This is a genomic window from Streptomyces sp. DvalAA-43, from assembly GCF_900091725.1.
Classification (GTDB): Bacteria; Actinomycetota; Actinomycetes; order Streptomycetales; family Streptomycetaceae; genus Streptomyces; species Streptomyces pulveraceus.
This window is the reverse complement of the sequence record NZ_FMBW01000087.1, coordinates 1-57,248: the sequence shown is the minus strand read 5'-3', so window position 1 is coordinate 57,248 and position 57,248 is coordinate 1. Positions and strand designations below refer to the sequence as shown.

Below are 57,248 nucleotides of genomic sequence, written 5' to 3'. Positions count from 1 at the left end.
CCGGGCCGCGCGACGACATGGCGATCCGCCCACTGCGCGACGACCCCCTCGCCGTACGGCTGTTGCTGGTGTCCCGGCCGGGCGCCGACATGACGACGGTCTACGGGGAGCTGGAGGCGGCCTACCGGGAGGCGGCCCGGCGCGCGGCCGGGTACCACCAGTGGCTGCTGCGCAACCGCAGCCCGCTCGCCCGCATGCCGTGAGGCACGGTTCCCGATTCCGCCGAGAGCGAGGACCGGTTCCCCGCGGGGCGTCCGCCGGGCAGGGTCGGTCCCATGAGGCTTCTGATGCTGGGCGGTACGGAATTCGTGGGGCGCGCGATCACCGAGGCGGCGCTGGCGCGCGGCTGGGACGTCACGGTGTTCCACCGGGGCCGGCACGCACCCCCGGCGGGCGTGTCGGAGCTCCTCGGCGACCGCACCACCGAGGACGGCCTCGCCGCCCTGGCCGGTGCCGGTACGGGCGAAGGCCCCGACGGCGGGTACGCCTGGGACCTGGTGGTCGACACCTGGAGCGGCGCCCCCTCCGCCGTACGGGACGCGGCCCGTCTGCTGGCGGACCGGGCCGCCCGGTACGCGTATGTCTCCAGCCGTTCCGTGTACGAACAGCCGGTGCCGGACGGGCTGCCGGAGGAGGGTCCGGTGGTGGCCGGTGCCTCGCCCGACGCGGGCGGGGACGTCTCGTACGCCCTGGCCAAGCGCGGCGGTGAACTGGCCGCGCTCGACGCCTTCGGCGACCGGGCCCTGCTGGCCCGCGCGGGACTGATCCTGGGCCCCTGGGAGAACATCGGCAGACTGCCCTGGTGGCTGCTGCGGATCGCCCGGGGAGGGCCCGTACTCGCCCCCGGCACACCGGACCTGATGCTTCAGTACATCGACGTCCGCGACCTCGCCCAGTGGCTGCTGGACGCCGCCCGCAGCGGGCTGCACGGGCCGTACAACCTGGTCAGCCGCTCGGGCCACGCCACCATGGGGCAGCTGCTGGAGGCCTGCGTCCGGGCCACCGGTTCCGACGCGGAACTGCGCTGGACGCCCGCGGAGCGGATCCTCGCGGCGGGCGTGGAGCCCTGGAGCGATCTGCCGGTCTGGCTGCCGCCGGGCGAGGTGTACGAAGCGATCCACCGCGGTGACGTCGGCAGGGCGTACGCGACCGGTCTGCGCTGCCGCCCCGTCGAGGAGACGGTCGCCGACACCTGGAAGTGGCTGGAGGCGCTGGGCGGTGAGCCCCCGCGGCGGCCGGACCGGCCCGCGGTCGGCCTGGACCCGAGGGTGGAGGCCGAGCTCCTGGCGGATCCGGCCGCCTGACGGCCCGTCGCGTCACCGGATACGCCGCACGCCCGCACGTCCGCATGCTCACCCCGGCGCACCCGGTACCGGGACGCGGCCGGTGTATACGGGTGCATCGGGCATGAACCGGCGTGGCATTCCTGTCATTTGGTAGGCAAAGCTGCATATTGCCCCTTATGGCTACACAAGCGCGTAGACGCGGTACAGGTATCCGGGCGGCGGTGGCCACGGCGGCGGCCGCGGCCATGGTGGGCACGATGGCGTCCCTCGCCCTCGCCGACCCGCTGCCCGGCGGGCTCGGCCCGTGCCTGGGCAGCGACTGCCCGACGACCTGGCTCGATCCGAACAACGGACCCGTCACCCATCACGACAGCACCATCAATATCTTCGTCGGCGGCGACTTCCTGGTCCGGGAGGCCGCCGCCGAGGCCGAGGGGAAGATCGTCACCCTCGGCCGGTTCGACATGGACAAGCGCGAGGGCGCCTCGCAGATCTACAACGTCGGCGTGGCCGGGGTGGGCTCCCGGGTGCCGCCCCCCGACGGCTCCGACTACCTGACCGTGGGCGGGGACCTGACCGTCGCGACCGGGCAGCGGCTGCTGGCCGAGGAGGGGACGAACCACGGTGTCGTCACGTACGCCGACACCGTCGCCGGAACGGTGATCCCGGACCCGGTCCACGACCCGGCCGCCGCCGACCCGTACACCGCGCTGCGCGACCAGCTCACCGCCGCCAGCCACTGCTACGCGTACGACGACGACCGGGACCACCGCCGCCCCGCCACGGGCACCGTGGTCAATGCCGGTTCCGAGACCGTCTTCACCGGCGACGGCACCTCGCCCCTCCAGGTGTTCGCGGTGGACGCCGATCTGGTCTCGGCCCAGGACGGCCAGCAGGGCCTGGTGTTCCACGGGATCCCGGACGGCGCGACGGTGCTCGTCAACGTGTACGGGGGCAGCCGCAGCATCAGCACGCTGATGGGCTCGCTGCCGCAGGCCGGACTCCGCGAGCACCTGCTCTGGAACTTCCCGGACGCCACCGAGGTCGGCCTGCACGGCACCGGCCAGTTCCAGGGCAGCGTCCTGATCGGGCAGCGGTCGAGCACGGCGACCCTGGACATGAGCGGCACCAACGGCCGTTTCTACACCGCCGGTTCGCTGACCCACACCTCGGCGGGCGAGTCGGGCGGCCAGGAGTTGCACGCCTATCCCTTCGACGGCGACCTGCCGAGCTGCGGCGAGGAACCGACCCCGACGCCCACGCCCACCCCGACGCCCACACCGACCCCGACCCCGACGCACACCCCTACCCCCACGCCCACGCCGACCCCCACCCACACCCCCGGGCCGAAGCCCACCCCGACCCACACCTGGCCGCAGGAGCCCGACGGTCCGGACGGTCCGGACGGTCCGGACGAGCCCCACCCCGGAGGGGAGCTCCCGCACACGGGTGCGCGCGGCGAATGGATCCTCGGCGGGATCGCCGCCGCTCTGCTCGCGGCCGGATCGACGGCCACGCTGATGGCCCGGAGGGCGCGTCGACGCGGCTAGTTTTGCCCCATGGCCGAACTGCTGCTGCACCTCACCGAAGGCCCCCTGTGGGAGGCGGCCCGCGGGATCGGGACGTACGAGATGTCCACCCGCGGCCGCACCCTGCACGAAGAGGGCTTCATCCACTGCTCGCTGCCGCACCAGCTCCCCGGCGTGGCCGAGATGCTGTACGGCGCCGGGAGCGGGGCCGGGACCGGCGACCAGGAACTCGTCGTCCTCGTCATCGATCCCGACCGGCTCCCGGCGCCCGTACGGTACGAGTCCGTCGTGCCCGGCGGCGAGGAGTTCCCGCACGTCTACGGCCCCGTCCCGGTGGACGCGGTCGTGGAGGTGCGCCCCTGGCCCCGCAAGGAAGGCGACCCCGCATGAACAACCCACCCCCCACCGGCCCGGAGAACCCGGATGCCCCCATCGTCGCCGTCACCGGCGCGGGCGGAGCCGTCGGCGGCCGGGTCGCCCGGCGCCTGGCACGCGCCGGCGTCCCCGTGCGGCTGCTCGGGCGGGACCCCTCCCGGCTGCCCGAACTGCCCGGCGCCGTCGCGGCGCCACCCGCCCCGTACGGCGACGGGGAGGCCATGCGCCGTGCCCTGGCCGGGGCGCACACGCTGTTCCTCGTCTCGGCGCACGAGAGCCCGGACCGGGTGCGCGAGCACACGACGGCCGTGGACGCGGCGGTCGCCGTGGGCGTCGAACGCATCGTGTACATCTCCTTCCTGGGCGCGGCGCCGGACGCCACGTTCACCTTCGCCCGGGACCACTGGCACACCGAGGCGCGCATCCGGGCCGCCGATGTCCGGTACACCTTCCTCCGCGACAGCCTGTACCTCGCGGGGATCCCGGCCATGACCGGCGCCGACGGGGTGCTGCGCGGCCCGGCGGGCGACGGCCGGGTGGCGGCGGTGGCGCACGACGACATCGCGGACGCCGCGGTGGCCGTCCTGCTGGCCGACACCGAGAGCGCCGACACCCGCCACGACGGGCTCACCTACGACCTCACGGGACCCGAGGCGTTCACCCTCGCCGAGGCGGCCGAGGAGCTCGGCAGGGTCACCGGCCGGACCATCACCTATGTGCCGGAGACCCGGGAGGAGGCCTATGCCTCCCGGGCGCAGTACGGTGCCGAGGACTGGGAGGTGGCCGGCTGGGTGACGTCGTACGAGGCCATCGCCACCGGCGAGATGGCCACGGTCTCGGACGCCGTGCCGGACCTCACCGGGCATCCGGCGACGGGCCTGGCCGCCTTCCTGAGGGAGCATCCGGACAGTTACCGGCATCTGCTGAAGACGGGCTGACCCCACGGCGGGCGGTGCCGGAGAGGAACGGGAGAGGGGCCTCGGCCATGCGTACGGAAACCCCGTGGGGCCCCTGGGACCCGCCCCCGCCGGACGAGGCCGCCCGCCTCTTCGCGCCGCTGCGCGTCCCCTGGTGGATCGCCGGGGGATACGCGGTCGAACTCGCCGTGGGCCATGCCTTCCGGGACCACGCCGACATCGACGTACTGCTGCTCCGCCGCGACCAGCTCGCCGCCCAAGGGGCCCTGGCGGGCTGGGAGTGGTGGGCGGCGGACCCGCCCGGCACCCTGCGCCGCTGGCTCCCCGGCGAGATCCTGCCGCCGGGCGTGCACGACATCTGGTGCCGCCCCGGGCCGGACGAGCCCTGGCGCGTCCAGCTCATGCTCGACGACGCGGAGGACGGCGACTGGCTCTTCCGCCGCGATCCCCGTATCCGCCTGCCGCTCGACCGGCTCGGCCGTGTCTCCGCGAGCGGCATCCCCTACCTCTGCCCCGAGGTGCAGCTGCTGTACAAGGCCGGGTCCCCGCGCCCCAAGGACGAGCGGGACTTCGCCGAGGCGCTGCCGGTCCTCACCGCCGACCAGCGCGCCTGGCTGGCCGAGACCATCACCCTGTCCCGGGGTGCCGGACATCCGTGGGCGGCCCGCCTGCGCGCCCACCCGGCGGGCTGACCGGGCCGGCCGACGTACGCACCGGGCCGAGCGGGCGGACGGTCGTCAGACGACGTACGCGCCCGCTCGGGCCGCCGCCCCGGCGGCCTCGGCGGCCCGGTCCGCCGCCGCTTCGTCGAGCGGGTCGCCGCTGGCCAGCAGCCGGTAGTAGAGCGGCGCCGACACGGCGCGGATGACCTCGTCCGGGTCCGTGCCCGCGGGCAGCTCCCCGCGCTCGACGGCCTCGGTGACGCAGCCGGCCCACTCCTTGATGCGGATCGCGTAGAACCGGTGCAAGGCCTCGGCGGTGCGCGGGTCACAGGTGGCCGCGGCGATCACGGACCTGAAGAGTGCGCCCTGCCTCGGGTCGGAGAGGGTCGTGGCCACCAGCCGGGCGTTGGCCCTGAGGTCCTCGGCGAGCGAACCCGTGGCCGTACGTGGCGAGGACTGCTCGGCCATGTCGTCGAGCAGGTCCGCGATCAGGCCGGTGGGGGTGGACCAGCGCCGGTAGACGGTCGTCTTGCCGACCTCCGCCCGGCGCGCGACGTCGGCGAGGTCCAGCCGGTCGAAGCCGTGCTCGGCCAGGGCGTCGCCCGCCGCCCGCAGTACCGACTCACGGACCCGGGCGGTACGCCCGCCGGGCCGGACGGAGCCGGGCTCCGCACCCTCAGAAGCCATAACGGGTCTCCAGTTCCATTAGTAGTCCTTCCTCTGCTACGGTCACTCCACCTTAACGGAACTCAAGTCCCGTTAGAACCTCTGTCCGGGGGAGTCCCTCATGTCCGCACCCAGCCAGGCCCCGTCACCCACGACCGGCCCTGCCGCCGCTCCCGCTCCTGCCGCCGCTTCCGCGCCTTCCGCGCCTTCCGTGTCCAGGATCCGCATGACCGGACGGCAGAAGCTCGTCCTCGCACTCCTCCTCGGCGCCCAGTTCATGATCGCGGTGGACTTCTCGATCCTGAACGTCGCACTGCCGGTTGTCGGCGAGGGGCTCGGCTTCTCCCTCTCCCACCTCCAGTGGATCGCCACCGCGTTCGCGCTCGCCGCCGCCGGCTTCACGCTGCTCTTCGGCCGGATCGCCGATCTCGTCGGACGCAAGCGGCTGTTCCTCGTCGGAATGACCGTCCTCGGCCTCTCCTCCGCCCTCGGCGGGCTCGCCACCTCGCCCGAGGCGCTGCTCGTGGCACGGGTGCTGCAGGGACTCGCCACGGCGGCCGTCACCCCGGCCGGACTCGCGTTGCTGACCACCGCCTTCAAGGAGGGTCCGCTGCGGGAACGCGCCCTGGGTCTCAACGGGGCACTGATGTCCGCCGGGTTCACCGCCGGTGCCATCCTCGGCGGCCTGCTCACCGATCTGCTCTCCTGGCGCTGGGCGTTCTTCGTCAATGTGCCGGTCGCCGCCCTGGTGGTCGCCCTCGCCCCGTCCGCCCTCACCGACTCGCGGCCCGCCGGGCGCCCCCGGCTCGACGTCCCCGGAGCCGTGACCGTCACCGGCGGACTGCTGCTGCTCGTCTACGGTCTGACGCAGGCCGGTGAGTCCGGCTGGACCAGGCCCGCCACCCTGGCCGCACTCCTCGCCGGGCTGGTGCTCCTCGTCGCCTTCCGGGCCGTCGAGAAGCGGGCCGCGGCGCCACTGGTCCCCGTACACATCCTGAAGCGGCGCAGCGTCGTCTGGGGCAACACCGCGGGCCTGATCGCCTTCGTCACGGAGACCTCGCTGGTCTTCCTGCTCACCCTCTACCTCCAGGAAGTCCTCGGCCACTCACCGCTCGCCACCGGTCTCGCCTTCGGCGTCCTGGGCATCGGCACCGTGATCGGCGGCACGCTCGGCGGCCGTGCGGTCGGCCGGTTCGGGAGCCGTACGACCATCGTCACCGGCGGGGCCGTCCAGGCCGCCGCCACGCTCTCCCTGGTGGCGCTCGGTGCGTCCGGAGGCTGGATCGCGCTGCTGCTGGCGGCCACCTTCGTCGGCGGTATCGGCAACATGCTGACGATCGTCGGTTTCATGGTCACCGCGACCTCCGGGCTCCCCGACGAGGAACAGGGCCTGGCCACCGGCCTCGCCACCATGACCCAGCAGGTCGGCATCGCCCTGGGCATTCCGGTCATGAGCGCCGTCGCCACGGCCCGGATGTCCGCCCTCGGCGACACCGGCCCCGAGGGCGTCCTCTCGGGCGTCTCGGTCGCGATCCTGGTCAACTCGGCACTGGTCCTGGCCGGTGCGCTGCTCGCGGGCGCCTTCCTCGCCCCGCGCCGTGCGGGGAGCGGCGCGCGAGGGTGACGACGGGCAGCGGCCGGGCGGCGCCGGGGCGCGGATGACGGAGGGCGGATCCAGCGACTCCCGTCGGATCCGCCCTCCGGCACCCCTTGTCCGCCCGGATCAGCCCGCGTCGTGCGCTGCCCTCAGCACGGCGATGTCCAGCTTCTTCATGGCCATCATCGCGGCGGTCGCCCTGGCGGCCTTCGTCCCGTCCGGGTCAAGGAGCAGCTCGGTCAGGCCGTCGGGCACGACCTGCCAGGAGAGGCCGTACCGGTCCTTCAGCCAGCCGCAGGGCCCCTCCTCGCCGCCGTCGGTGAGGCTGCCCCAGTAGTAGTCCACCTCGGCCTGGTCCGCGCAGTCGATCTGGAACGAGACGGCCTCGTTGAAGGTGAACTCAGGCCCGCCGTTCACCCCGACGAACCGCTGTCCGTTGAGCTCGAACTCGACCGTCATCACCGACCCGGCGGGCCCCGGCCCCGCCTCGCTGTACCGGCCGATCCTGCCGAGGCGGGAGTTCTTGAAGACCGAGACGTAGTACTCCGCCGCCTCCTCTGCCTGCCCGTCGAACCACAGACATGTGGTGAAGCCCTCGGTGGTCATCGCTGTCTCCCCTTGTGTACGCAGCCCCGTCGCCTGTGCATGTCCACCCATAACGACTCATCCTGTCCCGAAAACTCATCGGGGAACCAGGAGCGGATCGACGGGGGACCGGCACAGGCCGACTCCATATGGTCCCCTCGGCGGAGGCGAAACTCCGTACGACACGGCCGCGTTCCGGGTAAACGGCTCTGCAAACCGCGTCCCCGCCGCCTGCGCACATGATGAAGGGCCCGACCGCTTCGGGGGAATTCCGGCGGTCGGGCCCTTCGGGATGCCTGTCCGGCCAGCGGCGGAAGCCGTGGCCGCGGGAGCCTAGACGATGGTGCGGATGAGCTTCTTGTTGACGAACTCCTCGATGCCCGGACGGCCCAGTTCCCGGCCGAAACCGGACCGCTTGATGCCGCCGAAGGGCAGCTCGGCCCCCTCGGCGCCGACGCCGTTGACGAAGACCATGCCGGCCTCGATGCGGTCGGCGACGCGCGCGGCCTGCGCGGGGTCCGTGGTGAAGAGGTAGGAGCCGAGGCCGTAGGGGGTGTCGTTGGCGATGCGCAGCGCGTCGTCCTCGTCCGTCGCCGGGAAGATCATGGCGACCGGTCCGAAGAGCTCCTGGCGTGCCATGGCGTGGTCGGTGGTGAGTCCGGTGAGGACCCCGGCCGGGAAGTAGGCACCCTTGCGCTCGCCCTCGGTGTGCAGCGTCGCGCCCTCGGCGACGGCGGCGTCCACCTGACGGCCGAGGGTCTCGGCGGCGGCGACCGACGACAGCGGTGCGCCGGACTGGCGGGCGAGGAGCTGTGCGGTGAACTTCTCGACGAACGCGTCGTGGAGCTCGGACACGACGACGAACCGCTTGGCGGCGTTGCAGGCCTGGCCGGTGTTGTCGAGCCGGGCGGAGACCGCGGCCTCGACCACGGAATCGAGGTCGTCGGCGGAGAGCACGATGAACGGGTCGGAGCCACCGAGTTCGAGGACGACCTTCTTCAGGTGCCGTCCGGCGACCTCGGCCACGGCGGCGCCGGCCCGCTCGGAGCCGGTGAGGGAGACGCCCTGGACGCGCGGGTCGGCGATCACCTCGGCGATCTGCTCATTGGTGGCGTAGATGTTGACGTACGCCCCGGCCGGGAAGCCCGCCTCAACGCACAGACGTTCGAGCAGCGCGGCGGTGGCCGGACACTGCGGGGCGTGCTTGAGGACGATGGTGTTGCCGAGGGCGAGGTTCGGGGCGGCGAACCGCGCGACCTGGTAGGCGGGGAAGTTCCACGGCATGATGCCGAGCAGGACACCCACCGGGCTGCGCCGGATGACGGCGTGGCCGGGACCCGAGGTCACCCGCAGTTCCTCGTCGGCCAGGAACGCCTCGGCGTGGTCCGCGTAGTAGTGGTAGATGTCGACGCAGAAGTCGATCTCGCCCTCGGCCTCTTCGAGCGGCTTGCCCATCTCCCGCACGATGCTGGCGGCCAGTTCGGCACGGTGCTGGGCGTGGAGGTCGCCGAGCCGGCGCAGCAGCGCGGCACGCTCGGCCACCGAGCTGGTCCGCCCCCAGGCGGTGGCCGCGTGGGCGGCGTCGACGGCCGCCGTGACCTCGGCGTCGGTGGCGGTCGGGTAGGTCTCTGCGGTGGTACCGGTGGACGGGTCGGTGACGGCGTACATCAATTCTCCCGGAAGAGTTGGGGGTGCGGCGGCCGGAGGCCGTTCCTGCGCAGGTATGTCTGCCACGGGTCGGCGGCGAGAACTCCTACGGTTCCAGAATGGTGCGGACCCCGACGTTCGACCGGAGGTCCTCGAAGGCGGCGGCCGCCTCCCGGAGCGGGCGGACGGTGCCGATCAGCTCGTCGAGCGGCAGCCTCCCGGCCAGGTGGAGGCGGGCCAGCTTGGGGATGTCGAGCGCACCGACGCTGGAACCGTAGTTGCATCCTAGGATGCGTTTGCCCTGGTCGGCGAGGTCGAAGAGGTCGAACGCGCCCGTCGCGCCGGCGGCGGCCATGCCGACCAGGACGGCCGCGCCGCCGGAGGTGAGCATGGCGGGAAGCGTCTCGATGACCTTGGGGCTGCCGATGGCCTCGAAGGCGTAGTCGACCCCGCCGAGCTCCTCCTGGCACCAGGCGGCCACATCGGTCGTGGCGCCGTTGAGGGTATGGGTGGCTCCGAAGCGCCTCGCCGCGGCGAGGCGTTCGGGTGAGAGGTCGACGGCGATGACGGGGTCGGCTCCCACCAGACGCAGACCCATCACCACGGACAGCCCGACCCCGCCGGTGCCGATGACGACCGCGGATTCGCCGGGCCGGACACCGGCGGTGTTCACGACCGCGCCGATACCCGTGGAGATGGAGCAGCCCAGGAGGGCTCCGATACCGAACGGCAGCTCGTCGGGCACCTTGACCGCGGCCGATTCCGGCACGACCAGCCGTTCGGTGAACGCGCCCAGCCCCAGGTAGGGCCAGATCTCCTCGCCCTCGGCATCCGTGAAGGGCGTCGTCCCGTCGGGCAGCGTGTTGGCGACGGCCTGGGTGCCGGTGCACAGCCAGGCCATTCCGGCCAGGCACTTGCGGCAGCGGCGGCAGGGTGCGAACCAGGAGAGTACGACGTGGTCGCCCGCCTTGAGGGCGGTGACACCCTGCCCCACCGCGGCGACCACACCGGCGGCCTCGTGGCCGAGGACGAGGGGGCGGTCGCTGGGCCAGTCGCCCGTGAGGATGTGGAGGTCGGAGTGGCACACCCCCGCGGCGCGCACCTCGATCTCGACCTCGCCCGGTCCGGCGGGCCGGTGGGAGATCTCGCGGGTGTGGAGCCCGGCGACGGGGTCGAAGGCGATCGCGGGGGAGAGCTGGGTGGACATCAGGACGCCTTAACTTCTTCGGTGGCTTCTTCGGAAGCTTCTTGGGTGGCTTTTCCGGTGGCTTTTTCGGTGGCAGGGCTGAGGGGGAGCTGACGGTGGGGCTTGGCGATCACGACGTAGGCCAGGCCGACGACGAACAGCGCGGAGAAGACCAGGACCACGGCCCAGACCTGGACCCAGCTGCCTCCGGCCGGGGCCAGTTCGGTGCGGGGCCAGGCGATGTTGACCGCCTCGAAGAGCAGCCACGCCACGGCGAGGACGTTGATCAGCAGGCCGCTACGGCCCAGGCGGAGATCGCCCGCCGACGGATTCCAGCGGCCGTTCAGGCGGGCGAGGAGCGCGACGACGGCGACCGCCAGGAAGATGAAGTAGAAACCGCCGGACCCGAAGGCGATCAGCGTGGCCGCCGCGTTGCCGTTCAGTCCGAGCAGCAGGCCGAGGCCCGCCAGGACGGCCGTCACGACGAGCGAGACCCAGGGGATCTGGCGCGGCCCCACGGTGGCGAGCCGGCGCGAGAAGGGCAGCTGCCGGTCACGCGCGAAGGCGTAGACGGCCCGCCCGATGTAGGTCTGGATCGAGATGGCGCAGGCGAAGAACGCGATCAGTACGACGACGATGAAGGGCTTCTCGCTCCATGCCCCCAGGCCCTCGGTGACGGCGGCGAAGACGGGGTCCACGATCTTCCCGGAGACGGCTTCCTCGGGGTGGGGCAGCGCGAGGGTCACGGCGAACGCGGTGAGCAGGACGGTGAAGGCGACGAACAGGTAGGCGCGCAGCAGCGCCCGGGGCACACTGCGGCGCGGCTGCTCGGTCTCCTCGGCGACCTGCGTGGTGGCGTCGAAGCCCAGGAAGGCCCAGCCGGCCACGGCCAGACAGGTCAGGAACCCGGCCGCGACGGAGCCGCCGGAGGCGGATTCCGCACCCAGGGTGTCGAAGAGGATGCCGAATCCGTTGTGGCGCGCGAAGAGGAGCAGGATCAGGCTGACGGCGATGGAGGCGACGCCCTCGGCGACGATGCCCGCGTTCAGGAAGTGCTTGACCGGGTTGACCCCCAGCAGGTTGATGCCGAGGGCCGCGGCGACGAAGACCACGCCCAGCAGGACATGGGTGACCGGTGACAGCGCCTCGTCGCTGACCAGCATGTGCAGCCAGGTCGCGCCCAGGTAGGCCACGGTGGTCAGGGAGGCGACGGCCGAGGCGAGGTAGATCCAGCCCACCAGCCAGCCCAGCCGTGGCCCGCCCAGCCGGCGGACCCACTGGTAGACGCCTCCGGTGATCGGGAACTGCGAGGACAGCTCGGCGTAGACCGTGGCCACGAGCAGTTGCCCGAGGAACGCGACGACGACCGCCCCGATCCAGGCGGGTCCGGCGAAGGCGAACCCGAGCTGGACGACGGCGTAGATGCCGACGACGGGGGAGATCGTCGCGAACCCGATGGCGAACACGGCCCACGCGGACAGGGTGCGCTTCAGTTCCTGCTGGTAGCCGTACTCGGCCAGATCACCGGCATCGGTGCGGGGGTCGTCCACGTTCGTCTCCTGGCAGTGGTGCATGTGCAGAGCGCGCCCGGCGGCGCCGCTCGCCCCGGGTCGCCGGCCGTCGGGCCGCCGCACTTCCGGGTGACGGCGTCGGCCCGGCGGCAGTCGCCGCGGTGGCGTCGAACTATTGGCGATCGAGCCAATTACTCAATTGGCAGCAAAGCCAATAGCATCGTCGCCATGACGTCAAGGGGTGCCGGGAAACAAGTGCGCAAATCGGCGGCCGAGCGCCGCGGCGAGATCGTCGCGGCGGCCGCCCGGGTCGGGCTCCAGGAGGGGCTGGAGTGCGTCACCCGGCAGCGGATCGCCGACGGGCTCGGAGTCCAGCCCGGACTGATCCACCACTACTTCCCGGTGGTCGAGGAACTGGTGGCCGAGGCGTTCACCAGCGCGACCGCGGCGGAACTGGACGGCCTCCTGCCGTCGACGGCCGCCCCCGAGCGCGTCGGCGGAGATGCTCTGCGCACCCTCCAACGGTTCTTCACCCTGATCTCGGGCGCCGAGTTCGACGACATCAGCAAGCTCTGGATCAACGCGCGGCACCTGTCGCGCTACCGCCCCGTACTCCGCGACCAGGTCGTGAGCCAGGAACTGCGCTGGTGCCACCGCATCGAGCAGATCATCGCCGAGGGCGTGGGGGAACGGTCGTTCCGTTGCGACGATCCCTGGGCGGCGGCCGTGCGCATCCTCGCCGTGGTCGACGGGGCGGGCGCGTACATCAACACCAGCGCGGACCAGCGCATGGCACCACTCGCCGACCTGGCCCGCAGAATCGCCGAGGCCGAATTGGGCCTCCCGGCCGACGGCCTGCGCTCGCCGTGAGCCGTAAGCCACGGATCCACGGATTCAACCGCACGGCACCGGTGGTGAGGGGTTCCCGGCACCAGACGCAGGCGCGCCCCTGCGCCTGGGCCCACGTCGGCCCGCCTGGATCGGGCAGCGGCGGCAGCTGCGGCAGCGGCCAGGCCGGCCGGCGATCCGCCGCGGCCGTCACGACGCGTGCCGCCTCTCGCGCTCGGCGCAGGCGGCGGTGTCCGCGCAGGCCCGCGGAAACCAGCTGTAGGCGGCGCCCGTGGCGGGGCGGGCGCGTTGCTCGCCGAGGTCGGTGTCGGCGCCGACGGTGAGGACGGCCCCGCACCAGAGGCAGGACCGGCCCCGCTGTTGCTGTTCCGTCAGGCCGCTGACTGGTGGCAGACCCCTCGCGACAGTCATGGTGCCCCCCGGCTGGTCGACGCGTAACTGAACTGGTGGGACGAGATTGCCGGGGTGCGAAGGGCGCAACGCTCACAGATTTGTGAGCGCGGAGTGGTCGAACGACTACAGACCGATCCAGGCGGCCATCGCGACGAGGGTGTCCGGCGGGCAGCGGCTCGTGTGGAGCAGCCCGGTCACGGTCTCCCGGGTGCGCGGGTGGTAGCGGGTCTGCTCGGGGGCCGCCCGCCGCGCGGCGACAAGATGCCGCAGGGAAGCGTCAAGATGCCCGGTCTCCATCTCCACGACGGCATGGTCCACCAGGAAGCGGGCCCGCCGCGAGGTCGGTGTCGCAGGCGGGAGCTTCACGGTACGGGCCTGGCGCAGCGCGACGTCGAAATCGCGCATGGTGAGGGCCGCGCCCATCTCGTGCAGGGTCACGTTCATCCGGCCGAACGACAGCCAGTGCACGTCGCGGGCCTCGCCGCCGACACGGTCGGCCAGCTCGCGGGCGGCGGCGATGTGGTGCGCGACGGCGCCCCTGTCCCCGGCTCGGGCGGCCACGGCCGAGGCGCCCAGGTGCAGTTGGCCGGCGACGGCGAGCCCCTCCCGAGTGGTCTGGTCGGCGACGAGCTCCTGCCCGGCCGCGACCAGGCGCCGCCCGAGGTCCTGCCCGGCCTCGGCGTGGCCCAGGGCCCGCCGGTACTGGCGGATCGCGGCGAGGCAGGGGTCGGAGGCGTGGCCGGCGGCCCACCCCATGCGGTCGAGGGCGACGACGGCGAGGTCCGGGAAGCCGAGCTTGACGGCGATGTCGTGGGCGGTGCGGTACGCCGAGGCCAGGGCGCGCCACGCTTCCGTGGTGGGTGCCGTGCGGGCGGAAAGCGTCAGGTCGTTGATGACCCCCGGAAGCGCGCAGGCGGCCTTCCTGAGGCGTGTCGCCCGTACCTCCTGGCAGAGGCGGTCGGCCCTGAGCACCAGCTCGTCCACGGGCCGGAGGGGCCGGTGCCCGTCCGGGTCGAGGTCGTACAGGGCCAGGCACTCACGGATCGGGTGGAGCAGGGAGGCGAGGCGCCAGTGCTGTGTCTCGGACACGTGCGGCGGTCCGGTGAGGACGGTGATGTCGATCCCGAGGGCGTCGGCGACGGCGGCGGTGAACTCGGCCGTCGCCACCCGGGCACCGCACTCGACCTGGTTGAGCAGACTGTAGGAGTACGGAATCCGGTCGGCCAGCCCGCGCTGGCTGAGCCGGGCGCGTTTCCGCTGCTCCTTGATGCGATCGCCCGTGCTGCTGTCGTGGGGTGTGGGCATTCCGGTACCTCGCTCCTGGCTCATCAGCCGGAACGGTACCCGCGCCATTCGGAGTTGAGCCCGCGTCTTCCCGAATTCCAGCCGGTTCGGGGGTGGTTGCGCATGTGTGATCGGATGGCCGCATGACGACCCTGTACCTGTTCGGTTCGGCTGCCCCGCCCGTCTTCGAGGTCGCCCAGGTCATCGAGGAGGCCGGGGATCGCGGGTGGGACGTATGCCTTGGCCTGACGCCCACGGCCGCCCGCTGGCTGGACGACCGGATACCGGAGCTGGAGCAGCTGACCGGGCATCCCGTGCGCTCCGAGTACAAGGCGCCCCGGGATCCGGACGTGTGGCCGTCGGCAGACGTGATCCTGTTCGCGCCGGCCACGTTCAACACGGTCAATTCCTGGGCGCTCGGCCTCACGGACCGGTTCGTCGTGGGCGTCGTGGCCGAGGCCATCGGGAAGCGGATCCCGACGGTGACGATGCCATGCGTGAACGCCGCCTACGTACAGCACAGAGCGTTCGACCGCAGCGTCGCCGAACTGCGCGACATGGGCGTGACCGTGCTCTACGGCGAGGGCGGCTTCGTACCGAACCAGCCCGGCGAGCGGCGGCCGGAGGGATACCCGTGGCATCTCGCTCTGGACGCGGTCGCAGCCGTCGTCGGCAGCCGGAACACCGGTCACCACGGCTGAGATCCCACTGCACGGCCCCTGACCGGCAGCTCCGGCGCTACACCGCTCCGTCCCCGCGACAGGGGGCGGGCCTACTCCCGGAGCGGGGCGTCGGCCCAGAAGGAGTGGGCCTTCCCCAGCAGCGCCTCGGCGGCGTCGCCGTACGACGCCGCACTGCTCAGCGCGGCGAACGCCTTGTCGTAGAGGGCGAGTTCACTCCGCTCGGTGACGTCCACGGCGGACGAGACGAGTTCCACATGGGCCCGGTCGCCATCGCCGTAGATGTTGAACCCGTGGACGGGGAACAGGTCCACCCGCGCGGTGGAGGGAAGGATCCCGAGCGTGAGAGAGGCCAGGCGGAGATCGCGGAGGAGGCGCTCGATCTGCTGCCGCATGACCTCGGGCCCGCCGACGTTCGTATAGAGCGCCTGCTCGCCGAGGACGACGTCGTAGTGGTGCTCGCCGTCGTAGAGCACCCGCTGCCGCCGCATGCGCTTGGCGACGCCCGCGGGCACGTCGTCCGGGACACCGAGGAAGTCGACGACCTGGCCGAGGATCACGGTGGCGTACGCCTCGGTCTGGAGCGTGCCCCAGATCATCGTGGGCACGTACGCCTTGCCCCGGCGCGTGTCCTGGTACCAGCGCACCACGTCGTCCTGCGTCGTCTCCGTACCGGTGGACAGGCGATCCGCCCAGGGAACCGAACTGGTCACCGCACCTCCTCCTGAAGCGTGCCGCCGGAGCGGCCCTGACGGGTGCCGCGGTTCCGGTCGAGGATGGCGCCGGGCGATCCGATCCCGTAAGAGCGGAAACCGGCCAGGCCACGTGTCCTGCCGTGACGAGCTCGAAGTGCGGTCGATACAGGCCGAGTTCGCGGACGCGGGTGCGGTGTCGTTCATTGACGGGCGGAGAAGGCGGAGCCCGCGGACAGCGATCAGGAGCATGCCCGGCGGGGCAGGCGGCCCAGTACGACACGGAACCTCTCTCGCCCTGCCGTGACACTCGCGCCCCAGAGACCTGCGGCATCACCGCCCAGCGAGAGGGACTGGAGCCGCCGTTCCTCGGCGAGGAGGGCGGCCCCCGCCACGTTCTGGTCCAGCATCCCCATCGCGGTGAGCGCCGCATGGCCGCAGGACACGGCGTCATCAGCATTTCCGGAGCCGTGGGCCGGCAGGGCATGGCGCAGGCCGAGGACAGCGAAGAAGGCGTAGGTGTCGGCGACATCGGTGATCCCCTCCTCGTCCGGCCGAAGCTCCGGGAACCGCTCCAGCAGGCGTACGCGCTCGGCGGCGTCGGCGAGCGGCCGGTCGGCATACCAGAGGTCGCGTACGGACTCCGCGTAGAAGTCCAGGTCGGATTCCCGCCCCGGCACGTTCGCCCGCAGGCCCATGAACAGCGGCGCCATGCGCTCGGCGCAGGCGGCGACGTACAGCCGGAACGCCTCACCGCCCCCGTCGCGAAGCGCCTGTACGACGGCGCCCTCCACCAGCGTCTCCACGTCCCCCGCCCTCCCGTTCGAACCAAACGCCAGGCCACAGAGCGGCCTGACACCGGACCGGCCGAAGCCGACCGGCATCCGGGCTTCCGACCGTGAGCCCGGTGTCCTGCGGGCGCGGTTGCCCTCGGTCGGCAGGCGTCCGTATGCGGCGCGCGACCTGTCGGCCATGAGGGGGATCGATTCGTCGACCGTGCCGCACGCCGGGCAAAAAGCCGCACCCGGTCCCTCACGGACGCCGTGCTCGGCGCCCCGCGGACCGGGTGCGGAAAGGCAGGCGATGCGACCCGCGACAATCGCAGGTCGAACGGCCCAACCAGAGATCAGGCCTTCTTGGTCTCCCAGAAGATCTTGTCGATCTGGGCGATGAGGTCCAGCGCCTTCTGGCCCGTCGCCGGGTCCGTGGAGGCCTTCGCGGCCGACAGCGCCTTGAGGGCGTCGTTGACCAGCTGGTGCAGCTCCGGGTACTTCTCGAAGTGCGGGGGCTTGAAGTAGTCGCTCCACAGCACCGAGATGTGGTGCTTGGCGAGCTCGGCGCGCTGTTCCTTGATGACCACCGCGCGGGCCCGGAAGTGCGGGTCCTCGTTGGCCTGGTACTTCTCCTGGACGGCCTTGACGGACTCCGCCTCGATGCGGGCCTGGGCCGGGTCGTACACGCCGCAGGGCAGGTCGCAGTGGGCGCTGACCTTCACCTTGGGGGCAAACAGGCGGGAAAGCATTGAGCTGTCCTTCCTCGTGATCGTCTTCTCAGGTGGGACATTACTCCGTGAGAGACGCGTTTTCGTGGCTGCCCCCATGGGCTTAGGCCAAAAGTCCGGGGCGAGGATGGGACCAGTGGCCGAATGTGCGGAACGCTGTACAGGACGTGTACTGGACCGACCGGGGAGGTGCCGGAGAGATGCGGGAGGTGCCGGAGGTGCCGGATGTGCCTGAGCTGACGCAGGAGCGCGCCGGGCGTGGGCCGGCGGCGCGTGTGCCGTTCCAGGTGGTGGAGGTGACCGGGCCGTCGATGGTGCCGACGCTCTATCACGGGGACTGGCTGCTCGTGCAGTACGGGGCGACGGTGCGCCCCGGTGACGTGGTGATCCTGCGGCATCCGTTCCAGCAGGACCTGCTGGTCGTGAAGCGGGCCGCCGAGCGCCGTCGGGGCGGCTGGTGGGTGCTGGCCGACAACACCTTCGCGGGCGGGGACAGCACGGACTACGGGGTGGTGCCCGAAGAGCTCGTCCTGGCCAGGGTCCGGGCGCGGTACCGGCCGCTGAAGAAGGATCAGCGGTCGGTGCGGTCCGTGGTGGCCTGGGCGGTCTCCGCGCTGCGGCCGGTGTCGGCCGCCCGTTCCGTCTCCAGCCGCTTGCGGGCCCGGTAGGCGGCCACATTGGCGCGGGTCGCACAGCGGTCGGAGCAGTAGCGGCGGGACCGGTTGGTCGAGGTGTCGAGGTAGGCGTTGCGGCACGGCGCTGCCTCGCACAGGCCGAGCCGGTCGACCCCGTACGAGGTGAGATGGAAGGCCAGGCCCATCGCCGCGATGGCGGCGTACCCGGCCGTCGCGTTCGACGGATGGTCGGCCAGGTGCATGTGCCAGTCCGGCTTGCCGTCCTCGTCCCGGAAGTCGTGCCCGGAGATCTGCGGGCTGACCGGGAACTCCAGCAGCAGTGAGTTGAGCAGGTCGACGGCGAGTGTCTCGTCACCGCCGTCGGCCGCCTCGAAGACTGAGCGCAGCCGCCCCCGTACGGACCTGAAGCGGGTCACGTCCGCGTCGGTCGCCCGCCGGGCCGCCTGGCCGTTGGCGCCGAACAGCTCCCTGATCGTCTCCACGGAGGTGAGGGCGTCCTTGTTGCGGCCCGGCTCCTCGGTGTTGACCAGACGTACGGCGTAATCCGAGTAATAGGCCAGTTCCACTTGTAGTCCTTACGGCGTCGGTCTATGGTCGGTGCAGCGAGCAATGTAATGGGCTCTTGTAGGTCCAGGGTATTACATGGAGGTTCCTGGTGTCGGAGACATCGACGGGTACGGACTGGCGGGCCTGGCAGGAGAGCTGGGACCGGCAGCAGGAGTGGTACATGCCCGACCGCGAGGAGCGGTTCAGGGTGATGCTGGACATGGTCGAGGCCCTGGTGGGGCCGCGGCCGAGGGTGCTCGATCTCGCGTGCGGTACGGGAAGTATTACGGACCGGCTGCTCAAGCGGTTCCCGGAAGCCACCAGCACCGGGGTGGACCTCGACCCGGCGCTGCTCGCCATCGCGCGAGGCTACTTCGACGGCGACGAGCGCGTCACCTTCGTCACCGCCGACCTCAAGGACCCCGACTGGGCGCGGCAGTTGCCATACGACTCCTACGACGCCGTCCTCACCGCCACCGCCCTGCACTGGCTGCACACCGAGCCGCTCACCGCGCTCTACGGGCACATCGGCGGGCTCGTCAGGGACGGCGGGGTGTTCATGAACGCGGACCACATGATCGACACCACGACGCCCCGGATCAACGCGGCCGAACGCGCCCACCGGCACGCCGCCATGGACCGGGCCAAGGCCGCGGGCGCGCTCGACTGGGCCGACTGGTGGGCGCTGGCCGCCAAGGATCCGGTCCTCGCCGGACCGACCGCCGAGCGGTACGAGATCTACGGTGAGCACGCGGACGGCGACATGCCCCCCGTGCGGTGGCACACCGACACCCTGCGCGCGGCGGGGTTCGGTGAGACGCGGACCGTCTGGGCCTCGCCCTCGGACAGCCTGGTGCTCGCCGTGAAGTAGCGGCGTACGGGGAGGCATGGGCGGTACGGCCGGCGGCCGTACCGCCCATGATTTATTTCCTGGCGTCGCTGCAACCCGCCGTGCCCCCCACCGCACTGGAAGGGTGAGACGGTCCGCACCCGCGGACCCGGAGAGGGGCGCCGACGATGCGGATCGATGACGATGCCGCGCTGCACGCCTTCGTCGAAGGCAGACGTACAGCGCTGTTCCGCAGCGCGTACCTGCTCTGCGGCGACCGGCACGAGGCCGATGACCTGGTCCAGGCGACGCTGGTCAAGGTCGTGCTCGGGGGGCGGCGGTACGGACGGCTCGACAACATCGAGGCGTACGCGCGCAAGACGCTGATCAACACCTTCATCGCATCCCGCCGCCGGTTCTGGCGGCGCGAGCAGTCCTACGGCGAGCTGCCCGACCGCGCCGACCGGGTGCCGGACACGGACACCGGGCTGGCGGTGCGGGAGGCGCTCGCCCGGCTCACCGACAAGCAGCGGGCCGTACTGGTCCTGCGCTACTGGGAGGACCTGAGCGTCGAGGCCACGGCCGGACTGCTCGGGATGCGGGAGAACACGGTCAAGAGCCACGCGGCTCGGGGGTTGGCGGCGCTGCGCGCCGAGATGGCGGAGGAACTGGTATGAGCAACGACGTGCACGAGCTGTTGGGGCGGGCCGCGGACGAAGCGGGGCAGCCGGCCACCTCCACCCGGGCGGTGTACGCCGGGGCGGCCCGGGTGCGGCTGCGGCGCCGGGTCGGTGTCTCGGTCGCGGCGGTCGCCGTGGTCGCGGCCGGCGCGGTCGCCGTGCCGAGCCTGGCACCGAAGGGGGACACGCAGGAGACCACGGTGGCGGCCCCGGTCGAGCTCGTGGGCAACGGCGGCCGGGCGAAGGAACTGGCGAAGGTGCTGCCCAAGGATGTCGGGGAGATCGATCAGGTCTCGCTGTCCGTCATCCGTGACGGCGACACCTCCGAGAAGGAGATGCCGCACCTGGAGGGACCGCTGGACGGGCACTTCTCCGTACGCAAGGACGGTGGAGTCGGCTACCTCGTCATCGGCTACATGGACACCGGGAACCCCGGCGCGGCGGACGATCCGTGCAAGCCCGTCCAGGGGCAGCCGGGCCTGGCGGACTGCGTGAACGAGGAGTTCCCGGACGGAAGGGTCCTGACGACCTGGAGCGACCCGATGGACTACGGGGTCACGCCGCAGTGGGGGAAGGAGCTGACCGGCCGGGTCACCTTCAAGGACGGCGGGGTGCTGGCCGTCCGTGACAGCACCGGCTTCAAGGGCGAGCGGGCGCAGGGCCCGCTTCTGAAGACGCCGCCGCTGACCCGTGCCCAGTTGCGGGCGCTGCTGCTCAGCCCGGAGCTGCTGCCGAAGAAGTAGAGGAGAGGGAAAGGAAGGAGGGCGGTACGGAGGGGTCCCCCGTACCGCCCTCCCGGCTTCCGCGTTGCTACAGCACCTTCGACAGGAACGACTTCGTCCGGTCGTGCTGAGGGTTGGTCAGCACATCGCGCGGGTGGCCCGACTCGACCACCACGCCGTCGTCCATGAAGACCAGCGCGTCGCCGACCTCACGGGCGAAGCCCATCTCATGGGTCACGACGATCATCGTCATGCCGTCCTCCGCGAGACCGCGCATGACGTCCAGGACGTCCCCCACCAGCTCCGGGTCGAGCGCCGACGTCGGCTCGTCGAAGAGCATCAGCTTCGGCTCCATGGCCAGGGCGCGGGCGATGGCCACCCGCTGCTGCTGTCCGCCGGAGAGCTGGGAGGGGTAGTTCTTCGCCTTGTCGCCGAGGCCGACCCGGTCCAGCAGCCGCTCGGCCCGCGCCCTGGCGACGGCCTTGGACTCCCGCCTGACCTGGACGGGGGCCTCCATGACGTTCTCGATCGCCGTCATGTGCGGGAAGAGGTTGAAGCGCTGGAAGACCATGCCGATGTCCCGGCGCTTCAGCGCGACCTCGCTGTCCTTGAGCTCGTAGAGCTTGTCGCCCTTCTGGCGGTAGCCCACCAGCTCACCGTCGACGTACAGCCGGCCGGCGTTGATCTGCTCCAGGTGGTTGATGCACCGCAGGAACGTCGACTTGCCGGAACCGGACGGGCCGATCAGGCAGAAGACCTCCTGGGGCGCGACCTCCAGGTCGATGCCCTTGAGGATGTGCGCGGCGCCGAAGGACTTGTGGACGCCCTCGGCCTTCACCATGGCGGTCATGCCATGCCTCCCTTCGGGCGGCCGAGGGACAGGAGGTTGGCCCTGACCTTCTGGAACGGGGTGGGCGGCAGGCTGCGGCTCGAACCGCGCGCGTAGTACCGCTCCAGGTAGTACTGGCCGATGCTCAGCACCGAGGTCATGATCAGATACCAGGCCGCGGCCAGGAAGTACATCTCGACCGGGGCTCCGGAGGCCTGCCCGATGTCCTGGGCGTTCTTGAACAGCTCGTAGAACTGCACGGCCGCCACCAGCGACGTCGTCTTGAGCATGTTGATCACTTCGTTGCCCGTCGGCGGCACGATCACCCGCATCGCCTGCGGGATCACGACGCGGCGCAGGGTCTTGCCGTGGCTCATGCCCAGCGCGTGCGAGGCCTCCGTCTGGCCCTCGTCGACCGAGAGCAGGCCCGCACGGCAGATCTCGGCCATGTACGCGGCCTCGTTGAGCCCCAGGCCGAGCAGCGCCGTCAGCAGCGGCGTCATGAAGCTCGACCAGTAGTCCTTGTAGATCGGCATCAGGTCGATGTACTCGAAGACCAGACCCAGGTTGAACCAGACGAACAGCTGGACCAGGACCGGGGTGCCGCGGAAGAACCAGATGTAGAACCAGGCGATCGAGGAGGTCACCGGGTTCCTGGACAGCCGCATCACGGCCAGCAGGATGCCGCCGACGATGCCGATGACCATGGACAGCGCGGTCAGCAGCAGGGTCTGGCTGACGCCCTTGAGGATGCGGTGGTCGAAGAAGTAGTCGGGGACCGCACCCCAGTTGATCTTGCCCTGGCTGAAGGCGTAGACGATCGCGGCGAGCGCCCCGATCGCGATGACCGCCGAGACGTACCGGCCGTAGTGCCGGACCGGGATGGCCCTGATCGCCTCGGGTCCGGACGATGGAGTGGAGGGTATGGGCGGCTGGTCGGCCGGGCCCGTCTTCTCGATGTCAGTCACAGGAAGAACCTTTCCGCGCCGGTGCCTTCTCAGGATCCGCCGTTGACCTTGGCCTCGGTGACCGCACCGGCCTCCACCCCCCACTTGGAGACGATCTTGCCGTACTCGCCGTTCTTGATGGTCGCCTCCAGGGCCGCCCGGACGGCCTTGGTCAGCTGGTCGTTGCCCTTGGCGACGGCGATGCCGTACGGGGCGGCCTCGACCTGCTCGCCGACGATCTGGAAGTCCTTGCCGCCGCCCGAGGTCTTCACCGCGTACGCGGCCACCGGGAAGTCGGAGGAGGCGGCGTCGACGCCACCGCTGCGCAGCCGGGTCTGGGCCTCCAGGTCGTTGTCGAAGGTCTCGATGGCGATCTTCCTGCCGCCGGTGCACTTCTTCGACTCGTCCTTGGCGAGGTCGTGCGAGACGGTGCCGCGCTGGACGGCGATCTTCTTGCCGCAGAGGTCGGCCCAGGACGTGATGCCCTGGTCGTCGCCCTTCCTGGTGTAGATCGAGACACCGGCGGTGAAGTAGTCGACGAAGTCGACGCCCTCGCCGACCTTCTTCTTCGTCTCGGAGTCGATGCCCTGCTGACGGTCCTTGGTGTCGGTCATCGACGACATCGCCAGGTCGTAGCGCTTGGAGCGCAGGCCGGTGATCAGCTGGTCGAACGTGCCGTTCTCGAACTGGAGGGTCACGCCGAGCTGCTTGCCGATCGCGGCGGCGATGTCGGGGTCGATGCCGACGGTCCTGCCGGACTTGTCCTTGAACTCGACCGGCGGATACGCGATGTCCGAACCGACCTTGATGACACCCTTGTCCCTGATCTCCTTGGGCAGGAGGTCAGAGAGCGGTGCCGATGCCGCGCTGTTCGAGGACCCGTTCTTGGTCTGGTCGCCACAGGCGGTCAGCAGCATGGTGCCGGCGACCGCGATGGCGCAGGCCGCCGCGATCCGGGATTTCGCGGCCGTGCGACGTGTGGTGCTTGCGGTCATGATCGGGATGCCTCCGGCAGGTGAGGGTGGTGTTGCCAGGCGGTATGGACGCACGACTGTGGATGTCGCCCCCCTGTGTGATTAGGGCATCTTGCCATTTGGACTGGCTCAAACCTGCGGCTGCTCATGTCAAAATCGGATAACGGGCGATCCCCGAACCCCTGTGGGGCCGGTACACAAGGCCGGACCATCCACGGGGTTTCCCTCTTCACGCCGGAAGATCTGCGGCGCGTCTCGACTGGTGGACGCTTTCGTCGCTTGGCGGACTTGTCCAGATATTCGACTATGAGTCACGTCACCGAGTCCATTTGGACTCGTCCATGACGCGGTCTGTCGGGTAAGAAAGACCTTTACACCCCTCATCCGGGGCTCAGGGCGCGTGTGCGGCGCGCCCGCGCGTATGTATTTCCCCCTGCCGGGGCGGGCCAACCGTCGACGCGGGGCACGTACGCGGTGCCCGCCCACCCCTCCTCAACCAGGAGTGGCCACCCTCAAACGATGAAGACTTAAGGGGTCAACACCATGGCAGCGGAGATCGTCAATCCTCGCAGCGACAGCACCACTGACAGCACCACCGATGAGCCGTTCGATCCGGCCTTCGCCCTCCACCGCGGGGGGAAGATGGCCGTGCAGGCCACCGTTCCCGTCCGTGACAAGGACGATCTGTCCCTCGCGTACACGCCCGGCGTCGCCAAGGTGTGCAGCGCCATCGCGGAGAATCCCGAGCTGGTCCACGACTACACCTGGAAGTCGCAGGTCGTCGCCGTCGTGACGGACGGCACCGCCGTGCTCGGCCTCGGTGACATCGGACCCGAGGCGTCCCTCCCGGTGATGGAGGGCAAGGCGATCCTCTTCAAGCAGTTCGGCGGCGTCGACGCGGTGCCGATCGCGCTCGCGACCACCGACGCGGACGAGATCGTCGAGACGGTCGTCCGGCTCGCGCCCTCCTTCGGCGGCGTGAACCTGGAGGACATCTCGGCGCCGCGCTGCTTCGAGATCGAGCGCAGGCTCCAGGAGCGGCTCGACATCCCGGTCTTCCACGACGACCAGCACGGCACCGCCGTCGTGACGCTCGCGGCCCTGCGGAACGCCGCGAAGCTCTCCGGCCGGAGCCTCGGCGACCTGCGCGCCGTCATCTCCGGCGCCGGCGCCGCCGGGGTGGCCATCGCGAAGTTCCTCCTGGAGGCGGGGCTCGGCGACGTCGCCGTGGCCGACCGCAAGGGCATCGTGAGCCGGGACCGCGAGGACCTGACCGAGGTCAAGCGCGAGCTGGCCGGGCTCACCAACCGGGCCGGCATCTCCGGCACGCTGGAGAGCGCCCTGGCGGGCGCCGACGTCTTCATCGGCGTCTCCGGCGGTACGGTCCCCGAGGCGGCCGTCGCCTCGATGGCACCCGGCGCGTTCGTCTTCGCCATGGCGAACCCGAACCCCGAGATCCACCCGGACATCGCGCACAAGTACGCGGCCGTCGTGGCGACCGGGCGGTCCGACTACCCGAACCAGATCAACAACGTGCTGGCCTTCCCCGGCATCTTCGCGGGCGCCCTCCAGGTCCGGGCCTCCCGGATCACCGAGGGCATGAAGATCGCCGCGGCGAACGCGCTGGCCGACGTCGTGGGCGACGAGCTCGCGGCGGACTACGTGATCCCGTCGCCGTTCGACGAGCGGGTGGCCCCCGCCGTGACCGCCGCGGTGGCGGCCGCCGCACGGGCGGAAGGCGTGGCCCGGCGCTGAGCCGGTGGGGTGAGGGGGCGGAGCGGAGTGGGGCACGGATAGGGGGTGCCTGCGGCCGGCTCCGCCCCCTGCCCGTCCCGCGCCGTGCCCGGGGCTCCGCCCCCCCGGACCCCGCTCCTCCGTCGCCGGAGGGGCTTGAATGCGCGGCGCGCGTCACACCGGTAGCCGGTTACGCCAGGCCCGCGCCCCGGCCTATCGTCGGGGCCATGTTCGCCGCCTACGCATCCCGCATCGACCGCGACCAGCCCCTCAACGGCCTCGATCTGGGTGAGCGCCCCGCCCCCGAGGCGCGCCCCGGCTGGACCACCGTCAACGTCCGGGCCGCCTCCCTCAACCATCACGACCTCTGGTCCCTGCGCGGCGTCGGCCTCGCCGAGGACAAGCTGCCGATGATCCTCGGCTGCGACGCGGCCGGCACCGACGAGGACGGCAACGAGGTCGTCCTGCACTCCGTCATCGGCCAGACCGGTCACGGCGTCGGCCCGGACGAACCCCGCTCCATCCTCACCGAGCGCTACCAGGGCACCTTCGCCGAGCAGGTCACCGTCCCCAGCTGGAACGTGCTGCCCAAGCCGAAGGAACTCACCTTCGAGCAGGCCGCCTGCCTGCCCACCGCCTGGCTCACCGCGTACCGGATGCTCTTCACCAACGCCGGGGTGCGCCCCGGCGACTCGGTCCTCGTCCAGGGCGCGGGCGGTGGTGTCGCCACCGCCGCGATCGTGCTCGGCCGGGCGGCCGGGCTGCGGATCTACGCCACCAGCCGCGACGAGGCCAGGCGCGGGCGCGCCGTCGAGCTCGGCGCGATCGAGGCGTACGAGCCGGGCGCGCGGCTGCCGCACCGCGTCGACGCGGTCATCGAGACGGTCGGCGCGGCCACCTGGTCCCACTCCGTGAAGTCGCTGCGCCCCGGCGGCACGCTCGTCATCTCCGGTGCGACCAGCGGCGACCGGCCCTCGCACGCCGAGCTGACCCGGATCTTCTTCCTGGAGCTGAAGGTGGTCGGCTCGACCATGGGCTCCAAGGACGAGCTGGAGGACCTGCTGGCCTTCTGCGCGACCACCGGGGTGCGGCCCGTCATCGACGAGGTGCTGCCGCTGGACCGGGCCCGCGAGGGGTTCGAACGGCTGGAATCGGGCGACCAGTTCGGAAAGATTGTGCTCACCTGCTCTTGAGGTGTGCGGGGTGAACTGCTCTGATCTGCGCCATGCGAATGCGGACGCGGATACGGACCCGGACACAGATCCGGATGGGCAGCGTGCTCACCTCGATCGTCACTTCGTTCGTGCTCGCGGCGGGGGCGCTCGCCCCCGCCGCCGACGCACGCCCCGCACCACCGGAACAGCGGACCGGCATCCCCCGTCTCACCGACGACGAGGGCCGCACGCTCACCCTGCGCGGCTGGAACGTCGAGGACAAGGCGAACCGCGGTGACCAGGCGCTGACCGCCATCACCGAGAAGCACTTCCGCGATCTGCGCGCCAAGGGCTTCGGCTTCGCCCGGCTGCTGGTCTTCTGGGACGATCTGGAGCCGCGCCGGGGCCACTACAGCGCCGGGTATCTGCGCAAGATCGAGCGGGTCCTGGACTGGGCGCGGAAGTACGACATCCAGGTGCTGCTCGACGCCCACCAGGACGTGTTCGGCCCGGCTTTCGGCCACCGGGGCATCCCGGCCTGGGCGACCCGCACCGACGGTCTGCCGTTCACCCCGCACCCCGAGGACTGGTTCGCGGAGTACTTCGAACCGGCCGTGCAGCGCGCCTTCACCCATCTCTACGAGGACCCCGACCTCCAGCGCGCCCAGGCACGGATGTGGCAGGTCCTGGCCGAGCGCTTCGGACGCCACCCCGCCGTCCTCGGCTACGACCTGATCAACGAGCCGATGGGGGAGGTCCGGGAGGGCGAGGACCTGGCGACGGCCGCCCGCCGCATCGAGGCGCGGCAGCTCACCCCGATGTACAACCGGCTGGCCCGCGCGGTCCGCGCGGCCGACCGCACCAACTGGCTCTTCGTCGAACCCACCCCCGTCGTCGGCGAGGGCGTCCCCACCGGACTGGGCGCGATCCGGGACCACCGGACCGTCTACGCCCCGCACTTCTACAACACCGCGATGGAGGCGGGCGCCGACTACGACCCGTCGGCCGGCTGGATCGAGTCGTACGAGGCCGCCGTCACCGCGTATCCGCGGCAGCGGCACATCCCGGTCGTCGTCGGCGAATGGGGCCCGCTGAACAACAGGCTGCCGATGATGGGCCGCTTCTACCGGGACGCGATGACCTCGCTGAGCCGCTACACCTCGGGCTGGGCGGGCTATGTGTGGTGCTACGGCGATGGCTACTGCGCCCTGGACGAGAACGGCGCCTTCGCGGCCAACAAGGACCGGACCGCCACCCCGTACGCCCCCGCCGTCGCCGGAACCGTCCACTCCGACACGTACGACGACAGCACCCGCGTCTACCGGCTCAGCTATACGGCGGGCCGCCGCGGCACCACGGAGATCTCCCTGCCGCCGACGGCCGGGCGGTGGCGGGTCTCGGTGGACGGCCGTGCCGAGGTCCGCCGGCACGGGGGAGAGGTGCGGATCGAGGCCCGGAAGGGGGCGCGCGTCACGGTGACGGTGACCGGGACGGCGCGCGGCTGAGGTCGGCCCGCAGGGAGTCGCCGCACGGAGACTTCGGGCGGTGTCTTCGTGTGGTGTCTTCGTGTGGAGTCTCTGTCAACCGTGGTTGACGCGACCGTCCGTGTCAACGTAGGTTGACATCATGACGGAAGCGACGGATCTCGCCACGCGCGCCGGCGACCGCGACCCCCGGGTGGGACTGCGGGCGGTCGCCGCGCTGCGCCGACTGCTGGAACAGCTCGAAGCCGTACAGGTCGGCAGCGCCCGCGCGCAGGGCTGGTCGTGGCAGGAGATCGCGGCCGAACTGGGCGTCAGCCGACAGGCCGTGCACAAGAAGTACGGGAGGCATTGATGTTCGAACGATTCACCAGGAGCGCCCGGGACATCGTGACCGGCGCCGTGGGCCACGCCGAACGGGCCGATGCCGCAGCGGTCACCGAGGAGCATCTGCTCCTCGCGCTGCTCGACCGCCGTGAGGGCCGGGCCGCCTTCGCCGCCGCCTCGCTGGGCCTCACCGACCGCCGCGCGGCCGTCGAGGCCGATCTGGTCACGGCCCGCCGTCACGGCGGGCTGACCCGGGCCGACACGGACGCGCTCGCCGGCCTCGGCATCGATGTGACCGAGATCGTCGCCCGTGTGGAGGAGGTCCACGGGGAGGGGGCGCTGGACCGGGAGCGGCGGCGTGGCGCGGGGCGCCGTCCGTTCGGTCGCGGGGCGAAGGACGTCCTGGCGAGGTCGCTGCGGATCGCGGTGGGGCGCCAGGACCGGTTCATCGGCGACGAGCACCTCCTCCTGGCGCTCACTGCCTGCCCCGGCGTGGTCGCCGATGTGCTCGCCGCACAGGGCGCCACGTACGCGACGGTGACCCGCGTGCTGTACGGAGAGCGCGAGGGGGAGGACGACGGGGACGCGGGGCGGTTCAGGAAGGCGGGCTGAGCCCCGGGTCTCCTGGTCGCGCCCCGGATCCACTGCTTGTGCGCCGGGCTCCCCGACCGAGCCCCGGGCCTCCCGGTGGTGCGCCGGGCTCCCCGACTGCGCCCCAGGTCTCTCCCGGTCGTCCCCGGGTCTCCCGGGGCACCGCTCCCGGCCCGTCACTTCTCCCCGTCGTCGTCCTTCCTCAGCAGCGCCCCGATACGGGCCGCGGCCGTCGACAGATGGCCGCGGGCCTCCGTCAGCTGCTCATCCGTGACGCCCCGGTCCCGGGCCGCGTCGCGGATGTCGTCGCGGAAGCGGTCGAGCAGGCGGTCCAGGTCGCGGGCCGGGTCGCCGGTGGCGGCGGTGTCCCGGCCCCAGTCGGGGTCGGCGCCGGTGGGCTCCGGCTTGACGTACGGGGGCCGGCCGCCCGTCCTGGTGAGGCCCGCCAACTGGCCGGTGATCTCGGCCAGCCCCTCCCGTACGCCCGAGGGCCAGTCGCCCCGGGCGAAGTGCTCCTGGACCTGGCGGGCGGCGTTCTGCATCTGCTCGCGCGCCCGGTCCTGGGCCTCCTTGGCCTGGCGGCGGGCCTGCTGGGCCTCCTCGCGGGCGCGGCGGGACTCGTCCTTCGCCCGGCGGGCCTGCTCCTTCCACTCCTGCTTGGCCTTGCGCAGCTCCTCCTTCGCGGCGCGCCACGCCTCCTTGTCGCCGAAGTCCCCGAAGTCGCCGAAGTCGCCGAAGGGAGACTCCCGGTCGCCCTTGCGGCCCGGACCGGAACCCGTGTGCCGGGTCTCGTCCGCCGCGGCCCGCATCTCGCTGCGCAGCTTCCCGGCGGCGCCGCGTACGTCGTCCCGTATCTCGGCGGCCAGCTCGGAGACCGACTCGCGGATCTCCATTTCCAGATCGGCCAGTTCGCCGGTGCGTCCGGCCAGTTCCTCGCGGCCCGCGTCGGTGATCGAGTAGACCTTGCGACCGCCCTCGGTGGCATGGGTGACGAGGCCCTCGGCCTCCAGTTTGGCGAGGCGCGGATAGACCGTGCCCGCCGAGGGGGCGTACAGCCCCTGGAAGCGCTCCTCCAGAAGTCGGATCACCTCGTAGCCGTGGCGGGGTGCCTCGTCGAGGAGCTTCAGCAGGTAGAGGCGGAGGCGGCCGTGGGCGAATACGGGGGGCATGTCAGAGCACCTTTCCGGTCGGCTCGGCATCGTACGGAGCGTCCTCGGCCGGCGGGCGGCGCAGCAGCGCGATCGAACCCGAGACGGTCGTCGCCCGCAGCTTGCCGGTCCCGGCGCCGAGCGTGCCGGTGATCTTCTTCGCTCCCCACTGGCCGCTGACCCGCAGGTCCTCGAAGCCGTTGGAGACGGAGCCGCTGGCGGTGTTGGCCTCGACCTTCGCGTCCGCCGGGTGCGGCAGCCGGATGGCGACCTCGCCGGAGACCGTGGTCAGCCGGATGTCCGTGGGCTTCCCGTTCGGGTTCAGGTCGAGCACCATGTCGCCGCTGACCGACTCCGCCCGTACCGAGGCCCCGGCGCCCTCGACGACCGTCAGATCGCCGGAGACCGAGTGGAAGCGCAGCTCGCCGGTGACCGACTGGGCCTCCACGCTGCCGGAGACCGTGTCGGCCAGGACCGGCCCCGAGAGTCCGACGAGCGTGGTGTCGCCGGTGACGCCGCGTACGTCCGTACGCCCGCGGATCCCGGAGACGACGGCGCCCGCGCCGACGACGCCGACCGCCACCGCCGACCCGGCCGGTACGGCGAGCGAGACGACCGCGCTGCGGTGCCAGCCCTCGCGGTCGAACCACTTGAGGAAGTTCTGCCAGGGCAGGTCCTCGTACGCGACCGTGAGGGTGCCGCCGTCCAGGGTCACGACCAGCGGCGGTCCCTCGATCGCGGAGACCTCCAGCCGGGCGGTCGGCTCCTCGGTGCCGACGACATTGACGGTGCCTCCGACGGTGCGCACGTTGAGTGACGTCACGGGGTCGTCGAAGGTCAGCTTCTGGGGCTCGGCGATGGCCCATGTCGACACAGGCATGGATCTGACCTCCCGGGGAGCACGGAATGACGCAACATATCGCGTCTCTTGTTGAACACGATATATCGCGGATCGGGGAAGTCAAGGTACGTCGAGAGGTCATTGGCGGATCAAAGGGCGCCAAATATGGGCAAATTGCCCTAGCGTGTGGGACATGAACGCGACATCCCCCGCGGGGGCGCTGCTGCTGTGCCGTGCCGAACCGGAGACCGTACGGCCGGTGGCCCATCTGCTGCGCGAGAGGATGCTGCTCGCCCCCGCCGGGGACGGCTGGTCCGTCCTCGTCCCCGAGGGAAAGCCCTGGCAGGGCGGGGCGGACGCCTCCGCCGCCGGGGTGGAACCGGTCGACCGGGTCGTGGCCGGCTGGGCCACCGCGCTCGCGGTCGGCTCGACCTGGCCGGTGCTCGCCCTGTGGTGGGACGGCGACCGGGCCGGGTACACCCTCGCGTCCGGTTTCCGCCGCCCGGTCGGCTACGTCTGGCTCGCGGACGGCACCCCGGCCGGTGAGGACGAGGCCATGCGCACCTTCGCCGAGCGCCTCGGCCTCGATCCGGTGCTGGACGTCCAGGCGCTCGAAGAGCTGACCCGCCCGGACCCGGACGTCGACGCGCGGATCCGGCTGCGCGGGCTGCTCGCCGTCCTGACCCGGATCGGGCTGATCCTGCCGCCGGGCCTCGACCCGGACACCCCCGGCGACCGGTTGTACGCGGCGGCCGACGACCGGCCGGAAGCGGAACCGGTCGTCTGGACCGGCTGGCGCGGGGCGGTGAAGGCCGAGCTCGACGCGGTCGAGAGCAGCCGCCTCGGGCCCTGGCTGCGCGGCCCCAGGGCCCGCGTGCTGGCAGGTGCCCAGCTCGCGGCAGGACTGCCGCTGGTCCTCCGGGGGCTCCACCGCCGCGGCGACGGGTGGCTGCTCGCGGGGGTGCTGCTGCTGGCGCACGGGGCGCTCGGGCTGGCCTACGACCGGATCAGGGGCGCCGAGGGGGAGGGGCGCGGGTGGCCGGCGGACGGGCGCGAGTGACTACTCGTCCTCGTCCTCGTCGTCGAGCCGGGCCAGCCAGGTCGCGAGGCGCTCGACCGGCACCTCGAAGTCGGGATTGAGATCGACGAACGTACGGAGCTGCTCGGCGAGCCACTCGAAGGTGACCTCTTCCTCGCCTCGCCGCTTCTCCAGCTCCTCGATACCGCGGTCGGTGAAGTACATGCGGCCAGCCTAATGCCTGGTGGCAGCCCCCAGGCGGCCGGGAGCGGGCTGTCGGCCGAGGTCCTCCGGAGCCGCGCGACCCCGCAGGGAACCGGCCCGCGCCACCCCCGCGTCCTGTCCCGAGCACCTCGCATCGGGGGCGTACTGCCGTTAGCCTGCGGGTAGTTGGGGAACGGGGGGTTTCATGGGTGACAGCGACGCCCGTATGACGCGCATCGAGATGCCCGACGGTACGGAGGTCTGGGCGCGGATCTCCGGTGCCGAGGAGCTGGCCCGGACCGGATCGGGCCCGTCGTTCGCGGACATCGGCGCCGGGGGCATCGCCGATCGGGTGCAGGCCCGGGTCGAGAGTCTGCACGGGGTCGTGACCAGCGTCGCGCGTTCGCTCGCCGAGCCGCTGCGGGCCGTGCGGCCCGACGAGGTCAGCGTCGAATTCGGCATCGAGCTCACCGCGAAGGCCGGCAAGGTCGTCGGGCTGCTCGCGGACGGCGAGGCCAAGGGCTCCATCAAGGTCACCCTGACCTGGAACGGCGGCGGCCCGCCCCTCGACCCGCAGCTGCCCGCACAGCCGTCGGCCACCCCTGCCACCGGTTCTCCCGCCGGGGCATCCACCGGCGCAACGGCGCATGCGGGCGGCGCCGGGCCGGACGACGGAAGCGGATCGTGACGCACCCGCCGGGCGGGGGCGCGTGGCAGGGGCCGAACGGTGCCGAATCCGCGCTGATGAGCCTCGTGAAGGACGCCACGGTCCGCATCCATCGTCCGGAGCCCGGGTATGCCCCTGAAGGATCCGACGGCGACTTCCTGGGGAGCGGCTTCTTCATCGCCCCGAGCTGGGTCCTCACGTGCGCGCACGTCGCGATGGAGGGGAGAGGGCGTCAGGTGAACGTGGTGTACAAGACCGCCCGCGGCGGCGACGCCGTCCGGGTCGGGGGCACGGTCAGGGCGGCCCTGCCCGAGGAACGGCCGGGCACCGGCGGCTGGCCGGCCCCCGACCTCGCCCTCATCCAGCTGCTGCGGCCCGTCGAGCACCCCTGTGTGTACCTCAGCGAGCGCTCCACGGGCATGAACCGCGGCGCGTACTACTTCGCGGGCTGGGCGGACGGCGGCGCGGGAACGCTCAAACGGCTCGGCCGCGAGTGCCGGGTGGTCGGCACCGTCGACGACTGGGCCGACGGCGACGAACAGGTGCTGATCGAGGCGAGCCAGCTGTACGCGGGCATGTCCGGCGGCCCCGTCGTCGACCTGGCCCGGGGCGAGGTCGTCGGCGTGCTCAAGTCGCGCGCCACCGATACGAACGGCGGCACCGCGATCGGTGTGGAGCGGCTGCGCACGCTGCCGGTGCCGGTCCGGGCGGCCACCGCCGAGTCCGACGACCCGTACCAGGCCGTGTTCCACGCCCACGACCGCTACCACGCCGACCGGCACAGCAACCCCGTCGACGACGAGGAGACCTGGGCGGACGTCCAGCGGGACCTGGGCTCCGTGGCGGGCCCGGCGCTCACCCCGCAGCAGCGCGTCGACCTGCTGGGGCGGCTCGCCAAGCTCCCCCCTCCGGTCAGTACCCGCAGCCTCCTCGACATCCTCGGCGGCCTGGGGTACGGATACCGGACCATCGGCGTCCCGGCGCCCCGCGGCTGGCGCGACGGCCTCGGCGTCCTCTACGACGCGCGCGAGGGCGACGAGGCGCTGGAACGGATCCTGCGCTACTGCATGAGCGCCATCACCGCCGAACGCCCCTATGTGGTGCCGTCCACCAGACTCGCCGAGGACGCCCTGTGGGACTGGGTGAAGGAGACCGCCGAGGACCGGCTCCGCCGGCCGTTCCGCCGCGAGATGGCCCGGCTCCGCTACCAGGGCCGCTACGACCGGGGCGCCGAGCACCCGCGTACCCCCGAGCCGGCCGACGAGCCGGTCCGGCCGCCGGGCTCACCGTCGCTCGTGGTGCTGCATCTGGAGCCCCGCGCCTGGCAGCCGGACCAGTACGACTGGCGGGTCGTCGCCCGCCCCTGCGCCGACGACCTGCCCGTGACGGAGAACTACCAGGGCACCAGGGCCGACGAACTGCCGGCCAGGCTCGCCGCCGCCCTCGGCACGGCGTTCCGGATGTGCGACGAACCCGACAACCCCGCGATCCTCCAGGTCGTCGTGCCTCCGGCGCTGGTCGACCTGGAGGTCGAGCAGTGGCGACTCCCCTCCGACGGCCGCCCGCTCGGGGTGCAGCGGCCCGTCGTCATCCGCTGCTCGGACGAGCGCCCCGCCCCGCCCGACGACGCCGTCCCGGAGCACGAGGCGCGCTGGAAACGCATCCACACCGGCCCGATGCGGGCCGCGGTCCTCGACTGCGACGACGGGATGCGGGTACCCGTGCCCCTGACGGCGGAGCTGCGCGGGCTGGCGTACGAGACCGTCCCGGTGCTCTGCCGGTACGGCGGACGGACCGACGCCCAGAGCGCCGCCGGGTTCGGGCGGGTGTTCGACGGCGGGTTCGGTGTGGTCCTGTGGCGGCGCCCGCGGGTCGAACGGACCGCGGCCTGCACCGAGTTCCACCTCCGCGTCGTCGACACGGTCGACGGGGCGGGTGTGGCCGACCGGCTCCCGCAGCGGATCCACGAGCTGAGAAAAGGGGTGTGCGAGGGCCGGAACGACATGTTCTGGTCGGACGGCATCGCCGTGATGTACGCCGATCCGCAACCGCCGCCGCCCGGCCCGTTGTTGCAGGCGCCGTGATTTCCCTTACGGGGTGCGGACCGGATGGCTACGGTGAACCACGTTCGACTGCTGCCCCTGGCGGACGAGTGATGACGAGGAACACGTTATGAGTGAACCCAGCGAGTGGCTCATCTACCGAGGGGCCGGCGAACCGCACGAAGGGATCGAGCAGTTGCCCCCGCCGCCGCCCTGGCGCGACTTCGCGAGCCGCGGCGCCGCGGCCGCCGGGCAGCCGGGCGGGGACGGTTCCGCCGACCGCCGCCTCGGCGGTCACCGGCACATCGCCGAACTCCACCGGCCGGGCGCCGAGGAGCTCGAAATGATCAACGCCGCGCTCTACTTGCGGCGCCCGCTCCTGGTCACCGGCACCCCCGGCGCCGGAAAGAGCACCCTGGCCCACTCCGTCGCCCATGAACTCGGGCTCGGCCGGGTCCTGCGCTGGCCGATCGTGAGCCGGACGACGCTGCTGGACGGCCTCTACCACTACGACGCGATCGCCCGGCTCCAGGACGTGCAGATCGCCGCGCACGGCGCGGCGGCCGGCACCGGCGGCGCCGAGGCCGCCGACGGCGTGGGCAGCTACATCCGGCTCGGTCCGCTCGGCACCGCGCTGCTCCCCTCGGACCGGCCCCGGGTGCTGCTCATCGACGAGCTCGACAAGAGCGACATCGATCTGCCCAACGACCTGCTCAATGTGCTGGAGGAGGGCGAGTTCGGCATTCCGGAACTGGAGCGGATCGCCGACCGGCTGCCCGGTGGCGAGGCGGAGGTCCTCGACGACGACGGCAACAAGGTCAAGGTGCGCGGCGGCCGGGTGCAGTGCACGTCCTTCCCGTTCGTCGTCCTCACCAGCAACGGGGAGCGGGACTTCCCCGCGCCCCTGATGCGCCGCTGCATCCACCTGGAGCTCGGACGCCCCGACCACCAGCGCCTCGCGACCTTCGTACGCGCCCACCTCGGCGACGAGGCGGCGCGCTCCGGGGACGATCTCATCGCCCACTTCCTGGAACGGTCCCGCAGCGAACTCCTCGCCACCGACCAGCTGCTGAACGCGATCTACCTCACCGACGCCGCCGCCCCGGCCGGCCGCGACCGCCTCGCCGACCTGCTCATCCAGCGACTCGACCGGCCGAGGTGATGTGCTGATGGCGGGCGCCGGACCCCAGGGCTCCCCCGACGCGCGCGGTGCCGACGACACGGGGCTCTACCCGGCGTTGGTGGCACGGCTGCGCGAGGCCGGGCTCGACCCCGACGTCGAGCAGCTCCGCGACGCCCTCTGGCTGGCCCGCTGGGCCCGCCACCCGGACGCGCCGCCGGAGGACGACGAGGTACGGGGGAGTGCGCCGCCGGTCCGCCCGCCCCGGGAGCGGGCGGACGAACGGCCCGCCGCCCCGGAGGCCGATGCCGCGGAGCCCGCGCCCGGCCCGCCGGGCGACGAGCCCCCGCCGCGACGGGACCCCGGGGAGTCGGACCGGGTCACCCTCTACCCCGTACCGCGCACCGGATCCGCGCGCCGGGCCCGTCCGGGCGGCAGGGCGGAGGGCGGCACGAGCGCCCTCACCTTCGGTGTGCCCGCCGCCCCGGCACTTCCCGCCCCCCTCGAACTCCAGCGAGCCCTGAGACCGTTGCAGCGCTACCACCCCGCGTCGCCCCCGCTGCGCAGCGCCCTCGACGAGACGGCGACCGCCGAACTCAGCGCCCGCGCGGGCGGGTTGATCATCCCGGTGTTCCGCGGTGTGTCCCGGGGCGAGGCGGTCCTGCAACTCGTCATGGACGCCTCGTCCTCGATGCTGGTGTGGGACCGGATGTTCGGCGAACTCCAGCAGATATTCGCCCAGTTGGGTGCCTTCCGGGACGTCCAGGTGCGCTATCTGCATCAGGGGCCCGACGGTGCCGCCGCGGTCAGCCGCAGCCCCGAGCCGGGCGGGGCGCCGCTGAACTCCGCGGACCGGCTGAGCGATCCGACCGGCCGGCGCGTCACCGTCCTGGTCAGCGACTGCGCAGGACCGCTCTGGCACAGCGGACGGGCCCACCGGCTGCTGCACCAGCTGGCCGCCCAGGCACCGGCCGCCGTGCTCCAGCCGCTGCCGCAGCGGATGTGGAACCGGACCGGACTGCCGGTCACCTACGGCTCGCTGTCCCGGGGCGACGGACCCGGCGGAGCCGCCGTGCTGAAGGTCGTCGAACAGCCGGGCATGGGCCCCGCCGTGCACCCGGGGGCCCTCGCCGTACCCGTCCTCCCGCCGGTCGAAGGGGCACTGGCGGCCTGGGCGAGGCTGCTCTCCGGCACCGGCTCGGGGCAGATCTCCGGCGCGGTCGGCTGGGTGCGGGCCGATCAGCCGGCGGCGGCCGCGCAGCGTCCGGGCGGCGGACTCTCCTCGCTCCAGCTGGTCAGCCGCTTCCGTGCGGCGGCCTCACCGGCCGCCGGACAGCTCGCCGTCTATCTGGCCGCGGCCCCGCTGCATCTGCCGGTGATGCAGTTGGTGCAGCGCACGATGCTGCCCCACTCGGGTCCCTCCGAACTCGCCGAGGTGCTGCTGAGCGGGCTGCTGGCACGGAGCAGGGACGCGGACGGCGTCGAGTACGACGACCAGTGGTACACCTTCCTGCCCGGTGTGCAGGAGGCGCTGCTCGGCTCGCTGGGCCGCGACGAGGCGCTGCTCGTGCTCAAGCACTGTTCGCAGTACATCGAGCAGCGGTTCGGGAGGGGCGGGCCGAACTTCCCGGCCCTGGCCTTCGCCCAGCTCGGCGAGGGCAGGCACCGGGAGGGGCCGCCGCCCGCCCGCGGCACAGACCCTCTGGGGGACGGCGCACCCGACGAGGAGATCGACGAGATCGAGGAGGGCGGCGAGCACGGGGACGGCGGCGCGGGCGACCCGGCACGCGTCCCCCATCCCTTCGCCGAGGTCGCGGTCCGCGTACTGGAACGCTTCATGCCGCTGCCCGAGCAGTTCGTGACGCAGACCGGACGGGGCGGCCACACCGCCGCCGCCCGGACCCCGAACGCGGCGGTGGAGAGCGCCCGCGCCCTCGTGCGCCAGTTCGAGTCGGACCGCATGGTGCAGTACCTCATCGACGCCGTGCAGCTGCTGCGCGGCGCCACCGAACGCGAGGAACGGCCGGGCGCCGACCCCGGGCTGTGGGCGGAGTACGCCCGCTGCGTGCTGAGGCTCTGGGAGGTCCAGGGCGACACCGAACTGCTCCGCGAGGCCGAGTACGCCGCCGAACGAGCCGCCGCGCACCCCGCCGCGGTCGGCGAACGGGCCGTACTGGCCAAGGTGTTGCACGCAGCGGCCGACGACCGGCGGCGGCGCGGCGACCGGCGCGGCGCACTGGAGCTGCTGCGCCGCGCCGACCGCGAGTACACCGCCGCCTGCGCGGCCCCCGGCCTGGCCCCCGCCGAGGCCCTGCGGCTGACACTGGAACGTGTCCGGGCCCTGGAGGCGCAGTGGCGGCTCGACGGCGACACCGCCCTGCTCCAGGCCGCGTGCGGCATGCTGGAGGCGTTCGCCGATGTCTGGCCCGACCAGGAGAACCGGCCCACCACCCTGCCGCTGGCACACGGCCGGACCCTGCTGAAGCTGGCCGGGGCCACCACCGACACAGAACGGTCCCGGGCCCACGCGAGCCGGGCCGCACGCTCCCTGCGCACCGCGTTCGAACAGGGCGGCGGCCGCCACACCATGGGCACCGAGGTGCGCATCCTGCTCGACCTCGTGGACGCCCTGCTCGGCTCCGGCGAGGAACCGGACGAGGCCGCGACCCTGATCCAGCAGGCCCTGGCGACCGTACGCGATCAGCGGCTGCGCGCCTCGCTCCGGATCAGGGCCGGCCGGGTCGGAGTCGCACGGTACGAGCACACCGGCGATCCGGACGAACTCGTGGACGCCGCCGACTGGTTCGCCCGCGCCGCCCGGGGCGTACCGCGCGACTCGCGGGCCCACGCCGATCTGCTCGCCGAATGGGGCGGCACCCTGCTGCGCCGGGCCCGGCTGCCGGACGGGCGCCCGCACATCGGCGCCGCGATCCGGGTGCTGCGCGACTGCCGTACGGAGACGGCGGCGGGCAGCGTGCACCAGGCCGAGCGGCTGCTGATGCTGGGCCGGGCGCTGATGCTGCGGCACCACGCCGCCGAGGACCGGGTCGATCTCCGGGAGGCCGAGCACCTCTTCGGCCTCGCGGCCCGGGAGGCGGCCGACCCGCTGACCGGGGCGCGCTGCTGGCTGGAGCTGGGCCGGGCCCATCTCGACGCCTCCCGGGTGCTGCGGCGCCCGGCCCGGCTCGACGAGGCGGCCGAGGCCTTCCGGAGCGCGGCCGAGGCGGCCGGCACGGCGGAGGCGGAGCTGGACGGCCCGCAACAGGCGGGACAGGCCGTCGAATTGAGCGCCACGGCCCACCACTGGCGGGGGATGACCTACGAGGCGGCGGGACGCCCCCGGGCCGCGCGCGAGGCGTACCGGGCGGCCCACCGGGAATGGGGCAAGCTGCCGGACGGCGGCGGCGCGGCGGGCGGGGCGACCGCCGAGCGGCTGGCGGAGCTGGAGCGCTGAGCCGCGCGAGGGGGGAGCCCCCGGCGGCGCCGTACGCCCGGCGCACGACCGGCACCGTCGGACGGCATGCTCCACGAGGCGTAGGCCCGGTCGTGCGGGGCATCCGTACAGAGGCGACCGGCGCGGGCGGGGCCCGTGCCGGGCACACAGGTCAGGGACGCGGGCCCGGCGTGGTGCGCTCAAGGGCGAGCACACCACGGCGGGCACGATGCGGTGTTACGGGGAGGAACGATGAACGAGACGGCACACACGGGCACTCCGGAGGGCGGGCCGGGCAGTGGTCCGGGCGCGCTGCCGGATCTGCTGGGGCTCGATCTGGAGTCACTGCGCACGCTCGACCATCCGGTGCTCGCCGAGGTGGTCGCGGATCTCCGCGGGCGGGCCGAGCAGCCGCGGGAGATGCTGTGGGGTTTCACCAACGCCTTCTGAGGCCGCACGATTTCGGTCCGGGGCCCGGTTGAACAGGACATCGTGGTGAGGGGCGGGTTTGCCCGTACGGCAGGCCAGGGATACTCGCCTCGGGACGGCGACGGGGGCCGTACCGTCGGACGTGAACGGCGCGGGGGTGCGGGAGTGTCTCGACAGGCGACGCCGAAACCGCTCCCACGCGCCGACGACGTCCGACTCCCCGCCCCCTTCGGGCAGTTCATCGTCAAGGTGCACGGCCGCTGCAATCTCGCCTGTCGCTACTGCTACCTGTACGAGGGCCCCGACCACACCTGGCGCGACCGCCCGGCCGCCGCCGCGCCCGCCGTACTCGACCGCACCGCGCACCGCATCGCCGAACACGCGGCGGCCCACGGCCTGCGGGACCTCGCGCTCGTCCTGCACGGCGGCGAACCCCTTCTCGCGGGCGCCGACCGGCTGGCCGCCTTCGCCGACCGGGTGCGCGGCCTGTCGCCCGAGGGCTGCACCGTCCACACCACCGTCCAGACCAACGCCACCCTCCTCACCGGGCCCCGCGTCGCCACCCTCGCCCGGCACGGCATCCGCATCGGCATCAGCCTCGACGGCGGCCGGCCCGCCCACAACAGCCGGCGCACCGACCACGCCGGACGCCCGTCCTGGCCCGCCGCCTCGCGCGGCGCCCGGCTGCTCGCCGACCGGCACCCCGACGCGTACGCGGGCATCCTCACCGTCGTCGACCCGGACACCGACCCGGTCGAGATGTACGAGTCGCTGCTCGAACTGCGCCCCCCGGCCCTGGACCTGCTGCTGCCGCACGGCAACTGGACCAACCCGCCACCGGGCCTGCCGCCCACCGGGCCCGGCCGTCCGACCCCCTACGGCGACTGGCTCGTCACCGTCTTCGACCGCTGGTGGCGCACCGGACGGCGGGAGACCCGGATCAGGCTCTTCGAGGAGTGCATCGCCCTGCTGCTGGGCCTGCCCGGAGCCACCGAATCCCTCGGCCTCGACCCCGTCGACGCGATCGTGATCGAGACGGACGGGGCGATCGAGCAGGTCGACTCCCTCAAGTCCGCCTACGACACGGCCGCCGCCACCGGGCTCGACGTCTTCCACCACACCTTCGACGACGCCCTGCGCCACCCCGGCGTCGCCGCCCGCCGGGCAGGCGCCGACGCACTCGCCGCGGCCTGCCGCGCCTGCCCGCTGCTGACCGTCTGCGGGGGCGGCCACTACGCACACCGCTACCGCGCAGAGAACGGCTTCGCCAACCCGTCCGTCTACTGCGCCGACCTCGAACGGCTGGTCCGCCATGTCGCGGCCCGGCTGTCCGACGCGACCGCAGGAGACCGCCGATGATCCCCCCACTCCCGGACCGCATGCTGCGCCTGCTCGGCCGCACCGAGGGCGACGCCGACACCCTCGGTGTCCTCGTGCGTGACCAGGACACCCGCCGGCTCCTCCTGCTGCGGGCCCTGCTCGACGCCGCCGAGGCGGCCCCCGCGGCCCTCTGCCCGCCCCGGGCGCTCGACCGGCTGCGCCAGGACTGGGCGCTGCTGGAGACGGCCGAGCGCGCCGACCGCGGGGCCGTGCGCACCGTCCTGCTCCACCCCCTCGCCGGGCCCTGGGTCCAGCGCTGCCTGCGCGGCCTCTCCGGCTCGGCGACCGCCACCGGGCCGGGGCCCGAACTCCGCGCCGATCTCGCCCACTTGAGCGCCCTGGCCGCAGCCGCCGCGATCCGGGCCGGAATCCCGTTCGCGACCCGGCTCACCGCACACGACGGACTGCTGTCCCTGCCCACCCTGGGCGCCCTGTGCACCGCGTCCGCCACCTCCACGACCGTCGACATCGCCTTCCACGACGGCGAACTGACGATGCGTGAGGACGCGGCCGGGCCGCCACTGCTCGCGCACACCCAGCCGGACGGGACGACCGGCTCGGCCGACCCGCGCTGGCTGCCCGTGCTCGCCCTGCCCGCCGTGCCCTCGGGCACCGGACCCGTGCCCCTGGACGACGTCGACCCGTACCGCACCGACGGCAGCGGACGCCGGCCGCACGGGCTGAGCGCCGCCACCCACATCGACGACCACGAACGCAAGGCGTGGGCCGAGTCCTGGAACGGCGTGGTGCCACTGCTCCGCATCGGCGGCGAGCACCGCCTCACCGAAGCGGCGGTCCTGCTGCGCTGCCTGGTTCCGCTCGGCCCGCCGCCCGGCTCCGGGCCCACCGGTGAGAGCGCGGCACACTGCAGCGGCACCCGGCGCGAGGCGTTCGGCGCCGTCCTCAGCAGCAAGCCGGCCACCCCCGCCTACTTCGCCTCCACCCTCGTCCACGAACTCCAGCACACCAAGCTGTCCGCACTCGGCGCCCTCGTACCGCTGCACCACGAGGACCCGGAGCCCCGCCACTTCGCGCCGTGGCGCTCCGACCCGCGCCCCTTCGACGGCCTTCTCCAGGGCGCCTACTCGCACATCGCCCTCGCCGACTACTGGCAGCGGTTCGCCCTCGCCGCGCGGCGCGTCACCCACCGCGACCTGGCCTGGGCCGAGCACGCCCGCTGCCGCGAACAGGTCGGCGCCGTGCTGCCCGTGCTGGCCGGTTCGGCGGCGCTGACCCGCGAAGGCCGGGTCCTGGTCAACGAGATGATCACGCTCTACCACCGTCTGGACGATTGCCCGCCCCCAACGGGGCACCTCGCGCGCGCTGAGGCGTACGTGGCCACCACCAAGGTGATATGGCAGCAGAGGAACGGCCCGCACAGGCCGTGAGGGACCTCGGGACTGTCCGCCGGAACGACCATGCTCCGGTGTATGTTGACAAGGCTCGAATCGAGGCAGGGAGACGGCTGAATGCCCGGAACGCGTAGGCAAGTTGGAGCAACCGGGGCGCATACCGTCACCATCAGTTTCGCCGGGTTCAACCGGGCCTGGGCGACCTGGATCGGCGACCGTCTGGAGCGGCGCGGGGTGACGGTCGTCCAGCAGCGCTGGGACCCCCCGGTGGAGGTTCCGCTGGAGGAGTCGCTGCGCGATCTGACGCTCTCCCGGGGCCGCGTCCTGGTGATCCTCAGCGACTGGTACTTCCAGCTCGGCCCGCGCAGCCACGACGAGTGGAACAGGGCACTGCGCGAGGTCGTCGCCCCCGACCCCGACCGGTTCGCCGCCGTCTGCGTCACCACGTCCGCGCTCCCCGGCGCCACCTCGGCCCTCGGCGCGGCCGACCTGACCAACGTCGGCGCCGACGAGGCCGAACGGCGGCTCCTGGCCCGCCTGGGCCTGCCCACCGACCCGCTGCCCGAGGCCGTCGGGTCCCGGCAGGGCCCCCGCTATCCGGCCGACGTAACGGAGGTGTGGGGCGGGGTGCCGCGCCGCAACACCCGGTTCACCGGCCGCGAGGAGCTGCTCAGCAAGGCGTACCAGGCCCTCCAGGACGCCGGACCCGGCGCCGGGGTCGTGGCGCTGCACGGCATGTCCGGGGTGGGCAAGACCCAGCTGGCGGCGGAGTACGTCTACCGGTTCGGCTCCGAGTACGACGTGGTGTGGTGGGTGCCCGCCGACCGCCGCGCCCTCTACCGCCAGAAGCTCGCCGAACTCGCCCCCGAACTGGGCCTGTCCACGGGCGCCGAGTACGGGGAGCGGCTGCGCGCGGTCCGGGACGCGCTGCGGCGCGGCGAGCCGTTCTCCCACTGGCTGCTGGTCCTGGACGGGGCGGACGAGCCCGAGCACATCTGGGACCTGGTGCCGACCGGCCCCGGACACGTGCTGATCACCTCCCGCAACCCGGAGTGGAGCGAGCACAACAGCAACCTCGTCGAGGTCCCGGTCTACGAACGCGACGAGTCGGTCGCCTTCATCCGCCGCCGCGCCCCACGCCTCACCCCGAACGACGCGGACCAGCTGGCCGAGGCCCTGGAGGACCTCCCGCTCCTCCTGGACCAGACGGCGGGCTGGCTCAACGACTCCGACATGTCGGTCGAGGAGTACATCGAACTCCTCGAAGGGGGCATCGACCAGGACGTCGTCAAGGTCTCCGCCGACTTCCCGCTCGCCTTCCAGACCGCCTGGTCGATACTGCTGAACAAGCTCAAGGAGACCGTCCCGGAATCCGTGGACCTGCTGCGGCTGTGCAGCTTCTTCGCGCCCGGCTCGATCCCCGTACGCCTGCTGAGGGAAATGCCCCCCGGCGAGCTGCCGGAACAGCTCTCCGGCCTGATGAACGACCCACTGCTGTGGAACAAGGCGATCGCCCAGCTCCGCCAGTATTCCGTGGTCCGACTGGAGTCCCACGAGACGGCCGGCGAGGAGGCCTCGTCCGGCGAGTCGCTCTACATGCACCGCATGGTCCACCAGATCGTCGGCAAGGACATGCCGGAGCGCGACCGCGAGGAGTTCATCGGCGTGGTCCGCAGGGCCCTCGCCGCCGCCGACCCCGGCCGCCCCACCGACACCCGGCTGTGGCCCGCCTACGCCGAGATCACCCCGCACCTCAAATGGGCCGACGTACTCAACAGCACCGACCCGGCCGTGCACACCCTGGTGCTCAACTGCCTGCGCTACATGTACCTCTCCGGCGAGTACCGGGCCGGCATCAAGCTGGGCGAACGCGCCATGAAGGCCTGGCGACGCCTCCTCGGCGAGGACCACCCCCGGGTCTGGGACCTCAGCTACCACTACGCGAACGTGCTGCGGGCCGTCGGCGACTACGCCGGTACGGAAGCCATCGAACGCGCCGCCGTCGACCACCTGCGCGCCGAACGCGGCGCACAGGACCTGGAACACCTCCGCGCCGCCGACGGCCTCGCCGCCGACCTGCGGGGCCTCGGCCGCTACGACGAGGCACTGGAGATGTCGGCCTGGCTCCTCGCGTCCTACCGCGAACTCCTGGGCGACCAGGACTCGCGCACGCTCAGCGCTCAGAACAACCTGGGTGCGTCGCTGCGCCTGCTCGGCCGGTACGAGGAAGCACTCGAACACAACGGCCGCACCCTGGAAGCCCGCCGCCAACTGCTGCGTCCACGGCACAGCTGGACGCTCTACTCCGAGATCAACTACGCCACCGACCTGCGTCTCCTCGGCCGGTACGCCGACGCCCTCTCGCTCCAGAACCAGAGCGTCCGGGTGCACCGGCTGGTCATGGGGCCCGACAACCCGCAGACCCTGCGCGCCGAGCACAATCTCGCGCTCTGCCAGTACCGCGCGGGAGAACGCGCCAAGGCCGCGACGCTGTTCACCCGCGTTCTCGAACGCAGCGAGCGGGTGCTCGGCGAGAGCGACCCGCTGACCATGATGTTCGCGGCCAGCCAGAGCTTCTTCGCCCGCGAGCACGCCGACATCGACCAGGCCAGGGCCATAAGCGAGCGGGTGGTCGACGGCTATGTGGACATGCTCGGCGAGGAGCACCCGTACGTGGCGGGGACCCGGGCCAACCACGCTCTGATCCTCCGCAACGTGGGCGAACGCGACCATGCGCACGCCCTGTTGGAGGAGTCACTCGCCGGCATGACGCGCGCCGTGGGGGAGCACCACCCCTGGACCCTGGGCTGCGCGGTGAACGCCTCGGCGCTGCGCAATCTGGTGGGCGACCCGGAATCCGCGGCCGCACTGACGGACGCGGTCATCGGCCGGGCCACCGAGGTCCTCGGCCGGACCCACCCGCTGACCCTCTCCGCCCGGATCGCGCACGCCGCTGACCTGCGCGGCATCCGTGACCGGCAGCGCGCGGACAAGATCGAGCGGGAGGCCCTGGACGACCTGGTCACGACGCTGGGCGCCCAGCACGTCCACACCGTCTCGGCCCGGTCCCGTAACCGTCCCTACTGGGACTTCGAACCGCAGATGATCTGAGCCGATTCACGGAAAGCCCCTCAACAAGTGAATGACCGTCAGTATTCTTTCCCGACACGTCGGTTGTGAGGAATCGGGGGAGCGGATGGCGGTCATCGTCGGGTCCACGGAACCGGGGGAGGACGGCCCGATCCCGGTCGTCGTGGACGCCGGGACCTTCGGGACGGACCCGGCACCGGCCGGGGAGAGCGAGTCCTTCTACAGCCCCGGGGAGACCAGGGGCGGCGCCGACGCCGCCCGGCGCGTCCTGAGCGGCGCCGGTGACCTGTACGGCGACGGGATCGATCTGGCGCGACGCTGTGCCGCACGGGCGATGCGCGGACTCGGGGACCTCGGCGACGGACTGCGGCCCGACGAGATCGAACTCCAGGTCGGGATCACCTTCGAGGCCGGTATGGCGGCCGTGGTGAAGGCCGGTGCCGAGGCGCAGATCCAGATCACCTTCCGCTGGCAGCCCGGCAACGAGGGGCAGGCCACTGCCACGGCGACCCCCTCATGAGCGAGCCACCGTCCAGGGCCGCCGCCCCGGCGCCCCGGGTGCCGATCCTCCCGTACAGCCGGATCGTCGGGCAGGAGGACCTCAAGCTGGCCCTGGAGCTCAACTTCGTCTCCCCGAGGATCGGCGGGGTGCTGATCACTGGGCAGCGGGGCACCGCCAAATCCACCGTGGTCCGTGCCTTCGCGCTGATGTCCGGCGGCGAGCTGCCCGTCACGCTCCCGATCAACGCGACCGACGACCGGGTGGTCGGCGGCTGGGAACTGGACTCGCTGATGCGGGGCGTGGCGAAGCCGCAGCCCGGCCTGCTGGAAGAGGCCGACAGAAAAGGACTGCTGTACATCGACGAGGTCAACCTGCTGGACGACCACCTCGTCAACATCATCCTGGACGTCGTCTCCACCGGTGTGCTGTCCATCCAGCGCGAAGGCATCGACCTGGCCAGGCAGCTGTCGTTCGGACTCGTCGGCACCATGAACCCCGAGGAGGGCAGCCTGCGGGCCCAACTCCTCGACCGCTTCGGGCTGATGGTGGCGGCGTCCGAGCTGGACCTCGCCGAGCGCCGGCGGATGATCACGACCGTGCTCACCTTCGAGGAGGAACTGGAGGCCGAGGACTCCGCCTGGCTGCGCGCCGCACAGGACGAGGACGACACACTGCGCACCGCGCTCCAGGCGGCGAGGGACCGGCTGAAGGACGTCCGGCTCGACGAGAGCGTGAGCGGGCTCTGCGCCGAGGCGGCGGAGCTGCTGGGCGCCATCGGGCAGCGCGGTGACCTCCTCGTGGCGAAGACCGCCCGCGCGCTGGCCGCACGGGACGGGCACGCGCGGGTCGAACCCGACCACGTCCGCCGGGTGCTGCCGCTGGCCCTGCGCCACCGCAGACCGGACTCCGCCCACGGCGCCGCCCTCACCTGGGGGCCCGACGAGGACGACCGCGTCAGCGCCCTCTTCGGCTGAGCCGCCGATGTCCGCATCCCCACTCCGGCCGCTGCCCGCCGCGGACGCCGGCCAACTCCCCCGGCGACTGCTCACCGCACTGGCCTGCGCCGCCGTCGAGCCCAAGCTGTCCGGGGTGCTGCTCTTCGGCCTCCCCGACGCACACCTCGCCACCGTCGCCGCCGTACTCGACCGGCTGCTCGCCGGTCCCACCGGTACGCCCGTTCCCCGCACCGCCCTCACCGCCGCCACCACGGACGAGGACCTGTGGTCGCGGCCCCGGGTGAGCCGAGGCCCGCACGGCATCGACTTCGCGCTGGACCCCGGACCGCTCACCGAACCCGTGCCCGGCCCCTCCCTCGTCGTCGTCCCCGACCTCGCCAGGCTCAGCGTGCCGGGGAAGCGGGCCGCCGTACAGCTCCTCGGCGCCGATGTCGCCACCGTCGAACAGTCCGGGCTGCGCCGCCGCTGGCGTCCGGCGGCCCGCTGGCTGGCCGTCTGCCGCACGGAGGACGTACCACGCGTCTCCCCGCACCTCCTGGACCGCTTCCCGCTCCGCCTCACCGCCCCCGACCTGAGCATCCGGCCCGGTGACACCCCGCTCGGCCCCCTCCCGGCCGCCTGGACCCGGGCCCTGGACCGGGCCCGCTCCACCGGACCCCGGCCACCCCTGCACCCCGCCGACGACTTCGCGTCCCGGGTCCTGGAACTCCTCGACGACCAGGACGGCACCGGCCAGCGCAGAGCCCTCGCCCTGGCCCGGACCGCCCGCGCCCTGGCCCGCCTCGACGGCGCCGAACGCCTCACCGCCGACCACGCCGAAGCGGCCGCCACCCTCCTGCGGCTGCGCTCCGCCCGGAACCCGTCCACCGAACCCCCGCCCGGCCCCGACACCGTCGACACCGCACGCGGCGCACCCCGCATCCTCCCCGGGCCCTGGCCCGACACCGACCGGCGCCCCGCGCCCGGCACACCCGTCCTGGAACCCGGACCCGCCGAACCCATTGGGTTGGGACGCGCGGCGGGCCCCTGGCCGACCACCGACACCCCGTACCCGGAGGACACCGCCGGACCACCGCCGGAGGACTCGCCCCTGCGCACCCCGGCCCGGCGCACCACCGGCCCCCGGGCCGCGCGCGGCCCCGTCGTCGGGGTACGCCCCGCCCGGGACCTGTGGGACCTGGCGCCCGTACGCACGGCGATGGAAGCGGCCAAGTACCGGGCGGTACGGGACCGGAGCGAACGCCTGGTGATCCTCCCGGGCGACCTGCGCGGATACGTCCGGGCACCGGAACCGGTCCGGACGCTCACCCTCGTCCTGGACCACACCTGCCGCGAGGACTGGGACTGGCACGCGGCACTCGCCCCGTTCCTGCACTGGGCCTATGTCACCCGCGCCCCGGTGCACGTGGTCGAGGTCGGCGGGCGCGGGGCACCGAACGAGGTCCGGGCCGAGTCCTTCACCGCCCTGTCCACCCGCTCCCCGCGGATCGCCGCGGCCCTGGCCCGGCCGCCCGGCCGGGCCACCCCGCTCGCCCACGGACTGCAACTGGCCGAACAGACCCTGCGCCGGGCCTTCCAGCACCACCGCGCGGGCCTGGTGGAAGCGCTGCTGGTCGTGGTGACCGACGGGCGCGGCAACGTTCCGCTCGCCGCGAGCCGCCGTGGCGAGGCCGGACGCGACGCCGTGGGCCGCACCGGCATCGACGACGCGCTCGCCGCGGCCGGCCGGATCAGCGGCATGGACCGGACCCGGCTGCACAGCCTGGTCGTCGACCCGGGACGGCAGCCGTACCCGGAACTCCCCCATCTGCTGGCCGAGGCCCTCGACGGCAGGGTGGTCCCGGGCAGGCCGGAGCACGAGGCGGCCGACCGTGGGCGGTGAATCCGCGGGGCTCCGCCGTCTGCTGGAGAACTCCGTGGCCACCGGCCGGCGGCTCGCCAGAACCCCCGTACCGGCCGGGGTGCGCACCGGACTGCGCGAACGGCTCGGGCTCACGGAGGCCGACGCCGACAGCCGGCCCCCACCGCACACCGCCCGGATCACGGTCGTCCCGCACCACGAATGCCACGGCGGCGCCCAGACGTTCGGCGTCAGCGCCTGGTGCGAAGGCATCCCCCCGCTCCCGTACACCACCGGGCCGACCCAGCTGCGCCCCACCGGCATCGGCCTGGGCAACGCCCTGGGCGACGGCCCCGCCCCCTCCCAGCTGCTCCGCGACATCCGGCACTGGTCCCGGAACCAGCGACGGCTCGCCGCCTGGCTCAACCGGGCCCGCGCGCTGCACGGCGACGCGCTCCAGGTCACCATCCACGACGACACCGGCTACGAGATCCCCTGGGAGGCGTTCTGGCTGCCGGCCGAACCGGCCGACGGGCTGGGCGAAGGGCTGCTCGGCGCCCTCGTCGCGGTCACCCGGTGGCTCACCATCCGCAGCACCGAACTGGTGCTGCCCGAAGCGTCCGTGTCGGCCGCTGGCGATGTGCTCGGCTACTACTTCCACGACCCGCGCCCGGCCCGCCCGTACCACGACGGCGTACGGCACATCCATGACATGCGGGCCGACATGGCGGCCTTCCAGGGGTACGCGCACCGCCCCCACCTGACGATCGACGGCTTCCTCGACGAGCTCGACGGATGCCCGGCCGATCCCGTCGGCCTCGTCTACATGGCGGCCCACGGCACCTACGACGACCGGGTCGACGCGCTCACCCTCGCCGAGGTGACCTGGGCCGAGTACGACGACCGCCCGATGACGGTGCTCGACAAGGACCACTCGATGGTCTGTCTCAACGCCTGCCACTCGGCCAGGTTCGTCCGCAACACCGGGCTGGGCGAGACGGACCTGCGGGGCTTCACCGAACTCTTCCTCCGCAAGGGCGCCGGAGGCTGCGTCGTCGCGGCCGGACAGGTCGGCGACAGCGAGGCACGCGAACTCATCCGGCAACTCGTCGGCACCCTGGCCGCCGAACCCTGGCGGCCGGTGGCCGACTCGCTGCGCCTCTTCCGGGCCCGCGCGCTGGACGAGTTCGGCCCCTTGACGAACCTGCCGCGCACCCGGCACGAAGGACGGTTGAACGTGGACGGACAGAGACCCGTCCTGCGTCTGCTGTACAGCCTCATGTTCCAGTACTACGGGCATCCGCTCAGCACGCTCAGCCTCAGCGGACCACGCCCCGGCACGGCGACGGGCGGGGAAGGGGACGCACGGTGAACGGCGACGATCCGACCCTGCTCATCGAACCCGTCGTCAGCCGGCCCCACGAGGCCGAGGCCGGGTGCGCCTACCTCGTCACCGTCGACCTGCGCGGTCCGCTCGGGCCGCGGGGCGAGGAGGACCCGGACGCGTGGCCGTACCAGGACGAGGAGCTGACCTTCACCGTCGCGCTGGACGGGGGGCGGCACTTCGTCTGCGAGGTGCTCGACGACCCCGCGCTCGTACTGCACCGCTACGGGGGCACGTACGGCCCGGCCCGGTTCGTCGTCACCGCGGGCCGGGCCACCGGGCCCGCCGAACTGTGGCTGACCCTCACCAACCAGTGGGGGACACCGGTCCGCAAGGCCGCCCTGCCCTGCCGGATCACCCCGCAGGCGGAGGGCGCCCCGGACGACACCGGCGCGACCGCGGTCCTCGGATACGTCCCCGCCCAGCCACCCGAGGACCCGGAACCGCGCGGGTGGCCGGAGAGCGATCCGGCCGACGCAGAGGGCCTCGCGCCCTTCGAGGGGCCCCCGGTCCCGCGCACCACGCCCGGTCCGGTCGACCACGTCACCATCAGTTTCGCCGGGTTCAACCGGGCCTGGGCGGAGTGGATCGGGGACCGTCTGGAGCGGCGCGGGGTGACGGTGGTCCAGCAGCGCTGGGACCCTCCGGCGGAGGTTCCGCTGGAGGAGTCGCTGCGCGATCTGACGCTCGCCCGGGGCCAGGTGCTGGCGGTCCTCAGCGACTGGTACTTCCAGCCGGCGCCGCGCGGGCACGAGGAGTGGAACAGGGCGCTGCGGGAGGTCGTCGCCGCCGCGCCCGACCGGTTCGCCGCCGTCTGCGTCACCACGTCCGCGCTGCCCGGCGCCGCGTCGGTCTTCGGCGCGGCCGACCTGACCAACGTCGGCGCCGAGGAGGCGGAACGGCGGCTCCTGGCCCGTCTGGGGCTGCCCACCGACCCGCTGCCCGAGGCCGCGGGGCCCCGGAAAGGGCCCCGGTATCCGGCCGACGTCCCACAGGTGTGGGGCGGGGTGCCGCGCCGCAACACCCGGTTCACCGGCCGCGACGAGCTGCTGGCGGCGACGTACGAGGCACTGAACGAGGCCCGCCCCGGTGCCGGGGTCGTGGCGCTGCACGGCATGTCCGGGGTGGGCAAGACGCAGCTGGCGGCGGAGTACGTCTACCGGTTCGGCTCCGAGTACGACGTGGTGTGGTGGGTGTCGGCCGAGCGCCGCTCCTTCTACCGGCAGCGGCTCGCCGAACTCGCCCCCGAACTGGGCCTGTCCACGGGCGCCGAGTACGGGGAGCGGCTGCGGGCCGTCCGGGACGCGCTGCGGCGCGGCGAGCCGTTCTCCCACTGGCTGCTGGTCCTGGACGGGGCGGACGAGCCCGAGCACATCTGGGACCTGGTGCCGACCGGCCCCGGGCACGTGCTGATCACCTCCCGCAACCCGGAGTGGAGCGAGCACAACAGCGACCTCGTCGAGGTCCCGGTCTACGAACGCGACGAGTCGGTCGCCTTCATCCGCCGCCGCGCACCGCGTCTGACCCCGCACGATTCCGGCCGGCTGGCCGAGGCCCTGGAGGACCTCCCGCTCCTCCTGGACCAGACGGCGGGCTGGCTCAACGACTCGGAGATGTCGGTCGAGGAGTACATCGGACTCCTCGAAGGCGGCATCGGCCAGGACGTCGTCAAGGTCTCCGTCGACTTCCCGCTGACCTTCCGCACGGCCTGGTCGCTCCTGTTGAACAAGCTCTGGGAGACCGCCCCGGAAGCCGCCGGCCTGCTGCGGCTGTGCAGTTTCTTCGCACCCGATTCCATTCCCCTGCGCCTGCTGCACGAGGTCGCCTGGGACACCGTCGCCGGCCTGGAGGCACTCACCGACCCCGACCGGCTCGACCGGGCGGTCCAGCAGCTGCTGCGCTACTCGGTCGTCAGGCTGGAGACCACGGTGCCCTCGGGCCGGGGGCCGGTGGACCCGAGCCGGGCCCTCCACATGCACCGCATGATCCACCGCATGATGCGGGACGAACTGCCCCCGGCCGACCACGCGGCCTGCGCCGAAGCGGCCCGTGGCGCGCTCGCCGCCGTCGACCGGGGGCAGCCCTCCGACGTACGGATGTGGACCACGTACGCCGCGCTCACCCCGCACCTGAAGTGGGCGGAGGTGCTGGAGAGCACCGCGCCCGCGGTGCAGGACCTCGTCCTCGACTGCCTGCGCTACCTGTACCTCTCGGGCGAGTACGGCAGCGGCGTCCGGCTCGCCGAACCGGCCATGACCTCCTGGACGGCCCTGCTCGGCGCGACCCACCCCCGGATCTGGGACCTCGGCCACCACTACGCCAACCTGCTCCGCGCCCTCGGTGACTACCGGACCAGCGAACGCGTGGAGCGGGCGGCGGCCGACTACCTCGCGGCCGAACACGGCGACCACGACCTGGAGCACCTGCGCGCCGCCGGCGGTCTCGCCGCCGACCTGCGGGGCCTGGGCCGCTACGACGAGGCGCTGCGGCTCTCCGTCTCGATCAGGGACCGCTACCTCGCCGTCCTCGGTCCGCAGGACTACCGGACCCTGAACGCGGACAACAACCTCGCGGTCTCCCTCCGGCTCCTCGGCCGGTACGGCGAGGCGTTCGAGCGGGACCGTCACACGCTGGACCTGCGGCGGTCCGTGCTGGGCGAGCAGGCCCCCGCCACCTTGTACTCGGAACTCAACTGCGCCATCGACCTGCGGCTGCTCGGACACCACCGCGATGCCGAGGGGGCCCTGGAACGGACGGTCCGCAGGCATCTGGCGGCGCTCGGCGCCAACAACCCGCAGACCCTGCGCGCCCAGCACAACCTCGCGCTGTGCCGGTACCTCGCGGGCGACCCGGCCGCCGCCCGGCCCGCCCTGGCCCGGGTACGGCGGGACTGTCAGCGGCTCCTCGGCGAGCACCACCCCCTCACCCTGCTGATCACGGCGAGTGCGGCCTGCGCGGAGCGGCGGGCGGGCGACCCGGACCGGGCCCTGCTGCTGCACGAGCGGGTGGTGGCGGGGTACCGGTCGATGCTGGGCGACGCACACCCGTACACCATCGGGGCGGTGGGGAACCTCGGACTGATGCGCTGGGCGCTGGGGGAGCGGGACGCCGCGGTCGACGCGATCGAGCAGGCCCGCTCGATGATGGTCCGGTCGACCGACGCGGGACACCCCTGGGCGCTCGGCTGCGCGTACAACGCGATGCTCGTCCGGATGCGGACCGGGCGGACCGGTGAGGCGCGCGGGCTGGGCCGGGCGAACGGTCCGCGGACGACGGCACTGCTGGGGGCGGACCACCCGCTCGCCTCCGCCTACCGGCAGGCGGAGGACCCGGCGCGTGCCGAGCACCTGGACTTCTGGGACTTCGAGCCCCTGATCGTCTGACGGGGCCGCTCGTCTGACGGGGCCGCGCACCGCCGACGGTCCGGAGGGGCCGCGCACCGTCCGGGCTGGCGCGGTCCGGCGCCGCATACCGAGGGGCCCCCTCCCGCGATCGTCTCGCGGGAGGGGGCCCCTGTCGGTGCGTCAGCGGATCAGGCCTCGAAGACCTCGGCGACCAGCTGGGCCTGCTCGGCCTGGTGGCGCTTGGCCGAGCCGACCGCCGGGGACGAGCTGTGCGGGCGCGAGATGCGGCGCAGGCGCTCACCGTGCGGGACGTCGGCGCCGACGGCCAGGTCCAGGTGGTCGATCAGGTTCAGGGCGATGAACGGCCAGGCGCCCTGGTTGGCCGGCTCCTCCTGGGTCCAGAGGTACTTCTCGGCGTTCGGGTACTTGGCGATCTCGGCCTGGAGCTCGGCACCCGGCAGGGGGTACAGGCGCTCCAGACGGATGATCGCGGTGTCCGTGACGCCGCGCTTCGTACGCTCGGCCTCCAGGTCGTAGTAGACCTTGCCGGCGCAGAAGACGACCTTGCGGACGTCGGCCGGGTTCACCGAGTCGTCGCCGATCACCGGGCGGAAGCCGCCGGTGGTGAACTCCTCCACCTTCGACGCGGCCGCCTTGAGGCGGAGCATCGACTTCGGGGTGAAGACGATCAGCGGCTTGTGGTGCGGGTTGTGCACCTGCCACCGCAGGAGGTGGAAGTAGTTCGACGGCAGGGTCGGCATGGCGACCGTCATGTTGTTCTGCGCGCACAGCGTGAGGAAGCGCTCCGGGCGGGCGGACGAGTGGTCCGGGCCCTGGCCCTCGTAGCCGTGCGGCAGCAGCAGCGTGACGCCGGAGGTCTGGCCCCACTTCTGCTCGGCCGAGGAGATGAACTCGTCGACGACGGTCTGCGCGCCGTTGACGAAGTCGCCGAACTGGGCCTCCCAGACGACCAGCGACTCCGGACGGGCCAGCGAGTAGCCGTACTCGAAGCCCATCGCCGCGTACTCGCTGAGCAGCGAGTCGTAGACGTTGTAGCGGGCCTGCTCGTCGGAGAGGTAGAGCAGCGGGGTGTAGTCCTCGCCGGTCACCTGGTCGACGAGGACCGCGTGGCGCTGGCCGAAGGTGCCGCGGCGGGTGTCCTGGCCGGCGAGCCGGACCGGGGTGCCCTCCATCAGCAGCGAACCGATGGCCAGGGTCTCGCCCATGCCCCAGTCGATCGTGCCGTTCTCCACCGAGGCCGCGCGGCGCTGCATCTGCGGCATCAGGCGGGGGTGGACGGTGATCCGGTCGGGGATGTTGACCTGGGACTCGGCGATGACCTTGACGACCTCCGGGGAGATCGCGGTGGTCACGGCGACCGGGAACTCGGGCTGGACCTCGGGGGTGTGCGCCGGGGCCGGCAGCGAGGTGGCCTCGCGGACCTCCGCGAAGACCTTCTCCAGCTGGCCCTGGAAGTCCTGGAGCGCCTGCTCCGCCTCTTCCAGCGTGATGTCGCCGCGACCGATGAGGGACTCGGTGTAGAGCTTGCGCACCGAGCGCTTCTTGTCGATCAGGGTGTACATCTGCGGGTTGGTGAACTCCGGGTTGTCGCCCTCGTTGTGACCGCGGCGGCGGTAGCAGATGAGGTCGATCACGACGTCCTTGTTGAACGCCTGCCGGAACTCGAAGGCGAGCCGCGCGACGCGGACGACGGCCTCGGGGTCGTCACCGTTGACGTGGATGATCGGCGCCTCGATCATGCGCGCCACGTCGGTGGCGTACATCGAGGAGCGCGAGGACTCCGGGGCGGCGGTGAAGCCGACCTGGTTGTTGATCACCACGTGCACGGTGCCGCCGGTGCGGTAGCCGCGCAGCTGCGACATGTTGAGCGTCTCGGCGACGACGCCCTGGCCCGCGAAGGCCGCGTCGCCGTGGAGGGCGACGGGCAGGACGGTGAAGTCCGTGCCGCCCTTGTTGATGATGTCCTGCTTGGCGCGGGCGATGCCCTCCAGGACCGGGTCGACCGCCTCCAGGTGCGAGGGGTTGGCGGCCAGCGAGACCTTGATCTGCTCGCCGTCCAGACCGGTGAAGGTGCCCTCGGCGCCCAGGTGGTACTTGACGTCGCCGGAGCCGTGCATCGACCGGGGGTCGAGGTTGCCCTCGAACTCGCGGAAGATCTGCGCGTACGACTTGCCGACGATGTTCGCCAGCACGTTCAGCCGGCCGCGGTGGGCCATGCCGATGACGACCTCGTCGAGGCGGGCCTCGGCGGCGGAGTCGATGACCGCGTCGAGCAGCGGGATGACGGACTCGCCGCCCTCCAGCGAGAACCGCTTCTGGCCGACGTACTTGGTCTGCAGGAAGGTCTCGAACGCCTCGGCGGCGTTCAGCCGGCGCAGGATGCGCAGCTGCTCCTCGCGCTCCGGCTGCTGGGCGCGCGGGCGCTCCACGCGGTCCTGGAGCCACTTGCGCTGCTTCGGGTCCTGGATGTGCATGAACTCGATGCCGGTGGTGCGGCAGTACGACTCGCGCAGCACACCGAGGATGTCGCGGAGCTTCATCAGCGACTTGCCGGCGAAACCGCCGACCGCGAAGTCCCGCTCCAGGTCCCACAGGGTGAGGCCGTGCTCGGTGATGTCCAGGTCGGGGTGCTTGCGCTGGCGGTACTCCAGCGGGTCGGTGTCGGCCATGACGTGGCCGCGGACCCGGTAGGAGTGGATCAGCTCGAAGACCCGCGCGGCCTTGGTCACGTCGTTGTCGTGCGAGGCGTCGATGTCCGTGAGCCAGCGGACCGGCTCGTACGGGATGCGCAGCGACTTGAAGATCTCGTCGTAGAACTCGTTCTCGCCGAGCAGGAGCTGGGCGACGATCCGCAGGAACTCGCCGGAGGCGGCGCCCTGGATGACCCGGTGGTCGTACGTCGAGGTCAGCGTCATGACCTTGGAGATGCCCAGCTTGTTCAGGGTGTCCTGGGAGGTGCCCTGGAACTCGGCCGGGTAGTCCATCGCGCCGACGCCCATGATGAGGCCCTGTCCGGGCATCAGGCGGGGCACCGAGTGGACGGTGCCGATGCCGCCGGGGTTGGTCAGCGAGGCGGTGACGCCGGTGAAGTCGTCCATGCCGAGCTTGCCGTTGCGGGCGCGGCGGACGATGTCCTCGTAGGCCTGCCAGAACTCGAAGAAGTTGAGCGTCTCGGCCTTCTTGATGGCCGCGACGACCAGCTGGCGGTCGCCGTTCGGCTTCACCAGGTCGATGGCGAGACCGAGGTTGACGTGCTCCGGCTTGACCAGGGTCGGCTTGCCGTCCTTCAGCGCGAAGGAGTGGTTCATCGCCGGCATGGCCTTGAGGGCCTGCACCATCGCGTAGCCGATGAGGTGCGTGAAGGAGATCTTCCCGCCCCGGGCGCGCTTCAGGTGGTTGTTGATGACGATGCGGTTGTCGAAGAGCAGCTTCACCGGGACGGCGCGGACGGACGTGGCCGTCGGCAGCTCCAGCGAGGCGTTCATGTTCTTCGCGACGGCGGCCGACGGGCCGCGCAGCGTCACGTACTCGGGGCCTTCCGGGGCCTCGGTGGCCGGCGCGGCCGCGGCCTTGACCGGGGCGGGCGCGGCGGCCTTCGCGGCAGGGGCCGGAGCGGCCTGCGCCGGAGCGGCCGGGGCTGCCGGAGCAGCGGCGGCCGGTGCGGGGGC

50 protein-coding genes (1 of these 50 running past the window's edge) are annotated in these 57,248 nt (G+C 72.5%); 32 read left to right on the top strand and 18 right to left on the bottom strand.

From position 1 onward, the window contains the following. From GA0115234_RS35110 to GA0115234_RS35085, 6 genes are all read left to right on the top strand, one after another. Window positions 1-203, top strand: partial view of a LysR family transcriptional regulator gene (locus GA0115234_RS35110; RefSeq protein ID WP_176729365.1) — the final stretch only. The gene continues 751 nt to the left of window position 1, outside the view; the window shows 203 of its 954 coding nt (coding positions 752-954); the start codon falls outside the window, past its left edge; its stop codon occupies window positions 201-203. An 84-nt stretch (window positions 204-287) separates the two neighbouring features. Next, window positions 288-1,304: an NAD-dependent epimerase/dehydratase family protein gene (locus GA0115234_RS35105; RefSeq protein WP_093549816.1), complete on the top strand. Its 1,017-nt coding sequence runs from the start codon at window positions 288-290 to the stop codon at window positions 1,302-1,304. Between the two features lie 203 nt (window positions 1,305-1,507). Then, complete coding sequence (locus GA0115234_RS35100; RefSeq protein WP_370804698.1) at window positions 1,508-2,836, top strand: choice-of-anchor A family protein; 1,329 nt, start codon at window positions 1,508-1,510, stop codon at window positions 2,834-2,836. A 9-nt stretch (window positions 2,837-2,845) separates the two neighbouring features. Further along, window positions 2,846-3,205 carry a DUF952 domain-containing protein gene (locus tag GA0115234_RS35095; RefSeq protein ID WP_093549812.1) on the top strand — a complete coding sequence of 120 codons (360 nt, stop codon included), beginning with the start codon at window positions 2,846-2,848 and terminating at the stop codon, window positions 3,203-3,205. Then, on the top strand, window positions 3,202-4,128 hold the full coding sequence (locus GA0115234_RS35090; protein WP_093549810.1) for an NAD(P)H-binding protein: 927 nt from the start codon (window positions 3,202-3,204) through the stop codon (window positions 4,126-4,128). The genes GA0115234_RS35095 and GA0115234_RS35090 overlap by 4 nt, the downstream gene beginning before the upstream one ends. A 47-nt stretch (window positions 4,129-4,175) precedes the next feature. After that, window positions 4,176-4,799, top strand: coding sequence for a nucleotidyltransferase domain-containing protein (locus GA0115234_RS35085; protein ID WP_093549808.1), 624 nt, complete (start codon window positions 4,176-4,178; stop codon window positions 4,797-4,799). A gap of 45 nt (window positions 4,800-4,844) precedes the next feature. Here GA0115234_RS35085 and GA0115234_RS35080 read toward each other — a convergent pair whose 3' ends face one another. Further along, window positions 4,845-5,456: a TetR/AcrR family transcriptional regulator gene (locus tag GA0115234_RS35080; protein WP_093549806.1), complete on the bottom strand. Its 612-nt coding sequence runs from the start codon at window positions 5,454-5,456 to the stop codon at window positions 4,845-4,847. Between the two features lie 100 nt (window positions 5,457-5,556). Between GA0115234_RS35080 and GA0115234_RS35075 the strand changes: the two genes are divergently transcribed. After that, on the top strand, window positions 5,557-7,059 hold the full coding sequence (locus GA0115234_RS35075) for an MFS transporter (RefSeq protein ID WP_093549804.1): 1,503 nt from the start codon (window positions 5,557-5,559) through the stop codon (window positions 7,057-7,059). A gap of 99 nt (window positions 7,060-7,158) precedes the next feature. On the opposite strand, the gene GA0115234_RS35070 is transcribed toward GA0115234_RS35075, so the two are convergent. The 4 genes from GA0115234_RS35070 to GA0115234_RS35055 form a co-directional block, all read right to left on the bottom strand. Beyond that, complete coding sequence (locus GA0115234_RS35070) at window positions 7,159-7,638, bottom strand: VOC family protein (protein WP_093549802.1); 480 nt, start codon at window positions 7,636-7,638, stop codon at window positions 7,159-7,161. A 312-nt stretch (window positions 7,639-7,950) separates the two neighbouring features. Then, window positions 7,951-9,285, bottom strand: coding sequence for an aldehyde dehydrogenase family protein (locus GA0115234_RS35065; RefSeq protein WP_093549800.1), 1,335 nt, complete (start codon window positions 9,283-9,285; stop codon window positions 7,951-7,953). Between the two features lie 85 nt (window positions 9,286-9,370). Next, on the bottom strand, window positions 9,371-10,471 hold the full coding sequence (locus GA0115234_RS35060; RefSeq protein WP_093549798.1) for an alcohol dehydrogenase catalytic domain-containing protein: 1,101 nt from the start codon (window positions 10,469-10,471) through the stop codon (window positions 9,371-9,373). Further along, on the bottom strand, window positions 10,471-12,000 hold the full coding sequence (locus GA0115234_RS35055) for an APC family permease (RefSeq protein ID WP_093549796.1): 1,530 nt from the start codon (window positions 11,998-12,000) through the stop codon (window positions 10,471-10,473). The genes GA0115234_RS35060 and GA0115234_RS35055 overlap by 1 nt, the downstream gene beginning before the upstream one ends. A gap of 189 nt (window positions 12,001-12,189) precedes the next feature. On the opposite strand from GA0115234_RS35055, the gene GA0115234_RS35050 reads away from it, so the two are divergent. Further along, a complete protein-coding gene (locus GA0115234_RS35050; protein ID WP_093549794.1) occupies window positions 12,190-12,831 on the top strand; it encodes a TetR/AcrR family transcriptional regulator in 642 nt (213 codons plus the stop codon). A 168-nt stretch (window positions 12,832-12,999) separates the two neighbouring features. Here GA0115234_RS35050 and GA0115234_RS35045 read toward each other — a convergent pair whose 3' ends face one another. Beyond that, on the bottom strand, window positions 13,000-13,221 hold the full coding sequence (locus GA0115234_RS35045; RefSeq protein WP_093549793.1) for a hypothetical protein: 222 nt from the start codon (window positions 13,219-13,221) through the stop codon (window positions 13,000-13,002). 105 nt (window positions 13,222-13,326) lie between these two features. Then, window positions 13,327-14,508 (bottom strand): helix-turn-helix domain-containing protein, encoded by a 1,182-nt coding sequence (locus GA0115234_RS35040; protein WP_093550421.1) that lies wholly within the window; start codon window positions 14,506-14,508, stop codon window positions 13,327-13,329. Window positions 14,509-14,630: 122 nt separating this feature from the next. Between GA0115234_RS35040 and GA0115234_RS35035 the strand changes: the two genes are divergently transcribed. Beyond that, the gene (locus GA0115234_RS35035) at window positions 14,631-15,188 is read left to right on the top strand and encodes a flavoprotein (protein ID WP_093549791.1); all 558 of its coding nucleotides are present in this window, start codon (window positions 14,631-14,633) and stop codon (window positions 15,186-15,188) included. Window positions 15,189-15,259: 71 nt separating this feature from the next. On the opposite strand, the gene GA0115234_RS35030 is transcribed toward GA0115234_RS35035, so the two are convergent. From GA0115234_RS35030 to sodN, 3 genes are all read right to left on the bottom strand, one after another. Next, window positions 15,260-15,880, bottom strand: a complete 621-nt coding sequence (locus GA0115234_RS35030; RefSeq protein WP_093549790.1) for a Scr1 family TA system antitoxin-like transcriptional regulator — start codon at window positions 15,878-15,880, stop codon at window positions 15,260-15,262. Between the two features lie 221 nt (window positions 15,881-16,101). Beyond that, a complete protein-coding gene (locus tag GA0115234_RS35025) occupies window positions 16,102-16,665 on the bottom strand; it encodes a hypothetical protein (RefSeq protein WP_176729364.1) in 564 nt (187 codons plus the stop codon). A gap of 320 nt (window positions 16,666-16,985) precedes the next feature. Beyond that, window positions 16,986-17,381, bottom strand: coding sequence for a superoxide dismutase, Ni (gene sodN / locus GA0115234_RS35020; RefSeq protein WP_093549788.1), 396 nt, complete (start codon window positions 17,379-17,381; stop codon window positions 16,986-16,988). 179 nt (window positions 17,382-17,560) lie between these two features. On the opposite strand from sodN, the gene sodX reads away from it, so the two are divergent. After that, on the top strand, window positions 17,561-18,028 hold the full coding sequence (sodX, locus tag GA0115234_RS35015) for a nickel-type superoxide dismutase maturation protease (protein ID WP_093550417.1): 468 nt from the start codon (window positions 17,561-17,563) through the stop codon (window positions 18,026-18,028). Here the strand turns inward: sodX and GA0115234_RS35010 are convergent. Beyond that, complete coding sequence (locus GA0115234_RS35010; protein ID WP_093549785.1) at window positions 17,932-18,561, bottom strand: CGNR zinc finger domain-containing protein; 630 nt, start codon at window positions 18,559-18,561, stop codon at window positions 17,932-17,934. The genes sodX and GA0115234_RS35010 overlap by 97 nt on opposite strands. Window positions 18,562-18,650: 89 nt before the next feature. Between GA0115234_RS35010 and GA0115234_RS35005 the strand changes: the two genes are divergently transcribed. From GA0115234_RS35005 to GA0115234_RS34995, 3 genes are all read left to right on the top strand, one after another. After that, window positions 18,651-19,412: a class I SAM-dependent methyltransferase gene (locus GA0115234_RS35005; protein WP_093549783.1), complete on the top strand. Its 762-nt coding sequence runs from the start codon at window positions 18,651-18,653 to the stop codon at window positions 19,410-19,412. A 146-nt stretch (window positions 19,413-19,558) separates the two neighbouring features. Beyond that, on the top strand, window positions 19,559-20,047 hold the full coding sequence (locus GA0115234_RS35000) for a SigE family RNA polymerase sigma factor (protein ID WP_093549781.1): 489 nt from the start codon (window positions 19,559-19,561) through the stop codon (window positions 20,045-20,047). After that, window positions 20,044-20,793: a hypothetical protein gene (locus GA0115234_RS34995; protein WP_093549779.1), complete on the top strand. Its 750-nt coding sequence runs from the start codon at window positions 20,044-20,046 to the stop codon at window positions 20,791-20,793. The genes GA0115234_RS35000 and GA0115234_RS34995 overlap by 4 nt, the downstream gene beginning before the upstream one ends. Window positions 20,794-20,860: 67 nt before the next feature. Here GA0115234_RS34995 and GA0115234_RS34990 read toward each other — a convergent pair whose 3' ends face one another. Genes GA0115234_RS34990 through GA0115234_RS34980 form a run of 3 tightly spaced genes read right to left on the bottom strand, consistent with a single transcriptional unit; the run spans window position 20,861 to window position 23,543 of the window. Beyond that, the gene (locus GA0115234_RS34990) at window positions 20,861-21,622 is read right to left on the bottom strand and encodes an amino acid ABC transporter ATP-binding protein (protein WP_072483787.1); all 762 of its coding nucleotides are present in this window, start codon (window positions 21,620-21,622) and stop codon (window positions 20,861-20,863) included. Beyond that, the gene (locus GA0115234_RS34985; RefSeq protein WP_093549777.1) at window positions 21,619-22,569 is read right to left on the bottom strand and encodes an amino acid ABC transporter permease; all 951 of its coding nucleotides are present in this window, start codon (window positions 22,567-22,569) and stop codon (window positions 21,619-21,621) included. Before GA0115234_RS34985 ends, GA0115234_RS34990 begins: the two co-directional genes overlap by 4 nt. A 29-nt stretch (window positions 22,570-22,598) precedes the next feature. Beyond that, a complete protein-coding gene (locus GA0115234_RS34980) occupies window positions 22,599-23,543 on the bottom strand; it encodes an ABC transporter substrate-binding protein (protein WP_093549775.1) in 945 nt (314 codons plus the stop codon). 522 nt (window positions 23,544-24,065) lie between these two features. On the opposite strand from GA0115234_RS34980, the gene GA0115234_RS34975 reads away from it, so the two are divergent. The 5 genes from GA0115234_RS34975 (at window position 24,066) to GA0115234_RS34955 (ending at window position 28,830) form a co-directional block, all read left to right on the top strand. Beyond that, the gene (locus GA0115234_RS34975; RefSeq protein WP_093549773.1) at window positions 24,066-25,277 is read left to right on the top strand and encodes an NAD(P)-dependent malic enzyme; all 1,212 of its coding nucleotides are present in this window, start codon (window positions 24,066-24,068) and stop codon (window positions 25,275-25,277) included. A gap of 206 nt (window positions 25,278-25,483) precedes the next feature. After that, a complete protein-coding gene (locus GA0115234_RS34970; protein WP_093549771.1) occupies window positions 25,484-26,449 on the top strand; it encodes a zinc-binding dehydrogenase in 966 nt (321 codons plus the stop codon). 74 nt (window positions 26,450-26,523) lie between these two features. Continuing rightward, complete coding sequence (locus GA0115234_RS34965) at window positions 26,524-27,915, top strand: cellulase family glycosylhydrolase (protein ID WP_093549769.1); 1,392 nt, start codon at window positions 26,524-26,526, stop codon at window positions 27,913-27,915. 121 nt (window positions 27,916-28,036) lie between these two features. Beyond that, a complete protein-coding gene (locus GA0115234_RS34960) occupies window positions 28,037-28,246 on the top strand; it encodes a helix-turn-helix domain-containing protein (protein ID WP_093549767.1) in 210 nt (69 codons plus the stop codon). Next, on the top strand, window positions 28,246-28,830 hold the full coding sequence (locus GA0115234_RS34955; RefSeq protein WP_093549765.1) for a Clp protease N-terminal domain-containing protein: 585 nt from the start codon (window positions 28,246-28,248) through the stop codon (window positions 28,828-28,830). Before GA0115234_RS34960 ends, GA0115234_RS34955 begins: the two co-directional genes overlap by 1 nt. 155 nt (window positions 28,831-28,985) lie before the next feature. Here GA0115234_RS34955 and GA0115234_RS34950 read toward each other — a convergent pair whose 3' ends face one another. Next, entirely contained in the window at window positions 28,986-29,978 is a 993-nt protein-coding gene (locus GA0115234_RS34950) for a PadR family transcriptional regulator (protein ID WP_093549763.1), read from the bottom strand. 1 nt (window position 29,979) lies between these two features. Beyond that, a complete protein-coding gene (locus GA0115234_RS34945; RefSeq protein ID WP_093549761.1) occupies window positions 29,980-30,837 on the bottom strand; it encodes a DUF4097 family beta strand repeat-containing protein in 858 nt (285 codons plus the stop codon). Between the two features lie 154 nt (window positions 30,838-30,991). Between GA0115234_RS34945 and GA0115234_RS34940 the strand changes: the two genes are divergently transcribed. Further along, window positions 30,992-31,858 carry a hypothetical protein gene (locus GA0115234_RS34940; RefSeq protein WP_093550415.1) on the top strand — a complete coding sequence of 289 codons (867 nt, stop codon included), beginning with the start codon at window positions 30,992-30,994 and terminating at the stop codon, window positions 31,856-31,858. Here GA0115234_RS34940 and GA0115234_RS34935 read toward each other — a convergent pair whose 3' ends face one another. Further along, window positions 31,859-32,041: a DUF6104 family protein gene (locus GA0115234_RS34935; RefSeq protein WP_003961784.1), complete on the bottom strand. Its 183-nt coding sequence runs from the start codon at window positions 32,039-32,041 to the stop codon at window positions 31,859-31,861. Window positions 32,042-32,225: 184 nt separating this feature from the next. Here GA0115234_RS34935 and GA0115234_RS34930 point away from each other — a divergent pair, with 184 nt between their 5' ends. The 13 genes from GA0115234_RS34930 (at window position 32,226) to fxsT (GA0115234_RS34870) (ending at window position 53,598) form a co-directional block, all read left to right on the top strand. Continuing rightward, a complete protein-coding gene (locus GA0115234_RS34930) occupies window positions 32,226-32,708 on the top strand; it encodes a CU044_2847 family protein (RefSeq protein WP_093549760.1) in 483 nt (160 codons plus the stop codon). After that, window positions 32,705-34,771 carry a serine protease gene (locus GA0115234_RS34925; RefSeq protein WP_256088893.1) on the top strand — a complete coding sequence of 689 codons (2,067 nt, stop codon included), beginning with the start codon at window positions 32,705-32,707 and terminating at the stop codon, window positions 34,769-34,771. Before GA0115234_RS34930 ends, GA0115234_RS34925 begins: the two co-directional genes overlap by 4 nt. Before the next feature lie 88 nt (window positions 34,772-34,859). Then, complete coding sequence (locus GA0115234_RS34920) at window positions 34,860-35,891, top strand: AAA family ATPase (protein WP_093549759.1); 1,032 nt, start codon at window positions 34,860-34,862, stop codon at window positions 35,889-35,891. A 7-nt stretch (window positions 35,892-35,898) separates the two neighbouring features. Further along, a complete protein-coding gene (locus tag GA0115234_RS34915; protein WP_093550411.1) occupies window positions 35,899-39,303 on the top strand; it encodes an SAV_2336 N-terminal domain-related protein in 3,405 nt (1,134 codons plus the stop codon). 231 nt (window positions 39,304-39,534) lie between these two features. Further along, entirely contained in the window at window positions 39,535-39,732 is a 198-nt protein-coding gene (gene fxsA / locus GA0115234_RS34910) for an FxSxx-COOH cyclophane-containing RiPP peptide (RefSeq protein WP_093549757.1), read from the top strand. Between the two features lie 144 nt (window positions 39,733-39,876). Next, complete coding sequence (locus tag GA0115234_RS34905) at window positions 39,877-41,070, top strand: FxsB family cyclophane-forming radical SAM/SPASM peptide maturase (RefSeq protein ID WP_161275721.1); 1,194 nt, start codon at window positions 39,877-39,879, stop codon at window positions 41,068-41,070. Then, entirely contained in the window at window positions 41,067-42,479 is a 1,413-nt protein-coding gene (locus tag GA0115234_RS34900; RefSeq protein WP_093549753.1) for an aKG-HExxH-type peptide beta-hydroxylase, read from the top strand. The genes GA0115234_RS34905 and GA0115234_RS34900 overlap by 4 nt, the downstream gene beginning before the upstream one ends. 81 nt (window positions 42,480-42,560) lie before the next feature. Further along, window positions 42,561-45,554 carry an FxSxx-COOH system tetratricopeptide repeat protein gene (gene fxsT / locus GA0115234_RS34895; protein WP_093549751.1) on the top strand — a complete coding sequence of 998 codons (2,994 nt, stop codon included), beginning with the start codon at window positions 42,561-42,563 and terminating at the stop codon, window positions 45,552-45,554. An 85-nt stretch (window positions 45,555-45,639) separates the two neighbouring features. Further along, on the top strand, window positions 45,640-46,053 hold the full coding sequence (locus GA0115234_RS34890) for a CU044_2847 family protein (RefSeq protein WP_093549750.1): 414 nt from the start codon (window positions 45,640-45,642) through the stop codon (window positions 46,051-46,053). Beyond that, entirely contained in the window at window positions 46,050-47,009 is a 960-nt protein-coding gene (locus GA0115234_RS34885) for an ATP-binding protein (protein WP_093549748.1), read from the top strand. Before GA0115234_RS34890 ends, GA0115234_RS34885 begins: the two co-directional genes overlap by 4 nt. 7 nt (window positions 47,010-47,016) lie before the next feature. Beyond that, entirely contained in the window at window positions 47,017-48,873 is a 1,857-nt protein-coding gene (locus tag GA0115234_RS34880) for a hypothetical protein (protein WP_093549746.1), read from the top strand. After that, on the top strand, window positions 48,863-50,203 hold the full coding sequence (locus GA0115234_RS34875) for a CHAT domain-containing protein (protein ID WP_093549744.1): 1,341 nt from the start codon (window positions 48,863-48,865) through the stop codon (window positions 50,201-50,203). The genes GA0115234_RS34880 and GA0115234_RS34875 overlap by 11 nt, the downstream gene beginning before the upstream one ends. Continuing rightward, entirely contained in the window at window positions 50,200-53,598 is a 3,399-nt protein-coding gene (fxsT, locus tag GA0115234_RS34870; RefSeq protein ID WP_093549742.1) for an FxSxx-COOH system tetratricopeptide repeat protein, read from the top strand. Before GA0115234_RS34875 ends, fxsT (GA0115234_RS34870) begins: the two co-directional genes overlap by 4 nt. A 149-nt stretch (window positions 53,599-53,747) precedes the next feature. Here fxsT (GA0115234_RS34870) and GA0115234_RS34865 read toward each other — a convergent pair. Further along, window positions 53,748-57,248: multifunctional oxoglutarate decarboxylase/oxoglutarate dehydrogenase thiamine pyrophosphate-binding subunit/dihydrolipoyllysine-residue succinyltransferase subunit (locus GA0115234_RS34865; protein ID WP_093549740.1), on the bottom strand; the 3,501-nt coding region annotated here is incomplete at its 5' end.

Bases quoted from the DNA above. Each gene is read 5' to 3' on its own strand.
- GA0115234_RS35000 (WP_093549781.1), top strand. From the start codon at position 19,559: ATGCGGATCGATGACGATGCCGCGCTGCACGCCTTCGTCGAAGGCAGA.
- GA0115234_RS35095 (WP_093549812.1), top strand. From the start codon at position 2,846: ATGGCCGAACTGCTGCTGCACCTCACCGAAGGCCCCCTGTGGGAGGCG.
- GA0115234_RS35040 (WP_093550421.1), bottom strand. From the start codon at position 14,508: ATGCCCACACCCCACGACAGCAGCACGGGCGATCGCATCAAGGAGCAG.
- GA0115234_RS34970 (WP_093549771.1), top strand. From the start codon at position 25,484: ATGTTCGCCGCCTACGCATCCCGCATCGACCGCGACCAGCCCCTCAAC.
- GA0115234_RS35065 (WP_093549800.1), bottom strand. From the start codon at position 9,285: ATGTACGCCGTCACCGACCCGTCCACCGGTACCACCGCAGAGACCTAC.
- GA0115234_RS35050 (WP_093549794.1), top strand. From the start codon at position 12,190: ATGACGTCAAGGGGTGCCGGGAAACAAGTGCGCAAATCGGCGGCCGAG.
- GA0115234_RS34935 (WP_003961784.1), bottom strand. From the start codon at position 32,041: ATGTACTTCACCGACCGCGGTATCGAGGAGCTGGAGAAGCGGCGAGGC.
- fxsA (WP_093549757.1), top strand. From the start codon at position 39,535: ATGAACGAGACGGCACACACGGGCACTCCGGAGGGCGGGCCGGGCAGT.
- GA0115234_RS34880 (WP_093549746.1), top strand. From the start codon at position 47,017: ATGTCCGCATCCCCACTCCGGCCGCTGCCCGCCGCGGACGCCGGCCAA.
- GA0115234_RS34975 (WP_093549773.1), top strand. From the start codon at position 24,066: ATGGCAGCGGAGATCGTCAATCCTCGCAGCGACAGCACCACTGACAGC.
- GA0115234_RS35105 (WP_093549816.1), top strand. From the start codon at position 288: ATGCTGGGCGGTACGGAATTCGTGGGGCGCGCGATCACCGAGGCGGCG.
- sodX (WP_093550417.1), top strand. From the start codon at position 17,561: ATGCGGGAGGTGCCGGAGGTGCCGGATGTGCCTGAGCTGACGCAGGAG.
- GA0115234_RS34930 (WP_093549760.1), top strand. From the start codon at position 32,226: ATGGGTGACAGCGACGCCCGTATGACGCGCATCGAGATGCCCGACGGT.
- sodN (WP_093549788.1), bottom strand. From the start codon at position 17,381: ATGCTTTCCCGCCTGTTTGCCCCCAAGGTGAAGGTCAGCGCCCACTGC.
- GA0115234_RS34965 (WP_093549769.1), top strand. From the start codon at position 26,524: ATGGGCAGCGTGCTCACCTCGATCGTCACTTCGTTCGTGCTCGCGGCG.
- GA0115234_RS34955 (WP_093549765.1), top strand. From the start codon at position 28,246: ATGTTCGAACGATTCACCAGGAGCGCCCGGGACATCGTGACCGGCGCC.
- GA0115234_RS34940 (WP_093550415.1), top strand. From the start codon at position 30,992: ATGAACGCGACATCCCCCGCGGGGGCGCTGCTGCTGTGCCGTGCCGAA.
- GA0115234_RS35090 (WP_093549810.1), top strand. From the start codon at position 3,202: ATGAACAACCCACCCCCCACCGGCCCGGAGAACCCGGATGCCCCCATC.
- GA0115234_RS35035 (WP_093549791.1), top strand. From the start codon at position 14,631: ATGACGACCCTGTACCTGTTCGGTTCGGCTGCCCCGCCCGTCTTCGAG.
- GA0115234_RS35060 (WP_093549798.1), bottom strand. From the start codon at position 10,471: ATGTCCACCCAGCTCTCCCCCGCGATCGCCTTCGACCCCGTCGCCGGG.
- GA0115234_RS34950 (WP_093549763.1), bottom strand. From the start codon at position 29,978: ATGCCCCCCGTATTCGCCCACGGCCGCCTCCGCCTCTACCTGCTGAAG.
- GA0115234_RS35045 (WP_093549793.1), bottom strand. From the start codon at position 13,221: ATGACTGTCGCGAGGGGTCTGCCACCAGTCAGCGGCCTGACGGAACAG.
- GA0115234_RS34900 (WP_093549753.1), top strand. From the start codon at position 41,067: ATGATCCCCCCACTCCCGGACCGCATGCTGCGCCTGCTCGGCCGCACC.
- GA0115234_RS35085 (WP_093549808.1), top strand. From the start codon at position 4,176: ATGCGTACGGAAACCCCGTGGGGCCCCTGGGACCCGCCCCCGCCGGAC.
- GA0115234_RS34980 (WP_093549775.1), bottom strand. From the start codon at position 23,543: ATGACCGCAAGCACCACACGTCGCACGGCCGCGAAATCCCGGATCGCG.
- GA0115234_RS35070 (WP_093549802.1), bottom strand. From the start codon at position 7,638: ATGACCACCGAGGGCTTCACCACATGTCTGTGGTTCGACGGGCAGGCA.
- GA0115234_RS34920 (WP_093549759.1), top strand. From the start codon at position 34,860: ATGAGTGAACCCAGCGAGTGGCTCATCTACCGAGGGGCCGGCGAACCG.
- fxsT (WP_093549751.1), top strand. From the start codon at position 42,561: ATGCCCGGAACGCGTAGGCAAGTTGGAGCAACCGGGGCGCATACCGTC.
- GA0115234_RS35080 (WP_093549806.1), bottom strand. From the start codon at position 5,456: ATGGCTTCTGAGGGTGCGGAGCCCGGCTCCGTCCGGCCCGGCGGGCGT.
- GA0115234_RS34890 (WP_093549750.1), top strand. From the start codon at position 45,640: ATGGCGGTCATCGTCGGGTCCACGGAACCGGGGGAGGACGGCCCGATC.
- GA0115234_RS34885 (WP_093549748.1), top strand. From the start codon at position 46,050: ATGAGCGAGCCACCGTCCAGGGCCGCCGCCCCGGCGCCCCGGGTGCCG.
- GA0115234_RS34995 (WP_093549779.1), top strand. From the start codon at position 20,044: ATGAGCAACGACGTGCACGAGCTGTTGGGGCGGGCCGCGGACGAAGCG.
- GA0115234_RS35075 (WP_093549804.1), top strand. From the start codon at position 5,557: ATGTCCGCACCCAGCCAGGCCCCGTCACCCACGACCGGCCCTGCCGCC.
- GA0115234_RS34960 (WP_093549767.1), top strand. From the start codon at position 28,037: ATGACGGAAGCGACGGATCTCGCCACGCGCGCCGGCGACCGCGACCCC.
- GA0115234_RS34990 (WP_072483787.1), bottom strand. From the start codon at position 21,622: ATGACCGCCATGGTGAAGGCCGAGGGCGTCCACAAGTCCTTCGGCGCC.
- GA0115234_RS34915 (WP_093550411.1), top strand. From the start codon at position 35,899: ATGGCGGGCGCCGGACCCCAGGGCTCCCCCGACGCGCGCGGTGCCGAC.
- GA0115234_RS34945 (WP_093549761.1), bottom strand. From the start codon at position 30,837: ATGCCTGTGTCGACATGGGCCATCGCCGAGCCCCAGAAGCTGACCTTC.